Source organism: Leptolyngbya iicbica LK, assembly GCF_004212215.1.
Taxonomy (GTDB): Bacteria; Cyanobacteriota; Cyanobacteriia; order Phormidesmidales; family Phormidesmidaceae; genus Halomicronema; species Halomicronema iicbica.
Window position 1 is genome coordinate 57,672 of sequence record NZ_QVFV01000003.1, and the last position, 57,671, is coordinate 115,342.

51 protein-coding genes, 1 pseudogene and 1 riboswitch (2 of these 53 cut by a window edge) are annotated in these 57,671 nt (G+C 55.5%); of the genes and pseudogenes, 23 read left to right on the plus strand and 29 right to left on the minus strand.

The genetic code is table 11. The features are described 5' to 3' along the window. On the plus strand, positions 1-1,175 hold the 3' portion of the coding sequence (locus tag DYY88_RS14170; protein ID WP_160299545.1) for a polysaccharide biosynthesis/export family protein. Its footprint begins 55 nt before the window's first position; 1,175 of the gene's 1,230 nt are visible here — the last part of the coding sequence; its start codon lies off the left edge, out of view; its stop codon occupies positions 1,173-1,175. A gap of 360 nt (positions 1,176-1,535) precedes the next feature. Here the strand turns inward: DYY88_RS14170 and DYY88_RS14175 are convergent, their stop codons facing one another. Beyond that, positions 1,536-1,787 (minus strand): hypothetical protein, encoded by a 252-nt coding sequence (locus tag DYY88_RS14175; RefSeq protein ID WP_039726803.1) that lies wholly within the window; start codon positions 1,785-1,787, stop codon positions 1,536-1,538. Positions 1,788-2,114: 327 nt separating this feature from the next. On the opposite strand from DYY88_RS14175, the gene DYY88_RS14180 reads away from it, so the two are divergent. Further along, a complete protein-coding gene (locus DYY88_RS14180; protein ID WP_201278992.1) occupies positions 2,115-2,783 on the plus strand; it encodes a nitroreductase family protein in 669 nt (222 codons plus the stop codon). A gap of 439 nt (positions 2,784-3,222) precedes the next feature. Then, complete coding sequence (locus tag DYY88_RS14185) at positions 3,223-4,131, plus strand: transglutaminase family protein (protein ID WP_039726805.1); 909 nt, start codon at positions 3,223-3,225, stop codon at positions 4,129-4,131. A gap of 229 nt (positions 4,132-4,360) precedes the next feature. On the opposite strand, the gene DYY88_RS14190 is transcribed toward DYY88_RS14185, so the two are convergent. Together DYY88_RS14190 and DYY88_RS14195 are read right to left on the minus strand one after the other, a co-directional pair. Next, the gene (locus DYY88_RS14190; protein WP_039729852.1) at positions 4,361-5,026 is read right to left on the minus strand and encodes an SDR family oxidoreductase; all 666 of its coding nucleotides are present in this window, start codon (positions 5,024-5,026) and stop codon (positions 4,361-4,363) included. Between the two features lie 480 nt (positions 5,027-5,506). Next, on the minus strand, positions 5,507-5,704 hold the full coding sequence (locus tag DYY88_RS14195) for a hypothetical protein (protein WP_039726806.1): 198 nt from the start codon (positions 5,702-5,704) through the stop codon (positions 5,507-5,509). Positions 5,705-6,081: 377 nt separating this feature from the next. On the opposite strand from DYY88_RS14195, the gene DYY88_RS14200 reads away from it, so the two are divergent. Next, the gene (locus DYY88_RS14200) at positions 6,082-6,501 is read left to right on the plus strand and encodes a DUF1801 domain-containing protein (RefSeq protein ID WP_039729853.1); all 420 of its coding nucleotides are present in this window, start codon (positions 6,082-6,084) and stop codon (positions 6,499-6,501) included. Between the two features lie 133 nt (positions 6,502-6,634). Here the strand turns inward: DYY88_RS14200 and DYY88_RS14205 are convergent, their stop codons facing one another. Both DYY88_RS14205 and DYY88_RS14210 read right to left on the minus strand, forming a co-directional pair. Continuing rightward, on the minus strand, positions 6,635-7,396 hold the full coding sequence (locus DYY88_RS14205; RefSeq protein ID WP_130199458.1) for a sensor histidine kinase: 762 nt from the start codon (positions 7,394-7,396) through the stop codon (positions 6,635-6,637). Between the two features lie 179 nt (positions 7,397-7,575). After that, positions 7,576-8,193: an L-threonylcarbamoyladenylate synthase gene (locus DYY88_RS14210; RefSeq protein WP_039726808.1), complete on the minus strand. Its 618-nt coding sequence runs from the start codon at positions 8,191-8,193 to the stop codon at positions 7,576-7,578. 157 nt (positions 8,194-8,350) lie between these two features. Between DYY88_RS14210 and DYY88_RS14215 the strand changes: the two are divergent. Both DYY88_RS14215 and DYY88_RS14220 read left to right on the plus strand, forming a co-directional pair. Continuing rightward, positions 8,351-9,553: pseudogene (locus DYY88_RS14215) on the plus strand (DUF790 family protein); the annotation flags it as partial. Positions 9,554-9,657: 104 nt separating this feature from the next. After that, the gene (locus tag DYY88_RS14220) at positions 9,658-10,029 is read left to right on the plus strand and encodes a response regulator transcription factor (RefSeq protein WP_039726812.1); all 372 of its coding nucleotides are present in this window, start codon (positions 9,658-9,660) and stop codon (positions 10,027-10,029) included. Positions 10,030-10,157: 128 nt separating this feature from the next. Here the strand turns inward: DYY88_RS14220 and DYY88_RS14225 are convergent, their stop codons facing one another. The 3 genes from DYY88_RS14225 to DYY88_RS14235 all read right to left on the minus strand — a co-directional run bounded on the left by DYY88_RS14225 (position 10,158) and on the right by DYY88_RS14235 (position 14,513). Beyond that, positions 10,158-12,005 carry a TolC family protein gene (locus DYY88_RS14225; protein ID WP_236146351.1) on the minus strand — a complete coding sequence of 616 codons (1,848 nt, stop codon included), beginning with the start codon at positions 12,003-12,005 and terminating at the stop codon, positions 10,158-10,160. A gap of 110 nt (positions 12,006-12,115) precedes the next feature. After that, positions 12,116-13,495, minus strand: a complete 1,380-nt coding sequence (locus DYY88_RS14230) for a TIGR03279 family radical SAM protein (RefSeq protein WP_039726813.1) — start codon at positions 13,493-13,495, stop codon at positions 12,116-12,118. Positions 13,496-13,631: 136 nt separating this feature from the next. Next, on the minus strand, positions 13,632-14,513 hold the full coding sequence (locus DYY88_RS14235; protein WP_044151206.1) for an undecaprenyl-diphosphate phosphatase: 882 nt from the start codon (positions 14,511-14,513) through the stop codon (positions 13,632-13,634). 199 nt (positions 14,514-14,712) lie between these two features. Here DYY88_RS14235 and DYY88_RS14240 point away from each other — a divergent pair, with 199 nt between their 5' ends. Next, positions 14,713-15,429 (plus strand): DUF3120 domain-containing protein, encoded by a 717-nt coding sequence (locus DYY88_RS14240; protein WP_236146352.1) that lies wholly within the window; start codon positions 14,713-14,715, stop codon positions 15,427-15,429. A gap of 191 nt (positions 15,430-15,620) precedes the next feature. Continuing rightward, a complete protein-coding gene (locus DYY88_RS14245) occupies positions 15,621-16,598 on the plus strand; it encodes an adenylate/guanylate cyclase domain-containing protein (RefSeq protein WP_039726816.1) in 978 nt (325 codons plus the stop codon). Between the two features lie 352 nt (positions 16,599-16,950). Here DYY88_RS14245 and glgA read toward each other — a convergent pair whose 3' ends face one another. The 5 genes from glgA to DYY88_RS14270 form a co-directional block, all read right to left on the minus strand. Next, positions 16,951-18,423 carry a glycogen synthase GlgA gene (gene glgA / locus DYY88_RS14250; RefSeq protein ID WP_039726817.1) on the minus strand — a complete coding sequence of 491 codons (1,473 nt, stop codon included), beginning with the start codon at positions 18,421-18,423 and terminating at the stop codon, positions 16,951-16,953. Positions 18,424-18,573: 150 nt separating this feature from the next. After that, positions 18,574-19,299: a DUF502 domain-containing protein gene (locus tag DYY88_RS14255; RefSeq protein WP_044151207.1), complete on the minus strand. Its 726-nt coding sequence runs from the start codon at positions 19,297-19,299 to the stop codon at positions 18,574-18,576. 290 nt (positions 19,300-19,589) lie between these two features. Then, positions 19,590-20,990 (minus strand): magnesium transporter, encoded by a 1,401-nt coding sequence (gene mgtE, locus DYY88_RS14260; RefSeq protein ID WP_039729857.1) that lies wholly within the window; start codon positions 20,988-20,990, stop codon positions 19,590-19,592. A 260-nt stretch (positions 20,991-21,250) separates the two neighbouring features. Further along, positions 21,251-23,446: an adenylate/guanylate cyclase domain-containing protein gene (locus DYY88_RS14265; protein ID WP_084607057.1), complete on the minus strand. Its 2,196-nt coding sequence runs from the start codon at positions 23,444-23,446 to the stop codon at positions 21,251-21,253. Positions 23,447-23,782: 336 nt separating this feature from the next. Continuing rightward, the gene (locus tag DYY88_RS14270) at positions 23,783-23,950 is read right to left on the minus strand and encodes a protochlorophyllide oxidoreductase (RefSeq protein WP_039729859.1); all 168 of its coding nucleotides are present in this window, start codon (positions 23,948-23,950) and stop codon (positions 23,783-23,785) included. Between the two features lie 238 nt (positions 23,951-24,188). On the opposite strand from DYY88_RS14270, the gene DYY88_RS14275 reads away from it, so the two are divergent. The 4 genes from DYY88_RS14275 (at position 24,189) to DYY88_RS14290 (ending at position 28,039) form a co-directional block, all read left to right on the plus strand. Beyond that, the gene (locus DYY88_RS14275) at positions 24,189-24,716 is read left to right on the plus strand and encodes a hypothetical protein (protein ID WP_052456687.1); all 528 of its coding nucleotides are present in this window, start codon (positions 24,189-24,191) and stop codon (positions 24,714-24,716) included. Positions 24,717-24,822: 106 nt separating this feature from the next. Further along, positions 24,823-25,056, plus strand: coding sequence for a hypothetical protein (locus DYY88_RS14280; RefSeq protein ID WP_039726818.1), 234 nt, complete (start codon positions 24,823-24,825; stop codon positions 25,054-25,056). Between the two features lie 13 nt (positions 25,057-25,069). Further along, positions 25,070-27,133 (plus strand): glycogen debranching protein GlgX, encoded by a 2,064-nt coding sequence (gene glgX / locus DYY88_RS14285; protein ID WP_039726819.1) that lies wholly within the window; start codon positions 25,070-25,072, stop codon positions 27,131-27,133. A gap of 135 nt (positions 27,134-27,268) precedes the next feature. Continuing rightward, positions 27,269-28,039: an ABC transporter permease gene (locus DYY88_RS14290; RefSeq protein WP_039726820.1), complete on the plus strand. Its 771-nt coding sequence runs from the start codon at positions 27,269-27,271 to the stop codon at positions 28,037-28,039. Positions 28,040-28,177: 138 nt separating this feature from the next. On the opposite strand, the gene DYY88_RS14295 is transcribed toward DYY88_RS14290, so the two are convergent. Both DYY88_RS14295 and DYY88_RS14300 read right to left on the minus strand, forming a co-directional pair. After that, entirely contained in the window at positions 28,178-28,705 is a 528-nt protein-coding gene (locus tag DYY88_RS14295) for a dihydrofolate reductase family protein (protein WP_039726821.1), read from the minus strand. 178 nt (positions 28,706-28,883) lie between these two features. Beyond that, the gene (locus tag DYY88_RS14300) at positions 28,884-30,773 is read right to left on the minus strand and encodes a hypothetical protein (protein WP_039726822.1); all 1,890 of its coding nucleotides are present in this window, start codon (positions 30,771-30,773) and stop codon (positions 28,884-28,886) included. 282 nt (positions 30,774-31,055) lie between these two features. On the opposite strand from DYY88_RS14300, the gene lipP1 reads away from it, so the two are divergent. The 3 genes from lipP1 (at position 31,056) to DYY88_RS14315 (ending at position 34,248) form a co-directional block, all read left to right on the plus strand. Then, entirely contained in the window at positions 31,056-31,991 is a 936-nt protein-coding gene (lipP1, locus tag DYY88_RS14305; RefSeq protein WP_039726824.1) for a LipP1 family hormone-sensitive lipase, read from the plus strand. Positions 31,992-32,027: 36 nt separating this feature from the next. Next, the gene (locus DYY88_RS14310) at positions 32,028-32,831 is read left to right on the plus strand and encodes an SDR family NAD(P)-dependent oxidoreductase (RefSeq protein WP_039726825.1); all 804 of its coding nucleotides are present in this window, start codon (positions 32,028-32,030) and stop codon (positions 32,829-32,831) included. Positions 32,832-32,916: 85 nt separating this feature from the next. Further along, a complete protein-coding gene (locus tag DYY88_RS14315; RefSeq protein WP_039726826.1) occupies positions 32,917-34,248 on the plus strand; it encodes a flavin-containing monooxygenase in 1,332 nt (443 codons plus the stop codon). A 24-nt stretch (positions 34,249-34,272) separates the two neighbouring features. Here DYY88_RS14315 and hemN read toward each other — a convergent pair whose 3' ends face one another. The 3 genes from hemN to DYY88_RS14330 form a co-directional block, all read right to left on the minus strand. After that, positions 34,273-35,673, minus strand: a complete 1,401-nt coding sequence (gene hemN / locus DYY88_RS14320) for an oxygen-independent coproporphyrinogen III oxidase (protein ID WP_039726827.1) — start codon at positions 35,671-35,673, stop codon at positions 34,273-34,275. A gap of 154 nt (positions 35,674-35,827) precedes the next feature. Then, positions 35,828-36,577 carry a biliverdin-producing heme oxygenase gene (locus DYY88_RS14325; RefSeq protein WP_039726828.1) on the minus strand — a complete coding sequence of 250 codons (750 nt, stop codon included), beginning with the start codon at positions 36,575-36,577 and terminating at the stop codon, positions 35,828-35,830. Positions 36,578-37,084: 507 nt separating this feature from the next. Continuing rightward, positions 37,085-37,573: an AAA family ATPase gene (locus DYY88_RS14330; RefSeq protein ID WP_039726830.1), complete on the minus strand. Its 489-nt coding sequence runs from the start codon at positions 37,571-37,573 to the stop codon at positions 37,085-37,087. Between the two features lie 168 nt (positions 37,574-37,741). Here DYY88_RS14330 and DYY88_RS14335 point away from each other — a divergent pair, with 168 nt between their 5' ends. Both DYY88_RS14335 and DYY88_RS14340 read left to right on the plus strand, forming a co-directional pair. Continuing rightward, positions 37,742-38,308: a hypothetical protein gene (locus DYY88_RS14335; RefSeq protein WP_039726831.1), complete on the plus strand. Its 567-nt coding sequence runs from the start codon at positions 37,742-37,744 to the stop codon at positions 38,306-38,308. 80 nt (positions 38,309-38,388) lie between these two features. After that, positions 38,389-38,952: a Uma2 family endonuclease gene (locus DYY88_RS14340; RefSeq protein WP_039726832.1), complete on the plus strand. Its 564-nt coding sequence runs from the start codon at positions 38,389-38,391 to the stop codon at positions 38,950-38,952. A gap of 122 nt (positions 38,953-39,074) precedes the next feature. On the opposite strand, the gene DYY88_RS14345 is transcribed toward DYY88_RS14340, so the two are convergent. After that, positions 39,075-40,130 carry a S66 peptidase family protein gene (locus DYY88_RS14345; RefSeq protein WP_039726833.1) on the minus strand — a complete coding sequence of 352 codons (1,056 nt, stop codon included), beginning with the start codon at positions 40,128-40,130 and terminating at the stop codon, positions 39,075-39,077. Positions 40,131-40,415: 285 nt separating this feature from the next. Here DYY88_RS14345 and DYY88_RS14350 point away from each other — a divergent pair, with 285 nt between their 5' ends. Beyond that, positions 40,416-40,892 (plus strand): universal stress protein, encoded by a 477-nt coding sequence (locus DYY88_RS14350; RefSeq protein ID WP_039726834.1) that lies wholly within the window; start codon positions 40,416-40,418, stop codon positions 40,890-40,892. Between the two features lie 191 nt (positions 40,893-41,083). Here DYY88_RS14350 and DYY88_RS14355 read toward each other — a convergent pair whose 3' ends face one another. From DYY88_RS14355 to DYY88_RS14370, 4 genes are all read right to left on the minus strand, one after another. Next, positions 41,084-41,914: an alpha/beta fold hydrolase gene (locus tag DYY88_RS14355; protein ID WP_039726835.1), complete on the minus strand. Its 831-nt coding sequence runs from the start codon at positions 41,912-41,914 to the stop codon at positions 41,084-41,086. Continuing rightward, positions 41,886-42,095, minus strand: coding sequence for a DUF2949 domain-containing protein (locus DYY88_RS14360; protein ID WP_039726836.1), 210 nt, complete (start codon positions 42,093-42,095; stop codon positions 41,886-41,888). The genes DYY88_RS14355 and DYY88_RS14360 overlap by 29 nt, the downstream gene beginning before the upstream one ends. Next, positions 42,064-42,639 (minus strand): tetratricopeptide repeat protein, encoded by a 576-nt coding sequence (locus tag DYY88_RS14365; protein ID WP_039726837.1) that lies wholly within the window; start codon positions 42,637-42,639, stop codon positions 42,064-42,066. The genes DYY88_RS14360 and DYY88_RS14365 overlap by 32 nt, the downstream gene beginning before the upstream one ends. A gap of 383 nt (positions 42,640-43,022) precedes the next feature. After that, positions 43,023-43,709 (minus strand): phosphatase PAP2 family protein, encoded by a 687-nt coding sequence (locus tag DYY88_RS14370; protein WP_039726838.1) that lies wholly within the window; start codon positions 43,707-43,709, stop codon positions 43,023-43,025. 310 nt (positions 43,710-44,019) lie between these two features. On the opposite strand from DYY88_RS14370, the gene DYY88_RS14375 reads away from it, so the two are divergent. Further along, complete coding sequence (locus tag DYY88_RS14375) at positions 44,020-44,547, plus strand: hypothetical protein (RefSeq protein ID WP_130199459.1); 528 nt, start codon at positions 44,020-44,022, stop codon at positions 44,545-44,547. A 57-nt stretch (positions 44,548-44,604) separates the two neighbouring features. On the opposite strand, the gene DYY88_RS14380 is transcribed toward DYY88_RS14375, so the two are convergent. From DYY88_RS14380 to DYY88_RS14410, 6 genes are all read right to left on the minus strand, one after another. After that, positions 44,605-45,939 carry an SLC13 family permease gene (locus tag DYY88_RS14380; protein ID WP_039726839.1) on the minus strand — a complete coding sequence of 445 codons (1,335 nt, stop codon included), beginning with the start codon at positions 45,937-45,939 and terminating at the stop codon, positions 44,605-44,607. A gap of 48 nt (positions 45,940-45,987) precedes the next feature. Beyond that, positions 45,988-46,120: riboswitch (cyclic di-AMP (ydaO/yuaA leader) on the minus strand. A gap of 139 nt (positions 46,121-46,259) precedes the next feature. After that, positions 46,260-47,357, minus strand: coding sequence for a peptidase M42 (locus DYY88_RS14385; protein WP_039726841.1), 1,098 nt, complete (start codon positions 47,355-47,357; stop codon positions 46,260-46,262). 248 nt (positions 47,358-47,605) lie between these two features. Next, the gene (locus DYY88_RS14390) at positions 47,606-47,986 is read right to left on the minus strand and encodes a PIN domain-containing protein (protein WP_039726842.1); all 381 of its coding nucleotides are present in this window, start codon (positions 47,984-47,986) and stop codon (positions 47,606-47,608) included. A gap of 7 nt (positions 47,987-47,993) precedes the next feature. Further along, positions 47,994-48,254, minus strand: coding sequence for a hypothetical protein (locus DYY88_RS14395; RefSeq protein ID WP_039726843.1), 261 nt, complete (start codon positions 48,252-48,254; stop codon positions 47,994-47,996). Between the two features lie 606 nt (positions 48,255-48,860). Beyond that, a complete protein-coding gene (locus DYY88_RS14405) occupies positions 48,861-50,804 on the minus strand; it encodes a sensor domain-containing diguanylate cyclase (RefSeq protein WP_160299546.1) in 1,944 nt (647 codons plus the stop codon). 480 nt (positions 50,805-51,284) lie between these two features. Then, the gene (locus tag DYY88_RS14410) at positions 51,285-52,376 is read right to left on the minus strand and encodes an ATP-binding protein (RefSeq protein WP_039726844.1); all 1,092 of its coding nucleotides are present in this window, start codon (positions 52,374-52,376) and stop codon (positions 51,285-51,287) included. 97 nt (positions 52,377-52,473) lie between these two features. On the opposite strand from DYY88_RS14410, the gene DYY88_RS14415 reads away from it, so the two are divergent. From DYY88_RS14415 to DYY88_RS14425, 4 genes are all read left to right on the plus strand, one after another. Further along, positions 52,474-55,302, plus strand: coding sequence for a cation-translocating P-type ATPase (locus tag DYY88_RS14415; RefSeq protein ID WP_367889296.1), 2,829 nt, complete (start codon positions 52,474-52,476; stop codon positions 55,300-55,302). 111 nt (positions 55,303-55,413) lie between these two features. Further along, positions 55,414-55,584 carry a hypothetical protein gene (locus DYY88_RS24205; protein ID WP_160299547.1) on the plus strand — a complete coding sequence of 57 codons (171 nt, stop codon included), beginning with the start codon at positions 55,414-55,416 and terminating at the stop codon, positions 55,582-55,584. Then, on the plus strand, positions 55,581-57,371 hold the full coding sequence (locus tag DYY88_RS14420) for an SLC13 family permease (RefSeq protein ID WP_039726845.1): 1,791 nt from the start codon (positions 55,581-55,583) through the stop codon (positions 57,369-57,371). The genes DYY88_RS24205 and DYY88_RS14420 overlap by 4 nt, the downstream gene beginning before the upstream one ends. Further along, positions 57,361-57,671, plus strand: the 5' portion of a protein-coding gene (locus tag DYY88_RS14425; protein ID WP_039726847.1) for an exopolysaccharide biosynthesis protein. It continues 310 nt past the right edge of the window; the window shows 311 of its 621 coding nt (coding positions 1-311); it begins with the start codon at positions 57,361-57,363; the stop codon falls past the right edge of the window. The genes DYY88_RS14420 and DYY88_RS14425 overlap by 11 nt, the downstream gene beginning before the upstream one ends.

Sequence of the window (57,671 nt, forward strand, 5' to 3'; positions counted from 1 at the left end):
TGATTTCCCAGTTGTTGACCTGGGGCTGTCTCTATCCCGTCTGGGCCCAATCACTGCCGGAGAGTAGTGTTCGCGAAGAAGTTGACCCCGATGCCTTTGCGCCGCTAGAGCAACGCTCAGGTCGCCCGCCCGCCCGTAATTCTCAAACCTTTGATCCGTCACAAAATATTCCCACCTATCTTCTGGGACCTGGCGACGATGTGCGCTTCGATGTGTTCAACGTGCCAGAGCTAACTAACGACGAAAGCGGCAACCGTCTGGTCACCGACAATATCTATCGCGTGCTGGCAGACGGCACCATTAGCCTGCCGTGGATTGGTAGCGTTTATGTCACTGGCATGAGTCTAGAAGAGGCCGCCGCCGCGGTCGCTCGACAGTATGAAGCCTTCATCTATGACCCAGTGGTGACCTTATCTTTGTCAGCCCCTCGCCCGATTCGTATTGCCGTTGCTGGTCAGGTGTTTGCGCCGGGTGCCTATACGACCCGCCAAGAAGGGGCCGCCTCAACAGAAGTCTCAGTGGCCGAACTGCGTACCGTTGCTCAAGCCATCCAAAACGCTGGTGGCATTACCCAACTCGCCGATATTCGCAATATTGAGCTGATTCGGCCCCAACCGGATGGCACCCGAGAGGTGATTCCCATCAACTTTTATGCGCTATTGGTTGATGGCGATCAGTCGCAGAATGCGCTGCTGCGGGATGGCGATACTGTATTTGTGCCAAGGGCAGAAGCCCTGAGCCCTGAGGAGGCACGAACGCTAGCCACAGCCAGCTTTGCCCAAGACTTTATCGAAGTCGCAGTCGTAGGTGAAGTGGAAGATCCTGGACGCATTGAAGTTGACCCAAACACCACTCTGAACCAAGCCATTTTGGCCGCTGGGGGGTTTGCTGATGCGCGGGCACAAACGGGTAAAGTTACATTCATTCGGGTTAATCCGAACGGTACGGTCGAAAAACGCGATATCGATGTTGACTTGGCAACTGGTATCGACGATGCCAACAACCCCCCGTTGCGAGAGAACGATATTGTCCTGGTATCGCGCTCTGGGGTGGCCCGCGCTTCAGACTTCTTGGAGCTCGTTGGCACTGCGGCCGGTGGCATCTTAGATCCCATTAATGGCATCTTGAACATCTTCAGAATCTTTGATGATCTAGAGAATGATGGCCCTGATTAATCACTAAATTGGTTGACTGACACGACGCTGGCACGTGGTGAGTCATAAATGTCAGTTTGGGTTAAGTACTTGTCCCCCGCCGGGAATTTTGAGATTCCCGGCGGGGGACAAGCCAACTGAAAATGGACTTGCTCAGGGGCTCCAAGACTCCTTTTGAGTCCGTCTTAACGGACTTGTGTGGTGAGCCATGGCAATTTATTCCCTGGCGGATGAGCCGTGAAGCTTAACCCGAACTCAGGTGAATGAAGTGTGAACAGCCGTCTCGGCTGTTAAGTAGCCGGTAAGGTGTCGGCCCGAAAAAACTCGGATGATCAAATCCTGAGTCCTGAGCATCGGTCAACCGATGATTAATCGTCGCCATCAAATAGACGTCAACAGGATCCCGATAAAGATCGTAAATATCATCACTGCCCAAGGTGAGGCCCACGGATTTCCTGGTTTCTTATCGGGGCGAGGTGGATCCTTCAGCAAATGTGCATCAAAAATTTCCCCTGCGGCAGCCTTCAAGCCCTTCAACAAATCATCGCCAGGACTGGGCTTTTTCGGCTTCTTCTCAGGAACCAAAAGCGCTACAAAGGTTCCTATCACAAATAGCAGGGCGAGTGCTTCCATGAACCATCCATCTGTTGCTGCCTATAGTTTTCAGCTTGATTCATTCTTTTTCCGCAAGAAATCTGAGAAAGTTCAACCAAACTTGGTGCGCCTCTTTTAAGGAAGTGCTAATGGTTGTCGATCGCCTTCTCAAATTTTGGCGATTAGCGTCAAGCCTCATCGCAAATTGCACCTAAGGATAGTGGGGAGATTGCCAAATCACCAACTAGACTTAACAAGTTGCAGGTAAAACTGCGCGACTGACAGTTTGGCGTTTCGGCTTAAAGGCTCGTAAAGCGATCGCTCACTGCCAGCAAGATTAACGAATAGTTGAGAGGCTAGTTTTTGATGAGTGCGTCTTTGTCGTCACCTCTAGATACCTTTACTGCAATCACGACTCGCAGGTCGATCAAATCCTTTAAGGATGAAGCCATTCCGCCCGAGATGCTCCAGCGGTTGGTGGAGTTGACCGTGGCCGCCCCGAGCAGCTACAACCTGCAAGACTGGCGCATTGTGCTGGTGCAAAGCGCCGAGCAGAGACAAGCTTTGACGGAAGCTGCCTTTGGACAGCAGCAAGTGCAGCAAGCTCCGGTCACTTTTGTGTTCACCGCTAGCGCTACCGCTTGGCAAGACGAAGCCCTCATGGAACAGATTTATCAAACAGCGCTAGAACGAGATGCCTGGCCCCAAAAGACGGTGGATTACTTTAAGGAAGCAATTCCGCAGTTTCAGAAAAATTTGGGCGATCGCCAACGCGAGTATGCGATCAAAAACGCGATGATTGCGGCGACCCATACGGCACTGGCGGCTCAAGCTATGGGGCTATCTTCAGGCTTTTTGAATGGCTGGCAAGAGGATGCAGTTAAAAAAGTGATTGGGGCAGAGCATCGTTCCGATATTGCTGTGGCCGTGCTGCTACCGATTGGCTTTGCTGCCGAGCCGCGTAAAAATCCGGGCCGTTTGCCTTTATCCACCAACGTGTTTGTGGATAGCTTCGATACTCCCTACGGTGCCTAAAGCGCAATTCCTGACCGGATGAGAGCGAATAGGGCCTCGGTTCCTCAGCGACGGTTATTTTCAGCGCTCGCAAGTTCAGGCTTCTGAACTTCGCTGAATGCGGTCATACTTTGTTAAATCGGCCGCTTTGCCGATCTGCTCTCATCTGCTCCCACTCCTCAACAGGACTAGCCTGAATGCCTGACCAAATTGACATTAATCGTGATTTAGGGCTATAGGAGGGCACGACGAAGCATCTCAGGAATCATTTGCGCATCCTCAGAAAAAGTGCATCCACTCGTGGAAAAATTAGAAACAGTAAACCTGAAATAGCTTAACCAGCGGCAGATCAAAGGATGCTGTCGAGTATGGGGTCACCAATCCATACCAATTGCGATCGCCATTAGCCCCAATACTGCACTCTCATCGCCAGTGCTGCACTCTTATCAAAGGAGGCGTCATGACTGTTGTTTACGACTTAGAGCATGTCACCACATATCGGTATCGCCAGCCAGTGACCTTTGGCGATCATCGAGCTATTTTTTTGCCGAGCCTCGGCTACAGCGGTCGTATCCTGCGGTATTCGCTAGACACCAACATCCCCGCTAAGGTGCATTGGCTGATGGATACCCTGTCTAACAATGTCGCGATTTTGCAATTTGCCGACTCGGCGCCTGAGTTAAAGGTGACTTATCGCATCCGGGGAGAGCATTTTGGCATTCAAGATGTGGAAAATTTTCCCCTTTCAGAGCGGGCTAAGGAAGTGCCGATTCAGTACACGCCGGATGAATGGATCGATTTATCGAACTTTATGCGGCCCCATGCTGAAGATGAGGACGGTAGCGTCGCCGCCTGGGCTAAACGCTTTGTGGCGGGCGATCGCGATGACGCCTTAGACGTGCTCGATCGCATGATGGATGAGATTTGGAACAGCCTCACATACCAATCCCGGGAAGCCGAGGGCACTCAAAGACCTGGTGAAACGCTGAAGCGACGGCAAGGCACCTGCCGCGATTATGCGTGGTTGATGATTGAAGCGCTGCGGCGGTTAGGCTTTGCCTGTCGCTTTGTGAGTGGCTATCTCTATGACGAGGCGCTAGATGGGGGGGCCGTTGGCATGACGGGTTCGGGGGCGACCCATGCCTGGTTGCAGGTTTATCTACCGGGGGCGGGCTGGTGCAACTACGATCCCACTAATCGCATCACCCAAGGATTTGAACTTCTGCGAGTAGCGATCGCCCGCCATCCGGGACAAGTGATGCCTCTATCGGGTAGTTGGTATGGCGAAGCTAACGACTACCTGGGTATGGAGGTCAAAGTCAGCATTCGCAAACTCGGCACCTTGCCCGAATTTCCAGCCGCCAGTTAGCCAAGTCCAAGCTATCTTTCCAGTCTTGAATAGTGCTCCATAGACCCCGATCAGCCTCTGATCCCGTGCACGTCATGACCAGCGAGCGCAGCACTCTATGGGCACTCACTGTGGCACTCTGGTTTCCAGGTTCGGGATGGCACCCGGGCCTCTGTTCAAGCAACAGGCATGAATGTCGTGAATTGTTTTCAATGGCGTCCATCCCTTTTTTTCGCGGCTACAAGCTTCGCTACCAGGGCAAAATTTCACCATTGCTATGCCAAAAGCTGCCCGTGTTTTCTAAGGTCAAATCATCAATCCGGGCCAGCAAGCCTTTCACCGACTCTGCCGGCGTAATGCCATTGGTCGTAAAGCCGGTCATACGTGTGCTCACTAAACCGGGGTGCAGAATCGCGACGGCAATGTTTTGGGGTTTTAGGTCAATAGCTAATGACTTACCCGCCATAGAGACCGCCACTTTAGACATGCGATAGCCATAGGAACCGCCGGAAGTATTGTCTGCAATGGAGCCCATGCGACTAGTCATGATGATTACCTTGCCGCCGCTGACAATCTGGGGCAATAGGGCATGGGTGAGTCGCAGCGTGCCGATCGCATTCACCTCAAATTGTCGGCGAATGCTCTCAAAATCCAGATTGGCCAGACTAATGCGTTCCACAATGGCGGCATTATTAATCAGCACATCCAGGCGAGTGTCCTGCAATTTTTGGGCTAATTGCGCGACTGAGTCTGCTGAGGTGATGTCGACGCCAGTTTCTACTTGCACTCCGAGGGCGTCCAATGCTTCGGCACTACTGCGACAAACGGCAATGACCGTGTCGCCTCTTTGCTGTAGTTGGCGGCAATATTCTAAACCGATCCCTCGGTTGGCCCCAGTGACTAGATAGGTTGCCATGCGATCGCTCACCCTGCTCATCAACGTTGATGTGAACCAACTTACCGTGCCCTGAAACATTTGGGGGCCGCTTTGATGCCGCGCTGCAATCAATTTGAGGGCTAGAAGACTAAGCCTTCAGCCAATTGTTATTGATGTCGGGCGTGGATGGCTTCGTTCAAAGAAAAATGTAACGACGATAAGTCATGCCTAAACTCGGCTTGAGTCAGCCGTTTCGTAGTCTCAATTTGAGTTAGTCAGAATCAATGAATCCGCGTCGAGGTCAGGCAGCGGTTGCAAGGAAATGGCTGATATGGCTGCCGCTTAGGCACAGCATTGCCAAATCAAACTGGTGGTGAATACCTTTGATGGGGTGGCCTGTAAAGCCGCTCACAGAAAATAGAACTGCAAGATGCCGTCGCATCTTGTGCGGCCAAACCTTTGGGGCCTTGTTAAGTCGACATTTGCAGTAAGCCCCTCAGGGGGCACTCAGAGCCCAGACTATTGTTGAGGACAAGGGCACCGATCGTTCATCGCTCCGACCAGCAAACGGTCAATGGCCAACCGCTCAGATTCCTCCAGGTTAGGGGAACCCAAGGCTTGGGCTAAAACTCGGCGATGGCTGTCACTGATGGTGCCCGTTGAAACCTTGCGAGCCTGTAGCTCTGCTAGGGCCAGGGAAAGATTTTGAGATGTCATAGCGTCAACTGATTGCTCAGCAGTACAGTTCAAGTGTGCCTGATGCCAAAGCGTATCGTCTCGGTAATTGCCCTGAGTATAGAGAGATTTCAACTATTCGTGAGGCCAGCTTCACAATCACCGATGCCCTCTATGCCAGAAGTGTGCCAGTCATCCTCGCTTCGTCACCCACTCTTCACGCCAAGAGCCTTGCTGTATTCTGGCGAGAGATCTTTGTGGTGCAGCCATTCGGTACGTTTGCTACACAACTCGTGGCTGGAATATCTGCCCGCAAGACCGTAAGAGAACCGCATAATCACAGTAAAGTCGAGTGCTTAATTTATCTCGGTCATTCACCGCAATACGAACTTTCACGGAACTGATAGGAGTTGCAAGCTGTGGCTGAACTGAAAACCCGCCCCAATGATAAAAGTGTCACTCAATTTCTAGATAGCTTGGACAACGAACAACGTCGGGTGGATGCGTTTACCCTCCTGGCGCTCTTTGAACAAGTGACTCAGCGTCCGGCGGTGATGTGGGGCGATTCTATTGTGGGGTTTGGCAGTTACGAGTACACCAACTCGACGGGAACATATCGCTGGCTGATGACGGGCTTTGCGCCACGCAAGCAGAATTCCACTATCTACGTGATGCAAGGATTCGACGACTATGCTGATGACTTACAGCGCTTAGGTAAGGTCAAAACCGCTAAATCGTGTCTATACATTTCCAATCTGTCAAAGATTGATCTAAAGGAATTAGAGAACTTCTTGACGAAGATTGTGGCGGATATGCAGGCCAAATATCGCTGTCAGTAGGGGAAAAGGCGATTTTCTCAAGTGAGGCATGGGGGGCCAGAGAGCAAGGGGAATGAGGGCTCTGGAAGCTATGGAGTCTTTCGTAGTAAGTGAGGACAGCATTGGCGAATGGTATCCCCACTCCAAATCTGCATTATTGGCTGGGGGCGAGCGGCAACGTAATTTGTAATTGAGTCGCTTCATCAGCGGTGGAGCCGACGGTCAGCCGCCCATACATGCTGGCAACCATGGCGTCTACTAGGCTCATGCGGAGGCTAGTGGAGAGGGTATCATCCAGGGTGAATTCTGCTGGGTTTGGCAGTTCAATGGGTTCTTGCCAGGGGGTGGTGGCGCGATCATCGGTCAGGGCAATCGCATAGGTCTGCTCTGCGGCGGGGGCAGCTGCTAGGGATAGAGTGCCGCGATCGCCCCCTGCTACCGCTATTTCGATCAAGGTTGTCAGCGCGTTGCGTAACCACGCGGCATCAGCCATCACCATTACATCAGCCGGGGGTAAGGCAACCTGGAGGCGTAGATTGCGATCGGCTACTTGCACTTGCGTCAGGTCTTGCACTTGTGTGAGCACCTCGGCCAACGCCACGGGTTGTAGTTGGGGTGTCAAGCGCCCCATCTCAATTTTCGAGACACGAATCATCAAATCGAGATAGGCCAGCATCTGCATCGAAGCGGCGTAGGCATCTGCAACGAACTGACGCTCTTCCTCAACGTCGTCGCAGAGTCCTTCGATAATCATCTGTTGCAGGCTAATAATCTTGTTCAGGGGCGATCGCAGCTCATGGGCTGTCCGCATCAAAAAACCGCCCTTAAAGCTCGCCATCTCCAACGCTCGACAATAGGCCATCTGAAGATTGGCTTCAGGGGTTATAACTGTCTCGGTTGCCGATTGCTTTGCCATGCCTGGCTCCTGTCAACTCCGGTATCAGCCTAAAGCCTGTTTTCTCGAATCGGGTAAGTTGCAACGTTGTCTTACAAATTAACGTCGAACTTTATTTTGCAAAGGTGAGAGTGGCTGCACCGAGGGATTGCTTAGGTGAGAACCAGCAACTGGCAATCACTGCAGTCCAATCGCGATCGCTACGCTGGAATGTGCACTGAGCCTTGGCGCAAAATGTCCCACTCGCCCTGTTGCCAACGAATCACTGTTGAGGGCACCCCGGAAGCGGTTAGGGGAAAGCTGCCTAACTGGGCTTGGAGAGCGGCGATCGCCCCCTGAGACAACAGCAGCAACTCGGGAAACTGCGCCGCAATATCGCGCATCTCTTCCAATGCGGGTTGGCCAGAACGATTGACACTCGTGGTCGCCAGAGGACCCGTATAAGCCAAAATATGCCGCGCCAACGGATGATCGGGTACCCGAATGCCGAGAGTTCCCGTTTGTAGCGGATTCATTTGGGGCGGTAGGCGATCGCTGGCGGGCAGCACCAGGGTCAGCGCCCCCGGCCAATATTGCGCGGCCATTTGTCGCCAGATGGCAATTTCTGCCTCGGTGCCGCTGACGAAAGGCAGCAAATCATCCAGCGTGGCCCCCATCAAAATTAATGGCTTGTCGGGAGCTCGTCCTTTAGTCGCGTAAATGCGATTGCCCTGATCGGGGCGGGCCGCCAGGGCGGGCACCGTATCGGTGGGAAAACTCGCCAGCGCCACACCTGTCTGCACTTGTTCTACAAACTCGGCAAAGTCAACCTGGGGCATATCACGTCTACAATCTGTCACAACGGCGCAAATCATAGTTTAAACGGCCCGTTGACCGTGTGATCATTGAAGCGCTTAAGGCAGCGATCGGCTGCTGCTCAATGCTCTATCACGCTATTGCCGCTCAACCAGGAGTTGACCGACGTTACCTTCCGATCTACTGATTCATCGATATTGGGGCGAATCGATTCAGCCCAAGCGCTTGCCCATTAAAGCTGAGTGGGTGGCGATCGCCGCCGACCTGATCGCTCTGTTTCAAGCGCACCAGGGCCAGACTCAGGGACAACTCAACCAACAACTGCAAGTGCTCGAAGGCGAAGACACCGACTATCGCATCAAGCGGGGACTCGCCCATATTTTGCGATCGAGCTTCAGCACCTTTGAACCCATCAGCCCCCTCGAACCACCCATGCTGCGAGAACGAGCCTTTGCCCTGGCGAGTAAAGCCGTTCCCAGTCCGGCAGCGACGCAAAGTCATCTGCAAACCCTGGCCGACCAGCTCAGCCAGGAACTCGAGCGGGACGTCATACCCGATGAAATCCGCCAGGGACTATACGCCGATTTGAAGGAGAACCACATTCTCACTGCCTTTGAAGCGCCCACGCCAGAAGCGCTGCTGCATCGCTACAACCTGTCGCAAGTGCAGGGCATTTTTTACAAGGCCACCCAGGTCAAGCTCCAGGCTTATCGCAACGACCCGGGGGAATACAAACTACTGTTTCGCTATCTCAAGCTGTTTCGCCTGATGGCGTATATCGAAGGCGATGCCGACCAGGGCTTCACCATTGAAATTGACGGGCCGACCAGCCTGTTTAAGCCCAGCACTCGCTATGGGCTGGATATGGCGAAACTGATTCCCGCCATTTTGCATGTGACGAAGTGGCAGCTGACGGCGACGCTAGTGATGCGCGATCGCTACACCCAGCAACTCAAAGAGCGGCGCTATTCCCTGGAGGCTGACTGCGGCCTGGTATCCCACTATCCCCCCGGTCAGCCCTACGACAGCATGTTGGAAGAGTCGTTTGCCAATCGCTGGCCCCACAAAAAGACACCCTGGCAGCTCGAACGTGAGGTCGATTTAGTTCCCATTCCCGGCAGCGTCATGATTCCTGACTTCCGCCTTGTCCACCCCGATGGCCGCACCTATCTGCTGGAAATCGTCGGCTACTGGCGACCGGAGTATCTGCGCAAAAAGTTCGCTCAAGTCCGCAAGGCCGAAACGCCCAATCTCATCTTGGCCGTTTCCGAACGTTTGAATCTTGAAAAAGCGGGTGTGAAGACGACGGACGTGCCCGCTAAGGTTGTCTGGTTCAAAAATAAGCTGACGCCAAAACTCATCCTGGACTGTCTCGAAGCGTAAAGTTATGCTTAGCTAGCCCTGGAATCCCTGCCCCCTTGTTCTTGAACAAAGGGAATTGGCCATAATACACTTGAGACCGAGTGCCCCGGAGCGAGTTCAACTGCATGAGCACAGTTTTGATCGTAGATGACAGTTCGGCCCTGCGTGAGATGATTGCGGGCTTACTGGTAAATGCTGGTATGACCATCCTCGAGGCCAAAGATGGGGCAGAGGCCCAGCAAAAAATCGAAGCTAGCCCGCCCGATCTCGTGGTGCTCGATATCGTCATGCCCAACATGAACGGCTATGAGCTTACCCGCTGGATTAAGACCAACCCGAAAACGAAGGATGTGCCCGTAGTGATTTGTTCTTCCAAAGGGGAGGAGTTCGATCGCTATTGGGGCATGAAGCAAGGCGCTGACGCCTACATTGCCAAACCCTTTCGCCCCAATGAAATGGTGGAAACCGTCAAGCAGCTTTTGCGCAGTCAACGCTAATCACTAATCGCACGAATGGGCGACCTTTCTGCCGAAATAGCCTGCTTTGAGCACATCAAAGCAGGCTATTTCGTTCTTGAGGCTAAATGGTCTGTACGCCCAGCTCTTGCTGGGAGGTATGCGAGACCCTAATATGGCAGTTCTTCGTAATAGGATTCGGGCAGGTTGCTCACAGCGCGTTCTAGCTCGGCCAGCGATCGGTTGTAACCCACGATCGCTTGCACCAGATTCACCTCGGCGTTGGTGAGTTCTGACTGGGCATTCAAAATATCCAATTGGGTGCCGACCCCCGCATCAAACCGCAAAATCGCGAGATCTAGCGCTTCCTGCGCTTGGGTGACCGCGAGCCGGGCTGTGCCGATATTGGTTTGGTTCGATTGCAGGTTGTAGTAGGCGCTTTCGACCCCAAGGCGAACGGTATTGCGCGTTTCTTCAAAATTGCGCTCGGCGATTTCCGCGTCGAGTTCTCGCTGACGGGCGCGGGCCTGGGCCGCTCCCCCTTCAAAGATCGTCCAAGAGACGCGCGCCCCAAAAGCGTAGTTGTCGCTAAACCGATCTTCCTGATTGAAAAAGTCGCTGATGCTGTAGTTGGCAAATAAATTGACCTGTGGTCCCAGGGCGGCCAACTCTACCCGTCGCAGGAGTTCATTTACATCTCGCTGGGTGAGTTGCTGTTCAAGTTCAGCCCGATTTTGATAAGCCAAAACGATGCTTTCTTCTAACGACAGGGGCCATTCTCCGGCAATATCGACGGGTACTGTGGTGATCGTGAGAGACGGGGGCACGTTTAACCGGCGGGCGAGAGCTCGCTGGGCCACTTGGCGAGACCGTTCAGCATTGACCAAATCTTGGCGCGCATTGGCGACTTGCACTTCAGCCCGCAACACATCAAAGCGGGTGCCGACCCCGACTTCTTCTCTTAGGGTCGTGTCTTGCAGGTTTCTTTCCGCTTCGGTCAAAAATGCCTGACTGATGCGAATCGCCTCGATCGCGGCTTGCAAATCGTAGTACTCGCTGGCCGTAGCCAGGCGCAACTCTTCTCGCCGCCGCTCCACTTCTAAGAGGGCGAGCTGGACTTGTTCTGCTGCGGCAGCGATCGAGGCCGATCGCCGTCCCGAAGAAAACAGGTTATAGACCAATTCGGCTTGGGTGGAATATGAGACGCCCAACTCTTCCGTGGTTTCTGACTCAAATGTAAAGCCACCGCCCGGCGTCGGCACTAATTGGGTATCACCGCCGCTGGTGGTGTTTTGACCCTGAATCGTGCCATTAATCGACAACGTGGGAAAGTTCGCCGCTTGGGCTTCCCGCAGCGCCGATTCGCTCCGTTCCAGTTCTAGCAGTGCCACCTGCAAATCGGGATTGTTGCGATAAGAGAGGGCCAAAGCATCATCTAAGCTCAGGGGTTGCGTGCCAATGATTTCCACTTCTTCGGGCTGGGTTTGAATTAGCAGTGGATTGGGGTCAGGATCGAGGAATTGCAAATTATCCTGGACTCGCTCATGGGGGATGGGCACAGCGGCATCGGTAGTGCTGCCAGTGGGCTCCGCAATTACCGGCGGCGTGGTCTCGATCGCGGCTTCGTCCTCTTCATCTTCATCAATGGCCGCTTCAGGCATGGCATCATCCGACGCGACATCCTCTTCATCCGTCGCCTCTGTCTCATCAACCATCGTGTCGGCGGTCGGCGCGGCAGCTGCAGTGCTCACCAGATCCGTGAGCTGACGGGGGCGCTGAGCATCAGCCGTCGGTGTCGCTTGGGCGAGCAACCGTTCGACCTCTGGAAGGGGCGCGATCGCCTGCGCTGCGGCCGTCTCCGATTTAGCCAGCGACGAGAAGGGGCGCGCGCTGGCGGCTGGCTGAATGGCAACCGACTTATTGTCTATTGGCGGCACCGCGATCGCTGAGGCTGGGGCCACAACTCCCAACAGGCTGGCAGCGGGTAGCGCGATCGCGAGGCCCAGAGGCCCACGCATAAACCAGGGTGACAGCATACCTTTCTGCATAGAGTCCTTTAGGCTGAGTAGAGATGGCACAGAGCGGCTTGAGAATATTTCGCCACAAACACTTTACTAAGCGGTTTAGTTTAATAGCAATACTCAAGTGCGGTCTGGCGAAGCGGTTGCAAACAACCTCGGATGAGTCCATCCACACCGTCCACCGGAAAAATGGGCACCTGCAAAGCGCCACTGATAGATTCTACGCTCTGATCATCTAAAAAGAGCCACTTTTGCGGATTGCCGGGATCAGTCGGCTTTAAGAGTACGGTGGGCAGCAGCAACCCATCGCCCTGGGCGCGATCGCGCAAATGATGCAATAGATCGTGCCCCGTCAATAACCCCGTTACGGTAATGTCCTGGCCCCAATAGTCGCTATTCATCGCCGCCATTTCCACGGTGAGGTCTTCGACTTCGTTCAAGCGCTGCAAGATTGGTTGAAAGGCTTGCTCAACGGCATTTCCCACCACCCAGGTGAGACGTTTGGGCGCGTCTAAACGTGACGGTAAGTCCGCAGCGGCAACTTCAAAAGCAGTCAAAAACTGGCGAATGGAACCGACCCCGTTGCCCAATTGCGGATAGTCTTCGTAATCCGCCTCGGTGGGCAGCGATCGCCCCGCAATGAGAAACCACTCGTCAGCCAGCCACGCGAATGTTGTGCCAAATTGGGGTTTGAATTCTGCTTGCAGCGCCATCACCTGAGCAATGACTTCCCGCGCTTTTTCCGGTGTCACCGGCACGAGCTCATCTTCTACAGGCCGAAAGCGCGTCAGGCCCACCGGCACCACTGCTGCCGAAATGACAGCTGGCACCTCGCCGTGATGAAATTGCGCCAGATCCCGCAGTGTCTGCTCTAAATGCTCGCCATCGTTGATGCCGGGACACACCACCACCTGAGCATGAATTTGGAGTCGGTGCTCTTGAAACCAGGCCAGCTGTTGGAGCAGTTCTCCCGCTCGGGGATTTTTGAGGAGTCGCGATCGCACGTCGGGTTCCGTCGCGTGCACCGACACGAACAAGGGCGACAGTCGCATTTTGGCGATGCGCTCCCACTCCGGTGTCGTCAGATTGGTCAGCGTCAAGTAGCTGCCATACAGAAAGCTCAGGCGATAGTCATCATCCTTGAGATACAGCGTTTCGCGTTTGCCAGGGGGCTGCTGATCGATAAAGCAGAAGGGGCAGCGGTTGTTGCACTGAATGAGTCCGTCAAACAGGGCCGTTTCAAACTCCAGCCCCAGGTCTTCGTCGTAGTCTTTTTCAAGCTCAATCTGGTGCGGCGTGCCCTGGGCGTCTTCGACTTCGAGCAACAAGTCTTCGTCCGCGCAGAGAAATTGATAGTCAATCAAATCGCGGGGGGCCTGACCGTTAATGCGCACCAGGCGATCGCCCGGCTCAAAGCCCAACTCTTCGGCAATGGAATCGGGTAGCACACGGGTCACAACCGCTGGACGGGTAGATGACTGACTCATAGCAGTACGCAGAAACACGGCAGAACTGGCAAGGTGAGCAATGTCGTCCGGTCGTTTGACGACTGAGTCACGCACTCAAACAGCCAACGAAGACGGCGCGCATTGCCACACACCATTCTTCATCATGGCGCAAGCTTTAAATATTGGACAGCCGTCCCGAGAAAATGCCCCAGAGAATCGCGAGCCCGAAACCGATGCGGTAAAAGACAAAGATCCAGGTGGTGTGATCTTTCAAAAAGCGAATCAACCAGTAAACCGCCACATAGGAAGAAATGGCCGAGGCCACCACCCCTGCGATCGCGGCCACCAGGCCTACGGTTGCCTGGGGTTCAAATAATTCGTTCAGCTCTGCTAGGCCCGATAGTAAAATTGCCGGAATGCCCATCAGCAGGGAAAAGCGAGCGGCGGTTTCGCGGTTCAGCCCCATAAATAATCCCGCCGTCATGGTGGAGCCTGAGCGCGAGACCCCGGGGATTATCGCTAGCGCCTGGGCTAACCCCATGCCAATCCCGTCTCGCTGACTGACTTTGTCATAGCCGCGCTGACGAGACCCCACGACTTCTGCCCAACCCAGAAAGATCGCCAACCCGATCGAGGTAATGGCAATGACGAGAGAACTGCGAGCAAAGGTTTCATAGACGTCTCTAAGGCCAAACTTGACCAATAGCCCTAACACCACGATGGGAATGGTCCCGATGACGATGCCAACGGCTACCCGAAAGTCCGGGGCTTGCCAATCTTTCTCGGCGATCGCGGCTTTTGTACCAGTCAACAGCTGCCAAATGTCGCTCCAAAAGTAGCCCACAATAGCCACAATGCTGCCCAGCTGCACAATCGCGGTAAAGGTCACCCCCGGATCACCCCACCCAAACACCACCGGCACCATTTTGACGTGGGCGGTGCTGCTGATGGGCAAAAACTCGGTCAACCCCTGCACAATGCCAATCACAATGGCTTCAATTAACGAAATTGGTTGACTGTCTTCGACCGCTAATAAAAATGGCTGTAATAGCGTCATGGTTTAATCCAAAAACATAAAAATTCGCTTAAAATCCCCATCGCTGAGGACGGTGCGATCGCATCTAGCTTGAGAGCCAGAATACCCGGATTTCACTGAAATACCCACCCTCAATGAGAAGCATTGAAACTCGCATGGTCGATGATCGCGCTCGAAAGCTTGTGGTATGTTAAGAAGAGTTAACAACCTGAGAAGTCTGTTGTCATCTTTTTCTCCTCCGTCCAAGCCAGTGAGCCAAAGCATTCCGTCGCTGATGCAGTTAGCGACGCCATCGTTGTTGCTCTCTACCAAGGCTAAGGTTTGGATTGCAGCGGTCCTCTTAGTCGTTATTCCAGTCTTTTTTCAAGCACCGTTAGTGCGATCGCTGCCTTGGCTCAGCCTGGCCATGACGGGCACTTGGCTACTGGCGGGCATCAGCCTGAGCTCTCACGGAACTACACGCCTCTGGGGCGACCTCCTCACCGGATTTAGCTGGACTTGGTTGGCGGGCTCTTTATATTGGGGCTGGCTCCGGTTTGAGCCCCTGTGGCATTTGCCTGTCGAGGCCATCGGCTTCCCCATTGCGATCGGACTCCTCGTCAAAGGTCAGGGGCGTATTGGCAGCTATTTCTTTTTAGGCTCCCTGTTTGGTACTGCTGTTACAGACCTATACATCTACTGGAATGGCCTGTTTCCGATGTGGCGGCAGGTCATGATCGCCGACCCTGATTGGGTCCCCGTGATCATGCAGCAAGCTGCTGCCGCCCTGCAAAATTCCGTTAGCTTTAGTCAGGGGCTACTCATTGCGCTAGGATTGCTCACCGTGGGCATACTACCGTTGCAGTCAAAGCAGCTCTGTTGGTGGGCCTTTAGTGGCGCAGTTTTGAGCACGCTGATTGTCGATTTGCTATTTTTAGGCAGCGCTTTTTGCTTGTGATAGGGACTACGACATTTGAGTTGTTTGCTTGCTCAGATGTTGGTTCGCGTAAACGGTTGATTTAGACTATTCAGCGAAGCCCTTTGCGGGATAACGGCGACCCTGCTCCGTTTACGACGGCAGGTCTTTGGATTCAGGCAGTGGGTATCTCCTGTTAATTCGTGTGCTCTTTCTTCTAACCGCCAGACTCCGTGATTCAACCTCAAGGTCCCTACGTCATTCTGAATACTGAGTCTGGAACTCGGCAGCTATCTCTGGTCGGGCTGAATTGCTGGACGGTGGGGCGCAGCGATGACAACAATTTGGTGTTGCCCGATCGCTGGATTTCCCGCAATCACGCCATGATCCAAATGATGGAAACGGGCGAGTTTTACCTGATTGACTTGGGGAGTCGCAACGGTTCGTTTGTGAATGGTCGCCGCGTCAGCGTCCCCGTCACCCTGGCCGATGGCGATCAACTCACCTTTGGGAAAACGGAACTACAGTTTTTTTGCTCAACAGCCAGTCGCTCTGGCAGTGGCGAGACCTTTGCCGATACCGACATTACCGCCACAGCAACCCTGCACTTGCGTCGGCTGATTTCGGTCATGGTGGTTGATATCCGTGACTTTACCGTCTTGACCCGCCAACTGGATGAAACCGTGCTGTCGGAATCCATTGGCACCTGGTTTCGCTGTGCGGGAGAGATTATCAGTCGCTATGGCAGCGGCGTTGATAAGTATATCGGTGATGCCGTCATGGCGGTGTGGGTGCATGGGGCCGATGGAGTGCAGCCAGAAGATTTGCTACCGATTCTCCACGCGATGGACGAACTCGCGAAAATGACCGCTCAGTTACATAAGCGGTTTCCGCTACCGTTTCCTTTGCGGGTCGGTGCCGGATTAAATACTGGTTATGCCATGGTCGGCAATACGGGGACGGGGAGTCATCCTGATTACACGGCGATCGGTGACACGGTGAACGCGGCGTTTCGGTTTGAATCTTCTACCAAGCAGTTGGGCCTGGATGTCGCCGTGGGCGAAACGACCTATGAATATCTAACAAAAATGCCGGGAATTGCGTCAATTTTTCATCGCTATAAGGTCAACCTCAAGGGCTATGAGATGCCGACTGTGACCCACGCGACGACTTTCTCTAATTTGGATCAGTTTATCCACCGTCAGACTTAGGCGAGTGGGGGCAAGTTGTTGGTTTACAGCCATTCATGGCGTTGAGAAAATTGCAGCTGTCCCCATGGTGAAGAAGCCGGATGCGGCAGAAGCGGGGCGATTATAGTATTCCGCAGTAAGGTGCAGAGAGCCCAAAAGTTTAAAGCATGGGTATTGAATCTAAGTGTGAGCAGCCGTCTCGGCTGTCCCAGCTCAGATAAGATGCGCTATGGGTTGGCGACCTTCAAAGCATGGCCAGATCGACGGGCTAGCTGAAATCGGGATTGACCAGGCTTGTTGCGGCGGTGAAAGCGATCGCGATTCTTGGGCTGCCATCTATTTGCCAGCGAACTATCGAGTCGCCAATGGAAGCTTAGGCGCTTTCTGTCGAGGACTTCGCTGGGGCGGTGGAAGGCGGCGTTGCCGACTGTGCCGCGATCGCCTCGGCTCGCACATCTAGCTGTGTCTGATAGTCCACCCCAATAATCTCTGAATAGAGCCGGACATACTCAACTGCTGATTTATCCCAACTAAAGTTTTGCTCCATACCGCGTTTTTGCAAGGCTTGCCAGGCATCTTTATAGCGGAAACCTTCCCAGGCTCTGACCATGCAGGTATAGAGATCTAGGGGCTCGTAGCGATCAAAGCAATAGCCAGTGCCCGCATTCTCAGTCGGGTCGTGGTGCAGTACTGTATCCACCAGACCGCCGGTGCGGCGCACAATTGGCACACAGCCATAGCGCATGGCGATCATCTGGCTAATGCCGCACGGCTCAAATCGTGATGGCATCAAAAAGGCGTCGGCTCCGGCATAGATTTGGCGGCCAATGCCTTCGCTATACATGAGGTACACCGCAACGCGCCCGCGATAACGGGAGGCCATTTCCCAGAGTTGATTTTCGTAATAGCGATCGCCCGTCCCCAGCAGCACAAACTGCGCGTCGGTATAGGCTAAGAACCGATCCATCGTTTGCAAGACCAGATCGAGCCCTTTTTGTTCAACTAATCGACTGATCAGGCCGACGAGAAACGCTTTGGAGTTCACCTCCAACCCCATTTCTTCCTGCACTTTGACCTTGTTAAAGCGGCGTTTCTCGATAGTTTCCGCCGAGAAATGGGTGCCAATCTGCGGGTCGGTGGCGGGGTCAAAAAGATTGATGTCAATGCCGTTTAAGATGCCGCTGAGTTTACCGCTCACAAAGGACAGTAGCCCTTCCAATTCTTCACCGTATTCAGCCGTTTGAATCTGTTTGGCATAGGTGGGCGAGACCGTGTTGACACGATCGGCGTACTGCACCGCCGCCGCCATGGTGTTGTGCCCTTGCATAAACCAGGGGCACCAGGTCATTTGTTCCAGCTTCCAGCGCCACGGCCCCTGATAGGCCAGGTTGTGGATGGTGAAAACGGTACCAATATCCGAGGTTTCTCGCATCCACACGGGGATCATGCCCGTGTGCCAGTCATGGCAGTGAATAATTTGGGGTTTCCAAAAATTCCATGCGAATTCCGCTGCGCCGTTGGCAAAGAAGGTGAACCGCCAATCTTCATCCGCACCGCCGTAGACATTGCGTCCATCAAAGGCAGGATGACCAAACAAATAGAGCGGGACATCGGTCTCGGGCAGCACCGTCTCGTACACTGCAAAATCGTTGAACATAGCGTAGCCCCACCAGATGGGTTCCTTGGGAATGTCCATCTTGTCGGGCAAAAAGCCGTAATAGGGCATCAATATGCGGACATCATGCCCCATCTTGCGCAGCACTTTGGGCAAGGAGCCAACGACATCACCCATGCCGCCGACCTTCGCCAGTGGTGCTGCTTCTGCTGCTACGAACAAGATCCGCATGCGATCGCCTTTGAGAAAGTTTTTAGGTTCCTCAACAGTCTACGGGCGTTGGGGATCTCTGCATAGTAGCGGTCTAAATCTTGCGATGAGAAACGGTTTGGTGATTTTTACCCGATACGAGGGGGCGATCGCTCCGGCAGACCGATGGCATTATTCCAACACCGGCTGATTCAACTTGATGACGGGGCGAGGCAACTCGCTGGCTTCGGTGCCTGGATTCAATAACCGCTCAGGGGGGATGGACTCGGCCAAGTTCGGCCCAACAATGCCACCCGATAGCAAGACCTTAAATGCGTCTTCAATAGAGATGGATAAGTTGATGACATCCGACTCTGGGACGACGGCATACCAGCCGCTCGTCGGGTTTGGCGTGGTCGGAATGAAAACGCTGAGCATCGGGGTTGTGGTAGCGCTCGCCTCGGAGGTGAGCACCGTGCCCGTCACAAAGGCGACTGCCCATAATCCCCGGCGGGGATATTCCACTAAGATGACGCGACGAAAGCGGCTCTTGGAGTCTTGAAAAACGGTCTGAAGCAGCTGTTGCAGGGTTTTGTAGACGGAGCCAGCCAAGGGAATTGACTGGACGATGCGTTCGCCCAAATCTAGCAGCCAGCGCCCAGCAATATTACGGGCCATGAGGCCAATGAGCAAAATGCCCAATAAGGGCACGGTTAGGCCCACTGACAGGTTTAGCAAGTCGCCCAGCAGCGGGGGCAGCCCCGTAAACGGATTGAGTTGTTTGGGAAACCGCGTCAGGAACCGCACTACCCAAAAGGCAACGGTAATGGTCAACCAGATTGTGGTCGCCAATGGAATCACCACTAGCAAGCCAGCAATCAAGTCACTTTTTAAGTCCTGCTTGAGTTTTTGAAGCACAGGCAACCCAGCGAATGTTGGACAACTGCTAATCAATCATCATAAGAGAAGAGCTTCTCTCCTTGCCAAGAGATGACCTGGCCAGAGAGCGCTCCACTCCGTATAGTGTAAACTTTTGTTTCAGAAAATGCGGCCAAGACGACAGGCGGCAGCCTGAAACCTCTCAATAGTTTTGATTATTTGGATTTTAGCGAAAAATGTATCTCAGCTAACATCAAGCTGAGTAACGGTCAGGTTCAGCGATCGCGGCTCCGCTATTGACTCGCCGCTCCGCTCCCCATTTGTGCCACTTACAGTTGGAGTACGTAGCGAGCCAGGTTCAGGTAAATCAACACGCCTAAAACATCCACCACGGTGGTAATGAAGGGGGCTGACATCAAAGCGGGATCAAAGCCAATGCTGCTGAACAGGAAGGGTAAGGCGGCTCCGGCAGTAGAGGCGAGGATCGCGATCGCCACTAAACTAATCCCCACCGTGATCGACACCTCTAAGTTGCCTTGCAGGAGATAGGCCCAGCCCGTGACCACGACGCCAAGCATAATGCCGAGAAAGGCCCCCGCGATCGCCTCCCGCCGAATCACTGTAAACGCGCTCCGGTTGGCGATCTCTTGGGTGTTAATGCCGCGAATTACGACGGTGGATGATTGCGCTCCGACATTGCCCCCCGTGCCAATCAGCAGGGGAATAAAGGCTGCCAGCACCACCACTTGCTCTAGCACTGCTTCTTGGCTGCGAATGACCCAAGTGGTGACCGTATTCGTCAGTAACAAGACCGACAGCCACACGACTCGCTTACGAGCCACAGTCAGCAAATTGGTCTGGAAATAGTTGTCGCCACCGGCCTGCACACCGCCCAGGGCATAAATATCCTCAGTGGCCTCTTCTTCCAAAATGTCGATCACGTCGTCAACGGTGACGATGCCGACCAGCCGCTGCTCTGTATCCACGACGGGCACGGCCAAAAAGTCGTAGCGCTGGATGAGTTGAGCAACTTCTTCTTGGTCGGCGTCGGTTTGCACCGAGACAAACTCCCGCGTCATGATGTCGCCAATGGTTTGCTCCGGTTGCCCCATGACCAGATGCCGCAGAGACAAAATCCCCGTGAGGCGGCGGGCGGAGTCCGTCACGTAAAGGTAGTAAACGGTTTCGCTCATGTCGGCCCGGTTGCGGATGTGCTCTAACGCGCGGGAAATGCTCCAGGTCTCCTTGAGTGCGATGTACTCCGGGGTCATGATACGCCCGGCAGTATCGGCTTCGTAGCCCAGCAAGAGGGCAGTGGCTTGGCGTTCTTGCGAGCTCATTTGACTTAGGAGACGGCGGACAACTTTCGCGGGCAGTTCGTCAAACAGGCGGGCGCGATCGTCCGGCGACATTTTGTCCACGATGTCGAGCACGTCCTGCCGTTTGAAATCTTCAATCAGGGTTTGCTGCACGCTAGAGTCGAGGTTTTCGTAAACTTCGATCGCTTCATCTTTAGACAGCAGCCGAAAACCGATCGCCTGCATGGTTTCGGGCAGTCCTTCAATCGCTTCGGCAATATCCACGGGCTGTACGGGCACCAATAGGGCTTTTGCCCCCTGAAAATTTTGCTGTTCGAGGAGCATTTCTAATTGCGATCGCACCAGTTCCCGCAGCTCTTGCCGCGAGATCGTTGCTGGAACCGATGCTGATGGAATTGCCTGCTCTGTCAAAAGCTCACTCCGCAATGCCACAGATGTGGCTGTAACAATCTTTGGCGCTCAGGACTCAGGGCAGCGGTGAAGGTGCTGTAACCACGAGAAGAGCTAGGGCGCATTTAGCTCGTATAAAGCTTATCTTGCTTTGGGGCTCTAGCGCAGAGACCTACTGCCACCATAAGGCATGGACTCCGGGTCACTGCAACTTTAGTGACCGCATTTGGGTGGAGGAGGGCTGGTTTGGGGGTTCAGACCGCCTCCTTGAGCGAACATCCTTATCGCTTATGGGTAAAGGCCCAGACGCCGTCCCAATCTTCGGGAATGCCTTCTTCGATCAATTTATGGATGCGCTGCTCGTAGAGTTCGGCAGTTTTGTCTTGGGGATGCTGCGCCAGGATGGTGCTGAAGTAGGTGTGGGCGGTCGTCCAGTCGCGATCGCTATACGCTTTGATCCCCGCTTCAAAGGTGTCGAGGGTCGCCAGCTTTTCTTGGCGGCGGTCGTCGGGCTCAGCGTCTAGCACTTCGTAAATCGCGATGGATTTGGTGCGACCTTTGACGATGACGCGATCGAGAAACCGGAGATGGTAGCGGTCGGGGTCTTGCAAGCGCTGCCGCACGGTTTCGGAAATGATGAGCGAGGTGCCGTAGACCTTGGATAACCCTTCGAGGCGGGCCGCGAGGTTAACCGTATCCGAAATCGCGTCGGGTTGAATGCGATCAGGTTCGCCGATCATACCGGCCATCACATGACCAGTATGTAAGCCAATCCCGATTTCAATCTCGAAGGTTTTGCGCGAATCGGCTTCAATTTGCTGGTTATAGTCGCGGACGCCGTGGAATTGAGCGATCGCCGAATCAATGGCATCTTCTACCTGGTAGGGAAAGATGGCCATCATGCCGTCGCCAATAAATTTCACCACAAAGCCGTTATGGGTTCTGACCAGCGGTGAGATGCGCTGCAAATACGTATTGATAAACCGAAAAGTTCGGCGGGCCCGCATGGTTTCTGCCTTGCTGGTAAAGCCCCGAATGTCGGAAAACAGCACCGTCATTTCCTTGCTGACGTAATCTCCAAGTTTTACGTCTTGCACGCTGTCCTTATTCAGAAACCGCAAATACTCCGGCGGAAAAAAGCGCGAGAAGGCATTACTCTGCTCTTCGAGCTGTTCAAAGGATTGTTGAATCTGGGCGGCCATGGTGTTGATGGAGTCGGCGAGTTCGCCCAGTTCATCGGTGCGATTGATGCTGACACGCTGTTGCCAGTGCCCAGCGGTGATTTCTTTGACGGCGGTATTGAGCTGCAAGATGGGATTGGTCAACCGGCGCGAGAGCCAGGTGCCCACAATCATCGCAATGACTAGGGCGATCGCACACAGCACGATTGTGATGCGGGTATTGAGCCGAATCTGGCCCATAAATTCCGATTCGGGCACCACGACGACAATGAGCCAGTCGAGCCCAAAGCCATCGCTAAAGGGCAGCACTTCTAAAAACTGCCGCTCGCCGTCCACCACAAAACTCAACTGGCGACTTTGTTGGATGTTGTCAAAGGCACCAAAGCGATTTTCTAAATACGTGGCGGCTTCTTTGACGTAGGGATCAGAGCTCTGAGTCGCCTCCCGGAATTGGGGCACTTGCCCCAGCATTTTCATCAAGGGTTCGTCGGTAGAGCTAGAAATGAGGTGGCCCTGGCGATCGATCACGAAGGCCTGCCCGGTTTGGCCGATTTCGAGCTGTTTCAGAAAGGTGCGAAATTCTTCTGGCAGGACGACGTCGGCGGCACAGACCCCTAGCAGACGGCGATCGCGGCGATCGTACACGGGCAGGCTCGCCGTCACATTGGGCAGGCGCGTCGTGAAGGCAACGTAAACATCCGTCCAGGTTGCCCCTTCTTGGCTCAGGGCCGCAATAAACCAGGGGCGCACCCGCGAGTCATAAGTTGACCCGCCTTGTGAGAGAAAATGCTGTCGATAGCCCCGAACATCAAGGCTGTACTGACGGCGCTCGAAGTTGGTATCCGGATTGCTATAGGACAGCAGCAGTTGACCCGTGTCCGGCGATCTCAAAATGCCGAAAAATTCCCCTGAGTCCGCGCTACCGCAGTAGACCAGCGCAATTTCGGGATAAATTTTCATCTGCTGAAAGAGCAGATGCTCGCCCTGGGTGGCCCCGGTAATATCTAAGTCGCCGTGGGTAAAGGCTGTTGCGTTGAGGCGGTTGATGGCGTGGGGATTGCCAAAATAACTCCGCAGCTCGCCCTGAATCCGGGCGGACACTTCGGTGCGCAACTTGGACGCCAGTACCTCGACGGCTTGCTGACCATTGCGAAAAGACAAATAGCCCACCAACCCCACTGCCGCAAAAATTTGCACCAGCACTGGCAGGGTAAAGGCGCGATGTAATGAATTGCGGCGCACCGCTTGCTGGGTGTGACGGCTAAGTTGACGAATCTGGTGAGGGAGCTTAGTCACTAGTAGATCGCACAGAGGGGGATGGAGGCCGGCGGGCCATCAAAGTTGGCAACAAGATGCTGTCGAGAGTGGGGATGTAACGATGGGTTACCCGATTTTTAAGCAGTCTCAGGTTGCCCAGTGAGGGAGCAGTTGCGGCATGGCTCTCGGCCAAATCGGTGGTCAGCGCCCGGAGCCCGATGATTCCTATCCTACTCATCGGGCTCCGGGCGCTGACTCAGTCAGGGTGGGGCTCAGGCTGGACTGAATGACCGCAGCCCGCGAGCTAGCGTCGATTGGCATCTCGGTTCTGGCTTCCTTGAGATTTAAAAGAAGTTTACGGAATCTGGGATGTGGTTACCCAAATTGTTTTTTAGCGGCTTCATAGACCGATTCCGTAATTTCAGCCAGCCCCTGCTCTTGGGCAAACTTTTCAATTTTTTTGCGGGCAGCGGGGCGGACAAAAAAGGGGATTTCTTTAAGGCGTTTTTCGGCTTCGGCAGTCCAGACAGGGGAGTTGGCCATAGGGTTAAGGGAAAAAGATGGGCGATCGCTCGATGACTTCAGCATTGATTATTTCAGATCTGTGAAGCGATCACGGCGACCGGCCCAAAATCCACTGCGGCGAAACGCGAAACCTTAGCTATCCTTAGTGAGCAGGTGCGCATAGTCGTTGCATAGCCCACGTTTTAGTCAAGGGGGCTCAGTGGTGTTTAGTTTTGCCAAGTCCTTAAAATCTCGTTTTTTCACAATCGCGACACTGATGTCCTTGGGGGCCGTTGGGGTGACGAGTCCGGTGGCGATCGCCGATGGCATTCCCGGGGTGACCTTTGGCACTGAGACGGGGGCTCCCGTTGAGACGCCGACGGATGCTGGCCCTGAGCTGACGGACCAAGGCTTAGAACCCTATACACAAGCCATGCTGCTGGGCTATGCGGCTGAAGAACAGGGCGACTATCAAACCGCGCTCATCAATTTTCGGCGGGCGTTGGCCGAGCGTCCGGGCGACTCCTATGCGTTGCGGGCGATCGCCAATATGGAGTCCTATATTGCCGCCCAACGGCGCGAAATTGCTCGTCAGCAGCAGTTGGCGGCCCTGAATCTGCAGGTTGATGCGGCTGTTGCCGTGCGAGATTGGGCCTGTGCTGCCGCCACGGTAGATGAAATGATTACCCTGGTGCCGCCCAACTCTTTAGAGCGGAGTCGGCTGGTGACCTACCGAGGCGAACTGTCGTCGCTGCTAGACGCCCGGTCTGATATTAGTCAGTGGTCAAGTGTTTGCCCTGGTTAACGATCGCAGCAAGTTATTACATGATTTGCGTTTACTGCAATATCGGCCCTGCTGGCGATCGCCTCTCGATACGCTAAACCCATAACCATCTACCTGGAAACCTGCCATGAGTGCTCCCGATTCGAGTTCTGCTGCTCTGCCACCCGACGATCCCCAGCATCTCTCACGGTTGCGATCGCTCATTGAGCGGGTGATGGCTGACGGCAAAATCTCCGCCGCTGAAGCAACTGAGCTGCGCGCGGCCCTGATTGCAGATGGTCAAGTCACCCCCGACGAGATGGACCTGATTCGCACCGTGATGAAAAAGCACCTCGGCGATGGGCATTTAGAGTTTGAGTAGGAACCAGCCACCTATGTCTCTGAGAATTACCCCTGGCAACAGCTATCCGCTTGGGGCAACCGTTGAACCGAACGGTGTCAACTTTTGCATTTACTCCCAACACGCCACGGGCATCGACCTGCTGCTTTACGCCTCCCCCGAAGCTCCTTATCCCGAGCACACGATTCACCTGACGCCGCGTATCCATCGGTCATTTAACTACTGGCACGCCTTTGTCAAAGGTATTGGGGCGGGGCAAGTGTACGCCTACCGCGCCACCGGCCCCTACGCCCCCGAAAGAGGTCAACGCTTTGACCCCGGCAAAGTCTTGCTCGACCCCTATGGTCGGGCCGTGGTCGGGCAAGACCGCTACGATCGCCAAGCGGCCTGCTTTCCGGGAGAAAATTCGCCTCAGGCGTTGCGGAATGTGGTGGTTGATCAAACCGTCTACGACTGGGAAGGGGATACCCCCCTGGATATTCCCTATTCCCGCACGGTGATTTATGAAATGCATGTGGGCGGGTTTACCAAACACCCCAGCTCCGGCATCGCCCCCGAAAAACGCGGCACCTTTGCAGGCGTGATTGAAAAGATCCCGTACCTGAAATCGCTGGGCGTAACCGCCGTGGAATTGCTGCCCGTGCATCAATTTGACGAACGCGACGGCCCGTTGGGACTCAGTAACTATTGGGGTTACAGCACCATCAGCTTTTTTGCCCCCCACCACGGCTACAGTTCTGACCAGACTCCGATGGGGCCAGTGAACGAATTTCGGGACATGGTCAAGGCGCTGCACAAGGCCAATATCGAAGTTATTTTAGATGTCGTGTTTAACCACACGGCAGAGGGCGATCATCGTGGCCCGACTCTTTCGTTTCGCGGGTTAGACAATCAAACCTATTACATCTTGGAGAGTGATGACGCGGCGCGGTATGCCAACTACAGCGGCTGCGGTAACACCGTCAAAGCCGACCACACCGTCGTCAGTCGCTTCATTTTGGATAGCCTGCGGTACTGGGTGTCGGAAATGCATGTCGATGGGTTTCGCTTTGACCTGGCGTCGGTCATGTCGCGGGATAAAGCAGGCGAACCGTCGGATGATCCGCCGATTTTGTGGGCGATCGAGTCCGATCCCGTACTGGCTCGCACCAAGTTGATCGCAGAAGCGTGGGATGCAGCAGGACTGTATCAGGTGGGGTCGTTTATTGGCGATCGCTTTGCCGAGTGGAATGGCCCTTTTCGAGATGATGTGCGCCGCTTTATCAAAGGCGATGACAATACGGTGGGGACCTTGGCGTCACGGATTCTCGGCAGCCCCGACCTGTTTGTCGATGATCCCCAACGGGAAACCAACCGCAGCATTAACTTCGTCACCTGCCATGACGGTTTTACGCTGTACGACGTGGTGGCCTACAACGAGAAACACAACACCGCGAATGGCGAAAAAAATCGTGACGGCACCGACGCCAACTTTAGCTGGAATTGCGGGGTCGAAGGCCCCACCACGGACCCGGAGATTCAACAGCTGCGCATTCAGCAGCTGAAAAATATGGTCACTATTTTGCTGATTGCCCAGGGTACGCCCATGCTGCTGATGGGGGATGAAGTGGCCCGCACCCAAAAAGGCAATAACAATGCCTACTGTCAAAACAATCCCCTTAGTTGGTTTGACTGGCATCAGCTGCACGAACACGGCGAAGTCTTTCGCTTTACCCAGCGGATGGTGGATTTGGTGCAAAATTTGCAGCTCTTTCAACAGACGCGGTGGCTACAGGTGGAAGAAAAATGGGTCAACGCCCCGCACCTGATCTGGCACGGCGTGGAGTTATTTGAGCCTGACTGGGCCGAACATTCCCATACGCTGGCATTTACCCTGCATGATCCCCAGGTGGAAGAGGAAATGCACGTGATGCTCAATGCCTATTGGGAGCCGTTGGATTTTGCCTTGCCGCAACCCCATGCCCACAGTCACTGGTATCGCATTGTGAATACGGCTCGCCCGGCGCCAAGGGATATTGTGGATGGCACGACCGAAGCGGTGAAAAGTAATCGCTATCGAGTCTCCGCCCGGTCTTGTGTCGTGTTAATGGCGCTGTAGCTATGGCTGTCTAGCTTCACGACATCGCCATTTGGGCCTCGGCGATAGAGAATACACTCACAAAGTGCGCCCATGGTCTAGGAAATTAGGTTTCGATATGGGCTCGCGGCTGTCGTTGCACTCGGTGGACTGCTGATGATCGAACTGGGGTTGATGCAGATTGCGCTGTCGTTGGGGCTGATGGTGGCGGCGATCGCCCTCGTGCGGTGGCAAAAACTGGGGCTGGAGCTGTCTCTGCTGAATGCGACAGCCCGGACGGTGGTGCAATTGCTGGCCGTGGGCTATGTGCTGGCGATTGTCTTTACCTGGCGCAATCCTTACAGCGTGATCGCAGTGATTTTGGTAATGCTGGCGATCGCCACAGTGGTAGCCCGCAACCGCATTGATAAACGCCTATCGCGCCTGCTGCCCATTTTGGCGGGCTCATTACTCACCACGCTGGTGCTGACGCTGGTCTACACCCTGAGTGCCGTGATTCGTCCGGAGGTTTGGTATGAGCCGCGTTACCTGATTCCCCTGGCGGGCATTGTGTTGGGCAACGCGATGACGGCGGCGACCATTGCGGGCGATCGCCTCGTCACCAGCTTGAAGCGGCATCCTCAGGTAATTGAAACCCATCTGAGTTTGGGGGCGTCGCCCCAGCAGGCGATCGCGGCTTATCGGCGTGAAGCTATCAAAGCCGGGCTCATTCCCACGCTAAACGCCATGATGGTCGTCGGCATTGTGAAACTGCCCGGCATCATCACGGGACAGCTGCTCAGCGGAGCTGATCCGCTCAATGCGGCGCTGTACCAAATGCTGATCATGTTTATGCTGGCTTTCGCCGATTTGCTGGCGGCGATTTTGGTGACGGCAGGCATTCAAAGATTGTTTTTCAATGACGCTGAGCAATTGGTGTTGCCTTAAGCTCAATGCCAGTGATTCCAGGGGACGGTCCCCTAATTTGTTACCCGTCATGGTTGGCCGGACCAGATAAGGGGACCGTCCCCTCGGGCGTGGTAAGGGGACCGTCCCCTGGAACGGTGAAGTGTTGCGCTGGGGCATTCAGGGCATGGTGTAGTGCAGTTCCACCATGCCCGATTGAAAGTGCCGACTGTTGACCAGTTGCAGCTTTTGCATCGGCACCTGTTGATACAGCGAAATGCCGTCGCCGAGGATGATGGGGGCGATCGCCACAATCCATTCATGAACCAGACCACGCCGCATAAACTCAGCCGCTACTTGTCCACCCCCGACCAGCCACACCCGTTGCCAGCCCTGACGCTCGACCTCGGCCAACACCGTCTCGACATCCGACACAAAGGTGACATCGGGGCGATCGCTGCTCAACTGCCGTCGCGTCATCACGTAGGACGGCTTGTGGGCATAGGGCCAGTCGCCAAAGGTCAAAACCTGCTCGTAGGTTGCCGCCCCCATGACGAGTGCCTCAATCGTGTTGTAAAAGGCTTCGTAGCCCACGTCTTCGCTCCCGGCATCCAACGTCGTCAGCCAGTCAATGCGGCCATCCGGGCTGGCAATGTAGCCGTCGAGCGTGGTGGCAATGTAGAGGATGAATTGGGTGGGGTGGGGCATGGGGGCAATGCGAGCGACGCAGCGTGATTTCCAACTGAGGCGCGGCTAAGCCATGGATCCGAGCGGTTGAGCGATCGCGAGGGGATCAGAACGATAGGGCGCCGAGCCTGGCCACATCAACCCAGTGTCAGGCAGTGAGCAGCTGAGACGGCGGTTCCAGCCCATACAATCCCCTCGCCTAATTTTTCACAAAGCCACCGTACTCGGGCTTGTAGCGAGCTATCAACTGGCGATTGTCATCGTAGAGCACGATCGGGAGCTGGACTTGGTTGCCCAACTGCATAATGTTTTGCACCAGTTGATGGGTCTCGGCCATGATCGCATCATTCCGGTTCAACCGGCCCTGGGTCGAAGGCGGCGAGATGGACTGGCGGATAGCGCTATCGTAGGGTTCGCGCACCATTAACGTGACCTGTTGAGGACTGTAGGTATAGGTGCAGATGCCGTCGGCTAGGGGGCAGAGGGTAGCTAAGTCTTCGTCGATGGATTGCAGGGCGACGGCTTGTTTGAGCTTCGTTTGGGCCTGTTTTAAAGAACCCTGATAGCTGTCGAGCAGGGCTTGCGCATCGGCGTAGCGCAGCGTATTTTTGGGCACCTGGCGCATTTGGGCATAGGCTTCCTGCCAAAAACTCACCGCTTGGGTCCATTGATTGTTGCGCTCAGCCGTTTGTGCCTGGGCGGCCTGCGCCAACGCGTCTTGATAGGCCCGCTCGCCCGACTGCTCAAAGGTGACTCGGGTGCGGGTCTGGATGGATTGGCGGCGGTAATCGCTCAGCAGCGATCGCGCTTCTTCGTACGCCAGGGTGCCTTGGGGAATGTTGCTAATGGCCTGCATGGCCCGGTTCCATTCTCGTTGAGCCACCCGCCAGTCATTCAACGTCGTGGCGGTTTCGGTTTGGGCGATCGCCAGATCCCCCGCTTCAATGGCTTCATTCAAAGAGGCTTCAGCGGCTTCTTCAATCACGAGGCGATCGCCAATGGCCTCATAATTGGCCTCATATTCCCGCAGCTTGCGATTGGCAAACCCGGCCAGGTAGCTCTCTTCTGGCACTCGCTGCAAATGGTTGACGGCTTTTTGCCACAGCAGATGCACTTCGACCCACACGGGCACCGGATGCGGCGGCTCTTGGCTGGTTTCCGAGGCTTGAGTCGCACTCTTTTGGGCCGCAATCACCCATTCCAAATCGGATAGCTGGGTGCGGTAGCGCAGCAACTCGGCTTGGGCCGCATCGTAATGGGAGGACCAGGGCGGAATGGCTGCCACCAGCCGAATCGCTGTCTGCAAATCTTGCCGTGCGGCTTGCACCTCGTCCGGCGTGGGGTTGCCGGTCAGGCTATCGAGAGTTTCTTGGCTCAGATCGCTAGCGGTTTGGCGTTCTTCACAGCTGCCAAAGGTGCAGGGGCGCGTGGTGCCATAGGCGATCGCCCCGACGGTCACTCCCGCCAGTGCTAACCCCAGCACCGATCGCCATGGCAACTCTTGCCAATTTTCTGACCAAGCTTGCCAGCTCTGGCGCCAACCGCCCGGTTCAGTCCAGCCCTTGACGGCTTGCCACACACTGGTGGGCGTGGCTGAGGCCGCGGCTTCGTCTGCGGTGTCGTCATGGGATGGCGATACCAGCACGATCGAGCTAGAGGTCACCTCAGGGCTCGGCGCTTCGACCTTGAACTCAGTCTCTTCGCTGGCTTCCGAGTCTGGCAAGTCAGCGATCGCCAGACTTTGCTGCCAATGCCAGGTGCGCGCCGCGTAGGGACTCGCCGTGCCGAGTTCTCGCAAATACAGCCGCACGGACAATTCCCCATCGTCCGTCAAAATATCGTCGGGCACCTCGGTCGCTTGCAGGCTTTGATCTAACGCGACGGCTAAGGCGGTAAAGCGCTGATCGCGATCGTCGGCTGTGACCGCCGCCACCTTGTCTTCTGACAACACCAACAAGCGCCCTTGCTGAAACCGACAGCGAATGGTGGGCGTGGTATCTGGCATGGTCTCAGCGATCGCCTGCTGAATACTTTGCTCCAGGGAGGCCACAAAGCGATCGAGGGCGGCAAAGGAAAACGAGGAAGTCATGACCTGAGGAAACCCCTAAAAACCTGGGCCAGCCGCCATCTGTGACACACAAATGGCACTAGCTATGGCACCGAAGTATAACAAGGCTTTTCGGGGATGGAACACTTGCAAGCCCATCGCTTCAGGATTCTTGGGAATCCGATCTTGATTGGCCCCCGGTGGTGATCGCGGCTGGCCGGCGTCTGAATGGGGGTTACCCTCGCCCTCCAGCCCCCGAACTGATGCCCCCGACGCGAGCCTTATAAACTGGACGCATCCCTGCTGACAGAGGTCTCGACTGCCATGCAACTGGACTGGAATATTCAACTGCTCGACTGGTTAATGCAACGGCGAAAACCCACCCATCAGCTCAGTCTTCCGGCCATTCAGCAGCGTAACGCGGCGAAGCTGAACGGCTTACTCGCCTGGTATTTTTTGGGTGAGAAGCTGTCTCTATCACGGGTCGTCGATCGCACTTGCACCGGACGCCACGGCTCCATTCCGGTGCGCCTGTATTACCCCAGCCCCGAGCCAAATCTGCCCCTGATTGTCTTCTTCCACGGCGGCGGCTGGGTTACGGGCAGCTTAGAAACCCACGATCGCGTCTGTCGCCGCATCGCTCAAGCGACGATGGCTCTGGTGGTTTCGGTAGATTATCGGCTCGCCCCCTGGCACAAATTTCCCCTGCCGCTAGAAGACTGTTATGACGCGGTGCAATGGGCAGCGACCAACGCCGCAGAACTCGGGGCCGATGCTGATCGGTTAATCGTCATGGGGGATAGTGCGGGGGGCAATTTGGCGGCTGCGGTGGCCCTCATGGCGCGAGATCAATCGGGACCGAAGATTCATCGCCAAGTCCTGATCTACCCAGCGGTGGATGGGACGCTGTCTTCTCCCTCGCACCAACGCTATACGGATGCGCCCTTGCTCAGTCGCACCGGGATTCATTACTTTCGCGATCAGTATCAGCGATCGCCCCAAGACATCCATAACGCCTACTTTTCGCCGCTCCTCGCAGACGACCTCAGCCACCTGCCTCCCGCCTTCATCCTGACTGCTGAGTATGACCCTCTGCGCGATGAAGGCGAGCAGTTTGCCCAACGACTCACAGCGGCGGGCGTCCCCGTCCGTTATCAAGACTATCCGGGCATGGTGCATGCTTTTCTGAACTTTCCCCGCCATTGTTCAGCCGCGACTGCCGCGATTGCCGCGATTGGAGAATACGTCAAAGCGGCCTAAAATTAGGGCGTCAACACGCTGAGCCCCCTTTCCCTCATGTCTCAACTGGCGGCAGCAACAGTTCTGATCACCGGAGCGGGCGGTGGCTTTGGGCAAGCCCTCATCCCCCAGTTACTCGCCAAAGGGAGTCATCTGATTCTGACCGATCATCCAGCGGCTCAGTTATCTACACAGGTGCCCAAGCTTGAAGCCGCCGCGCCAGAGTTGCCGGGCAAAGTGCTGGCGTGTCTCGATATGGATTTGGCCCATGCGGCTGGCTGTGACCAACTCTACGCGGCGATCCAGCAAATGGAGTTGGTGCCCGATATTGTGATCAACAACGCTGGCATCGCTTTGGTGGGCAACATGGTCGATATGCCGACCGATCGCTGGCGCACCATGATGCAGGTCAATTTGCTGACGCCGATGCAGCTCAGCAGCCGCTTTGCCGCCGACATGATGGCGCGCCGCCAGGGCCATATCGTCAACATTTCTTCCCTCGCAGGTTGGATTGCCCCGCCCGGCCTCACTGCTTATGGGGCGAGCAAATACGGCTTACGCGGCTTTAGCGAGGGCTTGCGTTACGAATTGGCGACTTACGATGTCAAAGTGACAACGGTGTATCCCTTTTTTAGTCGTACGCCGCTCCTTCAGTCACCCCGGTTTGGCTCATTAGCCGAGTCTGATAAAGCCTTGCCCGCTGCCCTGACGACCGATCCGCAAAAGATCATGGCAAAAACGATTCGAGCGATCGAGCGCAATCAGGCCGAAGTCTTTCCTGATCAATTTGCCTGGCTCGGACAAGGGATCAAGCGCTATTTCCCCTTTGCTTTAAATTGGTTAGGGCAGCTCAAGGTTTAGCCTCGACAGTCTCGACATGCTTGTCTACGAACGCTAGCCCCACCGGGTAGCGCGATCGCCCCCATAGTTCTCCCTGTTAGTTTTCATGCCAGATACGCAGCAAAAACACCTCATCATCGGCGCCGGGTTTGTCGGGCTCGGCATCGCGCAATCCCTCCAAGCTGCGGGCATTCCCTACGACCAGGTTGATGCCAGCGATGACATCGGTGGCAACTGGTATCACGGCGTGTACTCCACCGCCCACATCATCTCGTCGAAACAGGTGACTCAGTTCACCCAGTTCCCTATGCCGGAGGACTACCCGCCGTTTCCCAGTGCAGCCCAAATGCTGGCGTATTTGCACCAGTTTGCCGATCGCTTTCAACTTCGCGATCGCATTCAGCTGCGGCGCAAAGTGACTTTGGTGCGACCGATCGCCGATAACCAATGGGAAGTCACCTTCGAATCGGGGGAGCAGCGGATTTACAAAGGGGTGATTCTTTGCAATGGCCACCACTGGTGCAAGCGGATGCCCGACTTTGAGGGCACTTTTGACGGCCCGATTTGGCATTCTAAAGAGTATCGCCACCCTGACCAGTTGCGCGGTCAGCGAGTGCTGGTGATTGGTGGTGGCAACTCCGCCTGCGACATCGCCGCCGAAGCCGCCCGAGTCGGGGCCAAGTCCCTTTTGAGTCTGCGAGAGTCCGTCTGGTTTATTCCCAAAAGCTTTGCTGGAGTGCCGATCGCCAACTTTGCTAAACCCTGGACGCCGGAATGGCTACAACGACTGCTGCTCCACCTGATGATTCGCCTCACGTTTGGCCCCCACTCTCGCTACGGCCTGCCCAAGCCCCAGCACCGCATTTTGGACAAGCATCCGACCCTCAACAATGAGGTGCCCTATTACCTGCAACATGGCCGCATCACTGCCAAACCAGCGGTGCAGCGCCTCGACCACCATCAGGTTCACTTTGTGGATGGCACGGTGGAAACAGTCGATGCGATCATCTGCGCCACGGGATACCACGTCGCTTATCCGTTCTTGCCGCCGGAGCTACAGCGGGTGCAAGGGGCGATCGTGCAGTGCTACGGCGGCGCTTTTCTCGATGATTACAAGGGGCTGTACTTCCTTGGTTGGGGCCAAGCGCGGGGTGGCGTCGGCTCGCTGATGTCGGCCTATGGCCCCATTTTTGCCCAACTGCTCAAACTGCAAGATCAGTTAGAGATTCCCCTCGGGCGAGTCTTCAAAGAACTGGGGGTGGGGTTGCCGAAGACCCACTTATCCGACCCGCAGGCGATTTTCACCCAGTTGCGACTGCTGCGCTGGGCGTTTCCCTGGTTTCAGCGCCGGGCCCGGCAGATTGACCACCAATGTCAGCCGTTTGCCAATCATCCGCTACAAGCGGAACCTGAGCCCGAGGCGCTATCGGTCTTTTGACGGTTGAGGGAGCCGACTGCAGAATTACACCGACTGGGAAAATTGTCGGGTTTGCTGGCGATGCAAGAAGGTGTCAAACACCGCCGCAATATTGCGAATCAGCAGCCGACCCGCTGGAGTCACCTCAATGTGATTGGGAGATGACCGCACCAATCCATCCGCCTCTAGTGCCTGGAGTTCGGCCTGTTCGGCCGCGAAATATTCATCAAAGTCAGTGTCGAAGCTGAGATGATACTTCGTCTCCAGTTCAGTTTTATCGAGTCGAAACTGGCACATGAGTTCCATGATGATGGTGCGCCGAATCACGTCGTCCCGGTTCAGGTTGACCCCTTTGGCAATCGGCAACTGATCGCTTTCAATCGCCCGATAAAAGTCCTTTAACGACTTGTGGTTTTGCACGTACACGTCGTGAGTCATGCTGATGGAGGTCATGCCAAAGGCCAACAGGTCTGACTCGGGCTGGGTCGTGTAGCCCTGAAAGTTGCGGTGCAGTGCGCCCTGACGCTGGGAGATCGCCAATTCATCATCCGGTTTCGCAAAATGATCCATGCCGATGAACTGATAGCCGTGGGTGGTCAACTCATCAATGGTCATGTGAAAAATTTCTAGCTTCGCTTCGGGGTCAGGTAGCGTGGCCGGATCGATGTGCTTTTTCTGGGTGGGCTTCATCCAGGGCACATAGGCAAAGTTAAAGACGGCAATGCGATCGGGGTCCAGGGCGCGGGTTTTGGTCAGCGTTTCGCGGAAAGTATGGAGGTTCTGGTAGGGCAGGCCATAGATCAAATCGACGTTGACGCTTTCAAATCCAGCTTCGCGAATCCACCCCATCACCTCAAATAACAGCGCCTCGGGCTGAATGCGGTTGACCGCTACTTGCACTTGGGGATCAAAATCTTGAATGCCAAAGCTGATGCGGTTGAATCCCAGTTGCCGCAGCAACATCACCTGGTCGCGACTGAGATAAGCCGGGTTCACCTCAATGGAAACTTCGGCCTGGTCGGCCAAGGTGAAGTGCTGGTTGAGCGCTGCCCACAACCGTTCGATTTGCGGCAGGGTCAAATAGTTGGGCGTGCCACCGCCCCAGTGCAGCTGGTTGACCGGACGACGATCGCTCGTCAAGGCTGCCATCTGTTCGATATTGCGAATCAAGGCATCCAAATAGGGATCTGCGACGCTTTTGAGCTGGGTGATGACGGTGTTGCAGCCGCAAAAATAACAGGCGCTTTCGCAAAACGGAATATGGCAGTAAAGGGAGAGGGGCGTTTGCTTGTAGTTGCCGGTGGCGATCGCTGCCCGAAAGTCAACTTCGTGAAAGTCTGCGGAAAGTTCTGTGGCGGGGGGATAGCTGGTGTAGCGGGGCAGCGGTCGATTGTATTTGTGCAGCAGGTCGGCGTTAAATTCAACCGCAGGAACGTCGGTGTACATATTTATGCAGTAAAAGCAGTGGTCAAAGAGCCGGGTTGGAAAGTGTGAAACGGAACGGAGAAGAAAGGCCGAGACGTTAACCCGGATCGTCTCGGCCAGGATTCGGAAGAATGCCTGTGACTGTGAGCTGTGAGCCCACTCAAAACACCCGCAACTAGGCCTCGGCAGCGACCAGTTCAACGGAAGAATGGCCGGGCGTGCGATCGGTGCTGCCGGGTTTGTCTTGGCGGGTAATGAGGTCAAAGACGTGATCGCCGATCGCTGCCCGCACGTCCTCTTCCATTTCATGAAAGACATCGCGGTTCATTTGAAAGGCGAGGTTGGCCTCATCCACAATGGCCTGGGCCGTCGCTTCATCCACCTCAATCGCATTCAGCGCATCGCGATAGGTCATTTTGAAGGCGCGCCGCGACTCAACCGTTGGAAAAGCATCGAACTCATGGAGTCCTGTCCCTTGATCCGGTGGCAGATTCATCGCCGAACGCGCGATGTGGCGGAGACTCTGGCCCCCAGACAAGTCGCCCATATAGCGCACGTAGGCATGGGCAATCAGCAACGCCGGATTTTCCCGAGCGACAGTTTGAATGCGATCGACATAGGCCAATCCTTTGGGTGACGCTTGAATCTGGTGACGCCAGTCGTCCCCGTAGTAGTAAGCCAGATCGGCTTCCAGTTTGGGTACGCGCCGCAAGGCGGGAAAATACACCTTGCTCACTGCGGGATGATGAATCTGCTCATCCAGGGCATTTTCTAGCGCTTGGTAAACGAAATACAAGTCAGCCGTCAGTTTGCGAAAGGGTTCACGCTCGACAATTCCTTTCAAAAAACACTTCATAAAAGCGGTATTTTCTGCTGCGGTATGCGCATGTTTAGTGCCTTCACGCAGGCGCATGGCCAAATCCATAAAATTCGCTCCTTTTGAACTTTTTTAAGGTCATTAGCACGTAGTGGAATCGTTTCACTGCCGTCAAGTCAGCACTATCTATCCCAAGGTAATGAATACTTGGGTCGCCAGTCTGACCGAATCAATCGCGCCTCTTTTGAGGAAGGTCGACGCTCACAATGAAAACTAGCAGCGCGATCGCGCTAATGATATGGAACTGAAAACTTCAGCTCAGTCGAAATACTTTTATGACTGTAGGGCAATCAATAACCATTATGAAATCAAGGCTTTATTCCTTAATAAATGCACAAAAAAGGGGCTTCGGAAGTTTCTGGAAACCTCGACACTAGCCTCCCAAAAAGACGGAAATTCAATATTTTTACTTCAAGAAACTAACAATAACCGAGGTCGAAAAGTGACGCTAGCGATTCCAGGCAATGCCTAGGGGAAATCTCAGATTGGCAAAACCATCCGCTAGCAAAGGCGGGCTGATCTGCAAGCTCAGGTGATCACAGCGGCCAACGGGCGCTAGCTCAGACGATAGATGGCGGCAAAGCCTTCCTCAGGTTGGGGTGGCGCTCCGGCTAGCTGCCGCGACATGGTCGCGATGACGGCGGGGGGCACCTGCCGCGATCGCCCTTGATTTCGCTGGAGACAGATCCCCAGAGGCACATCGAACCAGACGGCCAACAGCCGCGTAAACCCGAGTGACTGCGCCGTTTGCATCACTCGACGGCGATCGCGGCGGCGGACATTGGTCGCATCGTATAGCGCCCCGTGCAGCTCGCCCTCCTGGCTCTGCCGCACTGCCTCACGCATCTGATAAGTGCCTTGGCCCCACACTTGCGGCCAAGGCCCTTGAGTGGCCTCATTGCCAAACAATTCACCGCGAATTTGATCGGTCGAGATGTAGGCGATCGCGGGAGCCGTTTGCAAAAAGTGCCGCGCCCAAGTCGATTTGCCGCTGCCCGGTAAACCAATTAGTAACCAGAGGGAGACGTCGGGCGCAGTGGACATAGCGAAGAACGGCAGCGGGGAACGAGGAGGCAGGGCGTCCGCCTTTTGGACGCGCGTGAGAATTGACTAAAAAGCTTCAAATATAGCTTTTTACGGGCAAAATGGTTCAAAATTTGGCTGGCAAGTTATCTTGGGTGGCAGAACTGCGTCACTTGAGGAAGTTGGGACATGGCCGATCGCGTTTGGGCTAGCAAAATCGGTGCTCTCTTATTAACCACTGCGATGGTGAGCGCGATCGCGCCACTGCGATCGCTACAAGCACAAACCACCGTGACGCCCCCGCCCCTACAGCAACTGGTTCACAGCTTCGACATTTCACAACCCGAGGCAACGGCCTATGCCCTGTGGAACGAAGGTCGGAGCGATCGTCATGAAGTCTGGTTCCGTATCATTTCGGGCGAGGCCGACTTCCAGCAACGGCTAAGAGTCTATAAAGAACAAGCTGCGCCCCGCTCTCCAGATATGCTGCCCCCACTCTCCACCCTGGTTTACGAGATTGATAACAACGATCCCTCCCAGTGGTTTTATCTCGGCAGTGAAAGTGGCTTTTTTACCTATTACTTCGAGGGCGATAATCGGCTGATCGGCGCTCCAGACTTTGAAAATGCCCACGCCGTCCGCGTCCAAAAGTCGATTTACAACAACGGCGACTATTACCAAATCAGCTTCGAAGACATTTCCGAACTCGATGACTACGACGACCTCGAGATCGAAGTCATCCTCATCCGCCGCTAATCAGCCCCCAGAGAGGTTGATCTTCTAAGATTGGTGTACGCCTTCTCTCAAGATCAATCACGGCCCTTACGAGAGTACAAATGGTACGGTCTCCCTCTAAACCCATCTCTCTGGAGGAATTTCTGACGCTGCCAGAAACTAAACCTGCCAGTGAATATATTGACGGGCAGATTATTCAGAAACCCATGCCACAGGGAAAGCACAGCACCATTCAAACTGAATTCTCTGCCACGGTTAATGTGATTCTGAAATCTGCAAAAATTGCCCGAGCATTTTCGGAATTGCGTTGTACGTTTGGTGGTCGCTCAACCGTTCCCGATATATCAGTATTTACCTGGCAAAGAATTCCCCGTGACCCAAATGGTGAGGTTGCCAACACCTTTCCATTTGCGCCTGACTGGACGATTGAAATCCTCTCACCGGATCAAAGCCAGACCAAAGTCACCAAAAATATTTTGCATTGCCTGAATCATGGAACTCAAATGGGTTGGCTGATTGACCCGGATGAGCAAACTGTTTTTGTGTACCTGCCAAAACAGCAGCCTGAAGTATTCGACCAATCTGGACAGATCTTGCCCGTCCCTGACTTTGCCAGTGAGTTGAATTTGACGATCAGTGTCATTTTCGGTTGGTTGTTGGAGTAAAGCAATTGCCACAATTGCGCGATTAAAGCATCGAGCATGATGTGCAGTCGAAAAGGTTATGGTGAGAAACCTTTAGCAATGTTTTCATTCAAGTGAATAATGTGGTTTTCACAAAAAGGTGACTAAACGATCGCCCCTTCTGTCATCGCAATCTGGCCAGCAGTGGCGTCCATGGTGACTGTGAGGCCCAGGGGCAGGGTGAGGATGGGTTCGACGTGACCGATCGCGGCGTTCCACCAGGCGGGGATGCCGAGGGGCGCGATGTGATCGGTCAGCACTTGTTCGAGGGTGAGGCCACCGTAGCCGCCAGAGGGGCCGCAGTTGGTGCATTGGCCGAAGACGAAGCCAGCAAGTTGATCCAAGACGCCAGCGAGTTTGAGCTGGGTCAACATGCGATCGATGCGGTAAATCGATTCCCCCACGTCTTCTAAAAAGAGGATGGCTCCCGTGAGATCGGGGACGTAGGGGGAGCCGACGATGCCGGAAATGACGGACAGATTGCCGCCGTACAGTTTCCCCCGGGCTTGCCCCGGGGTGATGGTTTGCACGCGAAAGCGGGTTTGCATGAGGCGATCGCGGTCTTCCCCTGCGATGGGATTTTCAAAGGTCAACGCTTGCCCATCAAACAGCACCTGACGAAAGGGTTCCGTTTGGTCGGGTCGCCAGGCAGTGAGGCCGTTGGGGCCATGAAAGGTGACGAGTCCGGTTTGGGCAGTAATGCCCAGCAGCAGCGCAGTCAGGTCGCTAAAGCCCGTGATGATTTTCGGATTTTGGCGAATCAGGTCGTAATCCAGATAGGGCAGGATGCGAGCGCAGCCCCAGTCGCCGCGAATCGGTAACAGGGCTTTGATGGCCGGGTCGGCAAAAAACTGGTTGACATCGGCGGCGCGATCGCGATCTTTTCCGGCGAGGTAACCATACTGTGCCAACACGTGGGGCGCGGGACGGGGCACCAAGCCGAGTCCGCGCACGGCATCCATCACGATGTCTAAGTCGGTGGTATTGAAGGTCGCCCCCGCCGGGCTGATGATGCCGACGGTATCACCGGGATGCAAACGCGGCGGTTTGAGGGGGCGGGGGGTGGTCGCTTGGGCGCTGGCCCTGGTGGCAAACGGTAGCGTCGCCGCGATCGCTCCGGCTCCCGCGATCAATTGTCGTCGTGTGGGTCGTCGTCCCATGGGTATTTCTCGGTGCTTGGTTGTCTCGATTATCAGGGATGTTGGCAGTCTTGGCCCGTGCTGGAGACGCGCGGGGGGGGACAAGGGCCGGCTCAGGTGGCAGAAGTGTGAAACTGTGTTGCCGAACGCGAACTTTCAACAACGAAAAATTAAGTCTGTCCCTGCTGGTGATGGTTTTCGGGAAAGCTAAAACCGGAGGTTCGCGAAACGATCAAAAACCAGTCGGCATTCATCTTCACTAGCCGATTCAACAGTCACATCATCTACATCGCGAAATCAAGGTCAATGAGTGTATATCAAAAAATTCTAGTCGCGATCGATCAGTCCCCTCGGTCTGAAGAGGTGTTTAAGCAGGCCACAGAATTGGCCAAGTTGCAGGGGGCCAAACTGATGTTGTTGCACTGTCTGACGTTGCCGCGCTCAAATCAGGATTTTGGCGATCGCTACAACGCCAACCTCGACAAATTTATGCAGCAGGCGCAAGCGCAGGTGAATGACAGCATGGAAGCCACCCGTAAATGGATGAACGGCTTTGTGCATGATGCGGAAAATCTGGGCGTCGAAGTCGATTGGGACTGGCGCATCGGCGAGGCCGGACATCAACTCTGTGCCGTAGCTAAAGATTGGGGGGCAGACCTGATTGTGTTGGGTCGTCGCGGCCACCAAGGACTCAAGGAAGTGGTGCTCGGCAGCGTCAGTAACTATGTGCTGCATCGGGCTCCCTGCTCGGTCATGGTGATTCAGGGACAGCCTGCGGCGTGATGATTTGGGTCTAGAGCCGTTCACAGTCTGGTGCCGAGAGCCCAAAAACTTAACGCATGGGCATTGCAGCGAAGTGTGGACAGCCGTCTCGGCTGCCTCGAATCTGGCTAGATGTCTGCCCGACAAAACTGGGATTTGATAACATTCTGCTTCCTCAGCCCCTCGTTTTTCTGCCCCAGAGATAAACAGAGCTATCTGCGCAACGCTCTATTGGCCTGGTTCCAAAAGTCGAGTAATGCCTGGTTGATCGTGTCAGGATACTCAGCCATGACGAGATGACCGGCATTTTCCAAATGTAAATGGTGTCCTTGGGGAAAATGCTGGACTAAGGCTGCGCCCATGTCGTGGGTGAACATAGGGTCTTGGCCGCCGCTAATGATGAGGGTGGGATAGTTGAGTTGCCAAGTGCCTGAGCGGCGGGTAAAAAAGTTGTAGCCCCAGAAAATTTGCAGCGCCTGGTAGGGAGCGAAATGTGCTGGAACCGGACTTTCCGCCAGGAATTGTTGCAGGGTGGCGTGGGTGCGATCGCTCGAAAACCTGGCCGCCAAGCGCTGTACCCAGTGCAGGCGAAACAGATGCCGGCCTCCCCAAGCCAAGCTCTGCATCAGCGGCACTTCCCACCACGGATCGAGATCGTGGGTGCCCCCGGCAACCAACACCAGCCCCGCGACGGGATGGCGTTGACACCATTCCAGGGCGATGGGCACACCATAGCTGTGGGCAAATAGAATAGGCCGCTGGATGCGGAAATGCCTCAGGAGGCGGGTCAAATCGCGGCAGTGGCGACCAATGGAGTAGCAGGGATAGGGGCTAGATTGACCGTGACCGGCCAGATCGTAGGCGACCGCCTCCCATCCCTGCGCCACGGCAAATTCGTATTGCGATCGCAGGTTAAATCGGTTGCCCAACCCCCCATGGAGGAAGGCGATCGCGGGTTGCGTGCCCGGCTCATGACAGACCTGTAGCTGCACTCCGGGCCGCAGCCGTAATGGTTTACCCGTCAATTGATCGGAGTTGGGCACCGGCTAACCAATCAAAGAGGCGATCAAGTTGCTGAACGGTAATGAACCCATACTGCCAGAGAATGAGGGGCAACTGACTGGCCGACTCCTTATGATGCAGCGCCGTGAGCACCTCAGCGCGCGCGAGGCCAAACTCTTGTTGCACAAAGTTAACCAACTGCTCGATGCGGTTTCTGCTCATGACCGGCCCTCCTAAATGGACGAGACTGCTGAGGTTGGGTTAAGGCGGTGACGCGGTGGTAGCTGCGCCGCGCCGCGCCATAGCGCCCCAAGCGATGTAGCGCCACCCCTTGAAATAACCATGCCTGAACGTGATCAGGGTGTCTGTGCAAGATCAAGGTGCAGCAATATAAAGCCTCTTCATAGCGCTCGAGCCAAATCAGCAGCACGGCTTTTTGCAGCCAAATTTGAGTATCCACAACGGTCGATAACGCCTGAGCCTGTTCGACGCTGCTTAAGGCGGCAGCATGGCGATCAAGGCAAGCCAGGGCCTCGGCTCGACCACACCACCCCGCAATCGCATGCGGCTGCCAGGCCAGTGCCTGCTCAAACTGCTGTAGTGCGCGTTCATACTGGCCGCCATGCAGCAGCAAGCGGCCCCTTTCACAGTGGCGCATGGCCTCGGTCTCGGGGACAAATCGGGGCTGCCTGGCAGGCGGTTGCGGGGTCGTGATCGAGCGACTTGACGCCAAAGCGTTTGAATAATTGGGAAGAGTCGTTTTCATCGGAAGTTTCCTAGCCTTTGGCTGCTAAGCGTAGTCACCGACTATGACATTCGTGTGTCGCTGATATTTCGAAGATATTTTTTTCGGCGTCAGCCAGACCGCTATCCACGATGCGACCCTTGGCCCGATGAACACGGGGGCGGCAAACTCTCCCGGGGCCGATAGGACGGTTCCCTCACACGGCTCCTGACGATATCGATTAGTGCAACAGGGAATCGTATACGCTGATTTAGCTAATTCGGCCATCAACGCACCAGTCTATAGGTTGTGCTTGAGGCGCGAAACCGAATATTCGCCTGGCTTACGCTGTGCTAGTCCAGCCTATGCAGGCGGCAACAAGGCAAACGGCAAAAAGATTCAGACAACGCCATTCACGGCAGCGCTCAAGGGTGTGTTGTCAGCCGCAGTAGCCCGATGCCCAAGCTGAGCCAAAGAAAGCCAATACCATAGCCAGCCAGCACATCCGTCGGCCAGTGGACGCCTAAATAAAGCCGACTCAGGCCAATGGCCCCGATCAACATTGCCGCCGTGCCATAAATCAGCACTTTAAAATTCCCATAGCGCTGCGCCACCAGATACGCCAGTAAGCCATAGAGCACCATCGCGCCTAAAGCGTGACCGCTTGGAAAACTGTAGGTCGTTTCAACAATCAGCGGCGGCCAGAGCTGGGGGCGCGCTTTGCCAAACAATAGCTTCAGACCGATGCTCAGGCCTACAGCGCCCAAACACGTGAAGAAAAAGACAACAGCCCCCCGCCATTGGTGTCGCCAACAGAGCCAACTGATAGTGATGCAGGCTAACGGCACCACAATGGCGGGACTCCCGAGTTGCGTAATCCCCAGCATGATGTGATCCAGGGTTGGGTTGGCCCACTGATGCAGACTCAGCAAAATCGTCTCATCAAACCAGAAGGCCTCTTGCTCTAGCACCTCATCAGATAAGTGAGCAAGGAGTAGGATCAGCAGCAGGCATATCCCTAGCCAGAGCCCACCCACGGTCGCGATAAAGGTCATTAGTTGGGGATGAACCCACCGCTGCCATGCTTTGAATAAGGATTTCAGCTGTTGCATCGGATGGCCAGACTGTCACCCTAAAATTACAGCATGCTCATGATGAAAAACCTGATTGCCATTCCGCTCTAAGGCTGGCTCGGCAATGATCGGGCCGGCCCATCCTAAAAGCGACTGGTCGTCAGCGTCGATCCCCGATCGCCGCCATTCCTGCGGGGGATCAGAGCCTGTTGGATCGATGCTCCCTACCAGCGGTTCTGGTCATGTCGGTGAGTGATGGATGGATGGGATGCGGTGCTCGATGTCGTCACTGCCACTGTGACGACATTGAGCTTTGACGTTCAACGATGATTCAGAGGTGGTGAAAACGATGACATGGCATCTCAGGAAGTTGAGCCCGATCGCGCTGTTGGTCGGCATGGCGATCGCGGGTTGCAGCACGCCCAACAATAGCACCGCCGAATCTCCGTCGACCCCAGCAGCCACTTCCTCCGTTCCCCCCACCGAAGCTACCTTTGTGGCTCCTAATGTCGAGTTTGAGGTGGTTGCCGAATCGGGCACCTGTCCCGAAACCGTGGGTCTATGGGAGTCGGGCTGGAGCTTTGAAGGGGGGGCCGATCATACCGTCGTGGTCGACTTCCGCCCCATTGCTCAGCAGCCCACACAGATCGTGCAGTCAGACGAGCGCCGCGTCGTTTACGAAGCACCGCTGAACGAGGCTTTTGCGGACTGCTTTGGGACAGCGCGATCGCCCTCCCTGAGCATGTATACCCTGCGGTTTGGCAACGGCACCGTTCAGTTTGACCTGGATTTGACCGAGGACGATGGTTTCCGCGAGATTCGCCATGCCGACCTCTCCGTCGATCGCCCCTACGTTTACTGGCGCGCCGCCGAATAAGTCCCAGTCAGAACGTAGGGTGGGCATTGCCCACCTACTAGGTCAGAGCCATTCGCCCTACAAAAAGCGCATCAACATGTAGACGCCCATCAAGGTCAACTGCACCGCCGCGATAGGGAAACCGTACTTGAGAAACGTCCGAAACGAAATCGACTTGCCGTGCTGCTCGGCGACGCCAGCGGCCACGATGTTAGAAGACGCGCCGATGAGAGTGCCGTTGCCGCCCAGGGTCGCGCCGTACATCATGGCGTAAAACAGGGGCAGCACTTCAATCGGCAGGTTCCCGGCGAAATTCGGGTCGAGAATATCCGGCGTTGCGAGCCCCACGTTCACTACATACTCCTTGAGCAGGGGGACCATCGCGACCACGAGGGGAATGTTGGGCACCAAACTCGACAACCCACCCACCAGCAGTAGCACCAGCAAGGAACCCAGCGCAATGTTGTGCCCCAAAATCAGCGCCAGTACGCTTGAAGCGGCACTCAGCACCCCCGTTTTCTCCAGGCTGCCGATCAGCACAAACACGCTCATGAAAAAGAGGAGGGTGCTCCAGTCCAAATCCCGCAGGATGTTTTGGATGCTGTCGATGCGGCTGTGGTGGGTGATTAGCAAACACAGCGCCGCTCCCATCAGGGCCACGGTAGCGGGTGAAATGGGCACAGGCAAAGTTTCACCAACCACGAACAGGGTCAGCACCAGTGCCACAATGAGGCCTCCCAACATCAACATGCGGGGATGGTTGACACGGGGGTGGGGTAGTTGAGCGAGGTTGTCGAGCTGCTTGTGCCAGATGGTCGGAAACAGGATGGGTAGCATCACCACGATCGCCGCGATCGCGATCGCGCCCCCCAAACTCAGCGACTTCAAATAATCCAAAAAGCTGATGTTGACCGCATCGCCCACGATGAACGTTGCCGGATCGCCCACGAGGGTCAGCAGTCCGGCGCTGTTGGCAACAAACACCAGCAAAATCAGCAGTGGCACAAAGTTCACCCCCAGTTCCGTCGCAATAGGCGGCAGCAGGGGAGCCAGCAACATCACGGTGGTGGCGTTGGGCAACACCGCACAGATGGGAGTGGTGATCGCGACGATACCCAGCAGCAACCGCTTCCCCTGCCCGCCAGCCATGCGGACCATTTGGGTCGCCAGGAATTCAAAAATGCCAGTGGGCTCAAAGGCGCGCACCATCACCATGACCCCAAAAAAGAGGGCCAGGGTAGCGTAACTTTGGGCGATGTAGTCAACGGCTTCGGTCAGCGTCAGCACGTTGAGAAAGAGCAGCAGCAACGCGCCCAGCATGGCGGCGATCGTCAGCTGCAAGCGCTCGGTCATGATGCAGACGAGTACACCGAGAAAGACGCTGAGGGATGAAACAGCGGCAAAGCTTCCCATAGGAATCTCCTGGATGATGAGACGACTGAGCCAGATACCAGGAGATCATGCATCTCCTCCCAAGGCCGACGAAGTTAGCTGACGGGCTAGGCGTGAGAGTTCGCCTCCTTGCAGCTGCAAGGTTTGCCCCAAAGATGGGTCCTCCGCTTTGGTCACAGACCAAACTAGGCCAATGGCTCAGATGAATTTTTCCGACGATAGCACTAATTTTTAGAGCTGACAATCAGAAACGTCGATAGTTGTAGTCCGCAACTGCGGGGGGGGGGTGCCTTCACTCGTGGCGGTTGATGGCGATCGCGAATTCAGCGTCGCAATGGCGCTCAAATGTAAGTCTGCAAGAGCTGAATCATGGCGGTGACTGAGGCCAGGGAGGCGGTTTCGTTGGGAGTATGGTATTCCGTGGTGGGAACTTGCAGGGTCGTGCCACTAATCGCTCCGTCAGTGGCGGCAATGAGGCGGCCCATTTCGGTGCGGCCCAGGGAGTAGGGTTTGGTGCGGGTGCGGTTTTGGGCCTCAATGTAATCGTCTTTGTAGCTGTAGGGAATGTCGAGTTGGGTGCAGCGATCGGCGAGTTCCTGGGTGATGCCCTCGGCGAAGTTCGCACTGGCATCCTTACGGCGCAGGGTGACTAACTGCTGATCGGCGGCGGCGCGATCGTGGTAGGGGCTGGTATCCAGCGCCACTAATCGCTGGGTAGTGAGTTGCTGCCGCTGAAACCAGGACAGGGCATAGCGCCAACTGCGACCGGATTCTTCTTGGGCGGTGAAGAGGGCCGTCCCCGCAAAGCCACAGCGAAACAGAAAGATGATGATGGCGGCACTTAGCACGTTGTCTAACTGGGCAGAAATGTAGCCATCGTTGAATTGCAGGCGATCGAGAAAGGCGATCGGAGTGCCCGGTTGCAGGTGTTCTAAGCCTTCCACCTCAAAGATCAAGTTTTTGCGCTCTGGGCAAATGTAGGAGCGGGTGATCTGGCCTTGGCCGATGTAGGTGCCGATATAGGGGAGGTGGGCCTGTACCCGTTGCCCCTGAAACCGATTTTCGATGGTGTTGAGCATTTGCTCAGACACCGAATCCCCCGTGAGTTCGCTTTGGTTGCCCGCGATAAAGGCGGCGTATTGAAACTCGTTGGGGCCAGTGCAGAGTAAGCCGTGGCGATCGATGTGGGCCGACAGCATTAGGTCGTGGGGGCGATCGCCCTGGGCGACTAAGACGCCATGATAGTGAGTGACCTGGGCTCCCACTTCCTCTAACTCCCGCCGCAGCACCCGAAAGAAGGAGTCTTCGCTCCCCACGACGGAGGGTTCTCGAATCAGCAGTTGCAGAATTTCCAACAATTCTGTCAGCTCGGCGACGCCTTCGGGCAGCGGAGCGTTTTGGGTGACCAGTTGCTCGACAACCATATTCAAAGGGCTCATGGGGCAACCTTAATCTGGGGTAATTTGGAACGATACTGCTTTTCCCTATTGCATTTGGTCGAGCTCACTACACTTTTCCCCGGCTCATGGGTCGGGGCACTCTGCAAGCCTGGTCATTGTGGAAGGCTGGGGCGATAACTTCTAGAGCTCAAAGATAAAAGCTACCGTGAAGTTGTGCGGCGGCAGATCATCTCAAACTCTCACCGATAACCTCTGTACCGTCCGCACCAACGAGATGTTCGGCGGCTTTAGCGACTGTAGGGTTGATCTAGGCTCAAGCCTGAGATGACTTGGTAGTGCTTGACGTTGAAAGTACAGAGGGTTGCGCTACGTCCAACAGCACAGGCCGCAATCAAGGCATCAATCAAACCGACCTTATAAGACAGATGGTAGGCGGTGAAATCAGACAAAGCCCGAGCACAGTCAGTTTCGGTCGGCCAGACGATGGTCAAAGGCGCTACAAGCTGTAAGACTTTCCGCACCTGTTGCTTGTTCTGAGCGTCCTGAATCAATTCCATCACCACAAAGCCGGGGATGCTCGGCAGTGCTGGGACAGAGGCAAACCAAGCCAGTGCTGGCGCATACCCCCGCTGAATATCGATCATGACATCAGTATCAACCAGATACATTCGCTACCTAAGCCCGCTCACGATGTTCAGCTTGGTCACGCAACCGGCGGGCGTACTCCTGGCTGTCAGTAATATCAGGCCGAGAGTTGATCACCCCGACGCTTTCCCAGTAGGCAACTAGCTCCACGCCTGTTTTGGGAGGATTGTGCAGAAAAGGGCGAAAGGAGAGAACCCGAAGAATATACTCCGACAGAGGCAATTTAAGCTGAGAAGCCTCAGCAGAAAGCTCATTCTCTAGCTCTATCGGTAGCTCTAAGGTGATATTCATAGCCACATTCTTCTCTAGTAGATCTATCCTATACCTGAACTTCTGCGAGTTAAGTGGCTACTGTGAGAGTGGAACTGCTGCCCAACGGTGAAGTGGTGCGGCGGTAGATAATCTCGAATACTCAACGATAACCTCCGCTCCGCCGCACCAACGCAGTATCAGGCGTTTGGTAGCTTCGATCACTTGCGGCTTTTCCAATAACCAGGCTCACGACTACAATGCATGACTGCCAAAATTTAGGATGTAGTCTTGCTCAATTGTGTAGAGAACACCATAAGGAAACTTACGCGCCATGCACCGCCGAACGTCTTCATCAGTGGCAGCGTAACGGGCGGGGGCTTCCCTAACTCGATAAACTGTATCCTCGATCGCGCTTATGAATGCTTGGCTGATGTATTGTGCCAACCACAATCGATACCCAGCGCGGACTGCGGCGATCGCGCTCGGTTCGGGACTTAGCGATTACTGGTGTGGTGCTAAGACTCGGGGAATGTGAGTCGTGGCCAGTCTGTTCCACGTGTATCAAGGGCCAGCCAGTCGCTAGCGATCGCTCCAGCTGCCCAGGGCAATGCCAAAGCATCGCTGACGTGACCCAAGCGGCCCCCTTTACAGCGCCACATATTGATTGCGGCCCAACCGCTTGGCTTCATACAACGCCTGGTCAGCAAGGTGAATGAGCGTGCTGAGATTCTTATCAGCTTGAGGCAACAGGTGGGCAATTCCTATACTGACAGTCACCCGCTGGCTGACCTCTGAGCCTCGATGGGCAATGGCTAAGTCTTCGATTGCCTGCTGCAACCGTTGAGCGACGGCAAGAGCACCCTTCAAATCGGTATCAGGCAGCAGGATGGCAAATTCTTCTCCCCCATAGCGAGCCACTAAATCATCTGGACGCTTCACAACTTGAGCAGCGGCTTGGGCAACTTGGATTAAACATTCATCACCGGCTTGATGACCATAAAGATCGTTATACCGCTTGAAATAATCGACATCTAATAGCATGAGCGACAGCGGTGAACGTCTGGTAGCCGCCCTTTGCCACTCTCGATGAATCCGTTCGTCAAAGCAGCGGCGATTGGCAATTTGGGTGAGACCGTCAAGGTTAATTAACTTCTGCAATTCCTGTATAGCCTGATCCAGAGCCTGCTGAGTGCGCTCTCGTTCTTGAATCTCTCGGCATAGTTGTTCGTTCGTATGGGCCAGTTCTTGCGTCCGCTGAGTTACTTCTAGTTCCAGTTCATGGGTATAGTCGGCCAAAATCGCTGCCATGCGCTTGCGATCGCTGATATCTTGCCAGACCACGATCGCTGAGGTGATCCTTCCCCGTTCGTCTAGGATCGGAGTCCCCTGGGCTTCGAGGGGAATGAGCTGATCGCCATGACGAATTTCGAGGTCGTCATCCAGCAGATGCTCGCCAGCAAGCGCGCGAAATGTCGGCAGGTGCTCAGGGGGGCAAATCGTGTTTGCACTCTGGCGGTAGAGGGTAAGATACTGCGCTGATTGGCGATTTTGGGCGTTTGATGACGGTCTTAAAAGCTGTTCTGCCATCGCATTAGAGTACAGCGTGTGCCCCTGCTGATTGTGAACGCTGACCCCAATGGGCAAGGCGTTGAGAAATTGGGTCAGCATCGCATTAGTCGATTTCAAGTCGGTTTTAGCCCGCTCATTTTCATTGAGGACGGCACTCAACGTCAGAGTCGTCAAGCTAATAAATGCAATAAAAGATTGCAACAGCACCAAAGACGAGTTCACGGAATCTTGGGCAAAGGTACTTTGCCCCCGCACTGTGCCAAGGACTGCGATCGCTGTGATGCCAACCATTAACAGCGTTGCCCCCACATCGCCAAAGCGAAAAGCGGCCCAAATGATCAGAGTGACTGATAAATAAGCCACCGGATAGCCCTGCATAAATGCAATTTGACTCACCGTCAGCGCGAGACACAGGAGCAACAGGCCCTCCAGCGGTTGTTGCCGAACTAAACGCTGAAATACTGGGGCATTTTGATGCCAGGTAATGATTAAAGGGGTGACGGTCACAATGACAAAAGCCTCCCCAATCCAGGTCGTGATGACCAGGGATAAATAAAGCTCCCAGCTAAATTTCCCCAGCAAACAGAGAGACAGCGGCACAATAACTACTGCCAAGCAAGGCCCCAAAAGGCAATTGCAGACAATAAAGCAAATGGTGTCTTTGGCCCGACCCAAAAAGTAACGGTTTTGAATGAGGTGAGCCGTCCAGTAAGCCCCAAGTAGGTGCCCGATGATCAGGCTCATCACGATCACAGGAGTCAAGACTACGTCGGTGACGGTAGATAGCCCATTGAAAAAAATAATTTGAGCGATGACATTGCCGATGACAGTGCCTAGCCAAATCGGATAACCCCAAATGTAAATCAGCCCAACACTGACGCCGCTGGGAATCCAGAGAACGGTAAAACCAGAAACGGGATCTAACGCAAACAGCGACACGTATCCTGTGCTCACATAAGCGGCAGCGGCGATCGCCTGCTGCCAGAGAGGGATTTGACGAAAGTTGAAAAGTTGCCTCAAAAACGGTCTCAATTGATGAGATTGCCAATTTTTTACCAACCGATTGGTAGATTCGACCATGCCCTGATTGTGGAGAGCTTTATGAGATTAGAATACCCAGGCTATCGGCTAAACGGGAGGCTTTGGTCAACATGGATGGCCGACATCTCGAAATCTCTCTTGTTGATCAACGGGCGTTTAGGGATAACGTCAAGCGAGTAATCGCAATGTGAGTGGAGACTCATCGTCAACGCAAACATTAGGGTTCCAAGCCTTTTTCAATTGGGCGATCGCTGATGTATGGCAGAGGGGCGAAAGGTGCCAGGTGTAAGGTTTACGGAACGCTTTCACCGCAAGCAGTGCAGGCATCGAGTATGACCTGACCCAGTTGCGGCTTGCAATATCAGTTCTTGGCTTGCTGCGGGTCAGCGGTTTGTCTTCCTGTAATCTGCCTGGTGGGGGCAATTGTGGGGAGCGTGAGCCTTGCCGCGATCGCTCCCCCTAGCGCAACCGTTGTTTCAGCCAAAAGTTGAGCAAAGGCAGGGCGATGCGATAGCTAAATTGGGGGCCGTAGATCAGCCCTTTTTGCTCCAGGCTGTTGAGGGCACCTTGCAAGCCGCCGCCCCGCGAGAGCTGATGCTTTTTGATATAGGCGCTGGCCTGGGGACTGTCAGTGGGGTCGAGGGCCAGGCTTTCCAGCACCCGGGCCTGGGTGGGGGGGAGTAGCAGCAGCAGGGCCTCGAAGGTGACGCTGATGTCCTGTACCAGGGTGAGCATACTGCTATGGACTTGATGGGCCTGGATGAGGCCAGTCGGAGAGTGGGTGGCGAGGGCGGCACAATCCAGCCAAATGCGCTGGGCGAGGGCGATCGCATCCTTTAAATGTCCCTGCACGTAACTTAAATACAACTCCAGCGCCTGACTCTCAGCCTCAAAGGTGAGCCCGGCGGCGGCCATGCTCTGGGTGATCCAGGGGCGCAGTTCCGGGTCAGCCAGGGGGGCCAGGGCAATCACCGGCAGCTGACTGGCGAGCATCCAGGGTTCTGCCACAGTGGCGATCAGGGCATAGCTGACCCGATTTTGCTGCTGAATTTCTTGCCGGAGATAGGTTTCCCACTTGCCCCGCCGATCCCATGAGCGAATGTGGAGGAAATTGTGGAATACAATCACCACCTGACAGTTCAGCCACTCAGCCAAGTATTGCGGCAGCGCCAGGAGGCCTTCAAATAAGGGCCATTCTTTGCCCGGATTGGTCGGCCAGACGAGGCGCGCTTGGGAGGCCAGGGTTTGGTCTAGCGTGAGGGGCTGATTCAGGCTCCAGGCTTGAATTTTGGTGAGTTCGTCCGGTTCCGCAAAGGCTTGGGTGATGGCATCGGCCAGAAATCGCAAAAACTGACCGGCGTTGCGGCACCGCAGAAAATCAATTTCGAGGCAACGGCAGCCGACTTGTTTGGCGGCTTCTCGGATGAGCGATCGCCGTCCAATGCCGGGCACCCCGGTGACCACAAAATCGCTGTCCCGTTGCAGCAGGCTCGTTACGAGGTCGAGTTCGACTTCACGGCAGGGGAGCGATCGCGGCACAAAAGGAGGCATGGCAGTAAAGCTGTAGTTAGCACTATTTTTTAGTGCTAATATTGCTGGTTGAGTACTCTTTGATCGTAACACTCTATTTTTGAGGTACACCATCGTCGTGGTTCACAGCACACTCACGGATTCTGACGTTGATGATCCGGCAAGCGGGGCGATCGCCCGCGCCGTTTCCACTCACTGGCACACCTTAAGTCCTCACCAGGCAACCACCCTGTTGGAGAGCAGTCCCCAAGGACTCAGCAACAGCGAAGCGGAGCACCGCCAGCAAGTCTATGGCTGGAATGAATTGCAGGAAGGGGCGACCCGCCGTCCGTTGGAGATTTTGTGGGACCAGTTCAAAAACATCATGCTGCTGATGTTGATTGCGGTGGCCCTGGTGTCCCTCCTGTTGGATTTGCAGTCAGGGGGCTTTCCGAAGGATGCGATCGCGATTTTTGCGATCGTGCTGCTGAATGGTGGGCTGGGTTATCTGCAAGAGAGCAAAGCCGAAAAAGCACTGGCCGCGCTCAAAAACATGACCTCACCACGGGTGCGCGTGCTGCGGCAGGGGCGCGAGCAAGAGGTCGACGCCAAATGCCTGGTGCCAGGAGACATCGTGCTGTTGGAAGCCGGGGTGCAAGTGCCCGCCGACGGCCGGCTGCTGAACGCAGCGAATTTGCAGATCCGGGAAGCGGCGCTGACGGGGGAAGCGGAAGCGGTGATCAAACAGCCGGAAGTCACGCTGGCAGAAGAATCGGCCTTGGGCGATCGCGTCAATCTGGTCTTCCAGGGTACAGAGGTGTTGCAGGGGCGCGGCACCGTGCTCATCACCCAAACGGGCATGCAGACGGAACTGGGCCGCATCGCTACGATGATTCAGTCGGTGGAAGCGGAACCGACGCCATTGCAACAGCGCATGGCACAACTGGGCAACGTGTTGGTGTCGGGGTCGCTGGTGCTGGTGGCTTTGGTGGTGGCGATCGGGCTACTCCGCACGGGCGATTTGAGCCTGTTTGATGAACTGCTGGAAGTCTCCCTCAGTATGGCGGTGGCGGTGGTGCCCGAAGGATTGCCCGCTGTCATTACGGTGACGCTGGCGCTGGGCACCCAACGCATGGTGCGCCGTCACGCCCTGATCCGCAAACTGCCTGCGGTTGAAACTCTGGGTTCCGTTACGACCATCTGTTCCGATAAAACGGGGACGCTGACCCAAAACAAAATGGTGGTGCAACGGGTGCAAACCCTCGACACTCAGTACACCATCACAGGCACCGGGTATGCTCCCGAGGGGCAAATTTTGGCCGATGGCCAACCGGTGGCGATTGAGTCTGCCCCGGCGTTAGAAGCCCTGCTGATGGCGAGTGCGTTCTGCAATGATGCCACCTTAAGCCCGACGGGGAATGTGTGGACGATTTTAGGTGACCCGACGGAAGGGGCGCTGCTGGCGCTGGCGGGCAAAGGGGGCTTTCACACCAACCGCCTGAAGCAAAACTGCGATCGCATTGCCGAAATTCCCTTCACCTCCGAACGTAAGCGCATGAGCGTGGTCATTCGCCCTTGTGAGGATGGTTCTTGTCCGGTGGATGAGGCAGTGATGTTCACCAAAGGCTCGCCGGAGCTAGTGCTGGAGCGGTGCCAGTTGGTGCAGATGCCCGCAGGCACTGAGCCGCTGACGCCAGCGAAGCGCGATCAGATTCTCGCCCACAATGATGAGATGGCTTCGCGCGGGTTGCGGGTGCTGGGCTTTGCTATGAAGCCACTCAACCACGCTGTGCCCACGAACGACTTGGAAGCCGAAGAACAAGAGCTCATCTGGCTGGGGCTGGTCGGGATGCTGGACGCGCCCCGGCCCGAAGTGCGGGCGGCGGTCAAGGCCTGTCGCCGCGCGGGCATTCGTCCCGTCATGATTACGGGGGACCATCAGCTCACGGCGCAGGCGATCGCCACCGATTTGGGCATTGCCCAACCCGGCGACACCATTCTTACCGGACGTGACCTGACCCACCTCTCCACCGCTGAGTTGGAAGCCACCGTGCCCCATGTGAGTGTGTACGCCAGAGTCGCGCCAGAGCACAAACTCCGCATCGTGCAGGCCCTCCAAAAGCAGGGCGAATTTGTGGCGATGACCGGGGATGGCGTCAACGATGCGCCCGCCTTGAAACAGGCCGATATCGGCATTGCCATGGGCATCACGGGCACCGATGTCAGTAAAGAAGCCAGCGACATGGTGCTGCTGGACGATAACTTCACCACCATCGTGGCCGCAACGGAAGAAGGGCGGGTGGTCTACGACAACATTCGCCGCTTCATTAAATACATTTTGGGCAGCAACATCGGCGAAGTGCTGACCATTGCCGCCGCTCCGCTCATTGGTTTGGGCGGCGTGCCCCTGTCGCCGCTGCAAATTTTGTGGATGAACCTGGTGACGGACGGGGTACCCGCCCTGGCCCTGGCCATGGAACCGGGGGAACCCAATGTTATGCGGCGTCCCCCCAACAATCCGCGAGAGAGCATTTTTGCGCGGGGACTGGGGGCTTACATGGTGCGGGTGGGCATTTTGTTGGCGATTTTGGCGATCGCCCTCATGGCCTGGGCTTATCAACACACCCACGCGGCAGGCTATCCTGGCGATCCCGCTACCTGGAAAACGCTAGTATTCACGACGCTGTGTTTGGCCCAGATGGGCCACGCCTTGGCCGCCCGGTCGGACACGCGCCTAACCGTGCAACTGAATCCCGCTTCGAATCCGTTCATCTGGGCAGCGGTGCTGCTCACCACAGGGCTGCAAATTCTGCTGATTTATGTGCCGCCGCTGCGGGACTTCTTTGGCCTGTATCCCCTGTCGGCGTTAGAACTGGCGGTTTGTTTTGGCTTTAGCGCGTTGTTATTTGTCTGGCTGGAAGGGGAAAAACTCTTCATCCAGTTCGCAATGAAGCGCCAGCGATCGTAGGACAGCTTCAGGGACCCGGTCCCTTGGTCTTGGCCTTAACGCACCGGTGTTTCCGGCAGGGACCGGGTCCCTTATGAGATTTGCTTCCCACCTACCTTTTCCCAAACCTGCATGAAAAAACTGATTGATTTTGGTAAAAGCCCCTGGCCGATGTTGATTTTGACGGCGCTTTCGGTGGCGGTGGCCGTGCTCACCAGCCTGGACTGGAGCTATTCCGAATATGCGCCCGACCGCACCACTGCCCCCGCCACTGAAACGCCCGTCAAGGCCACCCAACCATGACGATCGCACTGACCCTGGCGGTTGTTCTACTGGCGTTAATTTGCTTTGTCGGAGAATGGTTTCCCGCCGATGTAACCGCGATCGCGGTCATGGTGCTCTTGATGACACTGGGGCTGGTCACTCCGGAAGAGGGCATTTCCGGCTTTAGCAGTTCCGCCACGATTACGGTGCTGGCGATGTTCATCCTGAGCGCGGGCATCGACCGCACCGGAGCCGTCCAAGCGGTGAGCACCGGGTTGATGACCTGGGGCGGACGGCGGGCCAGTCGCCAAATTGTGGTGATGGGGGCGATCGTCGGGCCAATTTCCGCCTTCATCAACAACACGGCAGTCGTTGCGGTGTTTCTGCCCATCGTCGAAGACTGGTGCCGCAAGCAGGGCATTTCGCCATCCAAACTGCTGATGCCCCTGTCGTACCTGACGGTGCTGGGCGGCATGTTGACGGTGATCGGCACCTCGACGAACGTATTAGCCAGTGGCCTTTCGGCGGACTTGGGCTATAGCCCCTTCGGTCTGTTTCAGTTCACCGGGGTTGGCCTCATCACGGGAGCGATCGGGTTGCTGTACCTGGCATTTGTCGCGCCGCGCTGGTTGCCCCAACGGCGATCGCCCGCCGAGTCCCCCGTGCTGGAACGCTACGGCCTCAACGACTACATCAGCGAAATCGTGATTCCCCCCGGTTCTAAGCTAGTGGGTCAGTCGTTGCAGGGCAGCCAGCTCCAGCGGCGCTTCGATCTGGATGTGATGGAGCTGATTCGCGAGGGCGCGCACTTTCCCCAACCCATTGCCGACAAACGGCTACAGGCGGGCGATATCTTGCTGGTGCGCAGCCAGCCAGCCTGTTTGTTGAAAATCAAAGAAACTCAGGGCATTGAAATTTTGCCGGAGGTGCAATTTGGGCGATCGCAGGCCGAACCCGCCCTGACCCAGGGTGAAGAAGGCATTGCGGAAGTCCTGCTTTTGCCCAATGCCGAGATCGTCGGTTCCACCCTCAAAGAAACGCGGTTTCGCCAGCGCTACAACGCCACCGTGCTCGCCATTCAACAGGGGCAAACCTTGGTGCGCGATCGCCTGGGTCGGGTGCCGATCCAGTTTGGTGACGTGCTGCTGGTGCAAGGCCCCAAACAAAGTTTGCTGGGGCTGCAAACCCGTCCGGGCTTCGTGTTAGCGCAGCAGCGAGATCTTGAAACCTTTCGGCGAGAAAAAGCCGGGGTAGCGATCGCCATCCTCCTGGGAGTCATCCTCCTGGCCGCCGTGGAATGGGTGCCCATTTTGGTCAGCGCCTGGATCGGCGTCGTCCTCATGCTGCTGACGGGCTGCCTCAAACCGGGGGAGCTTTACAGCTCCGTGCGCTGGGATGTCATCTTTTTGCTGGCGGGGCTGATTCCCCTCGGTATTGCTATGGAAAATTCTGGCGCGACCCAGTGGCTAGCGAATCAGTTGGTGGCCCTGGGCGGGCAGTGGTCGGGCTATGCGTTGCTGACCTTATTTTTCGTCATCACGTCCCTCGTCACAGAAATCTTGTCCAATAATGCCTGTGTCGTGCTGTTGCTGCCGATCGCTGCCCAGGTGGCCGAGACCTTAAATTTCAATCCGTATGCGTTTATGTTTACAGTCATGTTTGCGGCCTCCAACAGCTTTATGACCCCGATCGGCTATCAAACGAATACGATGGTCTACGGCCCTGGCGGCTACCGCTTTGCGGACTTTCTCCGCGTGGGCACTCCCTTGAATATCCTCATGGCGTTGGTGACTCCGCCGCTGATTATTGCTTTTTATGGACTCTAACACCGCTCAATCGAAGTTTTCTCAGGAAATCAAGACTCTGTTGGAACAGTTGGCCCACCAGCCGCTGACTCTGGCCCACGTGCTCAATGAAACCTCCGAACGGGGGTTTAGCCTGGTGATTGGGCTGTTAGTGCTGCCCTTTCTGTTTCCCATGCCGCCGGGGTTGACGACGATTTTGGGCTCGGCCTGTCTGCTGCTGTCGCTGCAAATGACCGTGGGCAGGCGATCGCCCTGGCTACCCCACCGAGTGGCGCAATTTCAGTTTCCCGCCACCCTGGCGCGGCAGCTGCTCAGCAACCT

Coding starts and splice junctions, on each gene's coding strand:
- DYY88_RS14300 (WP_039726822.1), bottom strand. CDS start 30,773: ATGACTTCCTCGTTTTCCTTTGCCGCCCTCGATCGCTTTGTGGCCTCC.
- DYY88_RS14220 (WP_039726812.1), top strand. CDS start 9,658: ATGAGCACAGTTTTGATCGTAGATGACAGTTCGGCCCTGCGTGAGATG.
- DYY88_RS24205 (WP_160299547.1), top strand. CDS start 55,414: ATGAAAAAACTGATTGATTTTGGTAAAAGCCCCTGGCCGATGTTGATT.
- DYY88_RS14325 (WP_039726828.1), bottom strand. CDS start 36,577: ATGGATTTGGCCATGCGCCTGCGTGAAGGCACTAAACATGCGCATACC.
- DYY88_RS14235 (WP_044151206.1), bottom strand. CDS start 14,513: ATGACGCTATTACAGCCATTTTTATTAGCGGTCGAAGACAGTCAACCA.
- lipP1 (WP_039726824.1), top strand. CDS start 31,056: ATGCAACTGGACTGGAATATTCAACTGCTCGACTGGTTAATGCAACGG.
- DYY88_RS14360 (WP_039726836.1), bottom strand. CDS start 42,095: ATGAGCAGAAACCGCATCGAGCAGTTGGTTAACTTTGTGCAACAAGAG.
- DYY88_RS14340 (WP_039726832.1), top strand. CDS start 38,389: ATGGTACGGTCTCCCTCTAAACCCATCTCTCTGGAGGAATTTCTGACG.
- DYY88_RS14410 (WP_039726844.1), bottom strand. CDS start 52,376: ATGCCTCCTTTTGTGCCGCGATCGCTCCCCTGCCGTGAAGTCGAACTC.
- DYY88_RS14185 (WP_039726805.1), top strand. CDS start 3,223: ATGACTGTTGTTTACGACTTAGAGCATGTCACCACATATCGGTATCGC.
- DYY88_RS14390 (WP_039726842.1), bottom strand. CDS start 47,986: ATGTATCTGGTTGATACTGATGTCATGATCGATATTCAGCGGGGGTAT.
- DYY88_RS14395 (WP_039726843.1), bottom strand. CDS start 48,254: ATGAATATCACCTTAGAGCTACCGATAGAGCTAGAGAATGAGCTTTCT.
- DYY88_RS14370 (WP_039726838.1), bottom strand. CDS start 43,709: ATGCAACAGCTGAAATCCTTATTCAAAGCATGGCAGCGGTGGGTTCAT.
- DYY88_RS14345 (WP_039726833.1), bottom strand. CDS start 40,130: ATGGGACGACGACCCACACGACGACAATTGATCGCGGGAGCCGGAGCG.
- DYY88_RS14190 (WP_039729852.1), bottom strand. CDS start 5,026: ATGGCAACCTATCTAGTCACTGGGGCCAACCGAGGGATCGGTTTAGAA.
- hemN (WP_039726827.1), bottom strand. CDS start 35,673: ATGTACACCGACGTTCCTGCGGTTGAATTTAACGCCGACCTGCTGCAC.
- DYY88_RS14335 (WP_039726831.1), top strand. CDS start 37,742: ATGGCCGATCGCGTTTGGGCTAGCAAAATCGGTGCTCTCTTATTAACC.
- DYY88_RS14270 (WP_039729859.1), bottom strand. CDS start 23,950: ATGGCCAACTCCCCTGTCTGGACTGCCGAAGCCGAAAAACGCCTTAAA.
- DYY88_RS14180 (WP_201278992.1), top strand. CDS start 2,115: ATGAGTGCGTCTTTGTCGTCACCTCTAGATACCTTTACTGCAATCACG.
- DYY88_RS14210 (WP_039726808.1), bottom strand. CDS start 8,193: ATGCCCCAGGTTGACTTTGCCGAGTTTGTAGAACAAGTGCAGACAGGT.
- glgX (WP_039726819.1), top strand. CDS start 25,070: ATGTCTCTGAGAATTACCCCTGGCAACAGCTATCCGCTTGGGGCAACC.
- DYY88_RS14310 (WP_039726825.1), top strand. CDS start 32,028: ATGTCTCAACTGGCGGCAGCAACAGTTCTGATCACCGGAGCGGGCGGT.
- DYY88_RS14280 (WP_039726818.1), top strand. CDS start 24,823: ATGAGTGCTCCCGATTCGAGTTCTGCTGCTCTGCCACCCGACGATCCC.
- DYY88_RS14295 (WP_039726821.1), bottom strand. CDS start 28,705: ATGCCCCACCCCACCCAATTCATCCTCTACATTGCCACCACGCTCGAC.
- DYY88_RS14205 (WP_130199458.1), bottom strand. CDS start 7,396: ATGGCAAAGCAATCGGCAACCGAGACAGTTATAACCCCTGAAGCCAAT.
- DYY88_RS14275 (WP_052456687.1), top strand. CDS start 24,189: ATGTCCTTGGGGGCCGTTGGGGTGACGAGTCCGGTGGCGATCGCCGAT.
- DYY88_RS14330 (WP_039726830.1), bottom strand. CDS start 37,573: ATGTCCACTGCGCCCGACGTCTCCCTCTGGTTACTAATTGGTTTACCG.
- DYY88_RS14230 (WP_039726813.1), bottom strand. CDS start 13,495: ATGAGTCAGTCATCTACCCGTCCAGCGGTTGTGACCCGTGTGCTACCC.
- DYY88_RS14385 (WP_039726841.1), bottom strand. CDS start 47,357: ATGAGCCCTTTGAATATGGTTGTCGAGCAACTGGTCACCCAAAACGCT.
- glgA (WP_039726817.1), bottom strand. CDS start 18,423: ATGCGGATCTTGTTCGTAGCAGCAGAAGCAGCACCACTGGCGAAGGTC.
- DYY88_RS14350 (WP_039726834.1), top strand. CDS start 40,416: ATGAGTGTATATCAAAAAATTCTAGTCGCGATCGATCAGTCCCCTCGG.
- DYY88_RS14175 (WP_039726803.1), bottom strand. CDS start 1,787: ATGGAAGCACTCGCCCTGCTATTTGTGATAGGAACCTTTGTAGCGCTT.
- DYY88_RS14195 (WP_039726806.1), bottom strand. CDS start 5,704: ATGACATCTCAAAATCTTTCCCTGGCCCTAGCAGAGCTACAGGCTCGC.
- DYY88_RS14365 (WP_039726837.1), bottom strand. CDS start 42,639: ATGAAAACGACTCTTCCCAATTATTCAAACGCTTTGGCGTCAAGTCGC.
- DYY88_RS14290 (WP_039726820.1), top strand. CDS start 27,269: ATGATCGAACTGGGGTTGATGCAGATTGCGCTGTCGTTGGGGCTGATG.
- DYY88_RS14225 (WP_236146351.1), bottom strand. CDS start 12,005: ATGCGTGGGCCTCTGGGCCTCGCGATCGCGCTACCCGCTGCCAGCCTG.
- DYY88_RS14420 (WP_039726845.1), top strand. CDS start 55,581: ATGACGATCGCACTGACCCTGGCGGTTGTTCTACTGGCGTTAATTTGC.
- DYY88_RS14375 (WP_130199459.1), top strand. CDS start 44,020: ATGACATGGCATCTCAGGAAGTTGAGCCCGATCGCGCTGTTGGTCGGC.
- DYY88_RS14315 (WP_039726826.1), top strand. CDS start 32,917: ATGCCAGATACGCAGCAAAAACACCTCATCATCGGCGCCGGGTTTGTC.
- DYY88_RS14380 (WP_039726839.1), bottom strand. CDS start 45,939: ATGGGAAGCTTTGCCGCTGTTTCATCCCTCAGCGTCTTTCTCGGTGTA.